The sequence below is a fragment of the Pseudomonas sp. N040 genome, assembly GCF_015637705.1.
Classification (GTDB): Bacteria; Pseudomonadota; Gammaproteobacteria; order Pseudomonadales; family Pseudomonadaceae; genus Aquipseudomonas.
In genome coordinates this window covers 1-54,399 of the sequence record NZ_JADOBE010000013.1, presented here as the reverse complement: position 1 = coordinate 54,399, position 54,399 = coordinate 1, and the positions used below count along the sequence as shown (strand labels likewise).

Annotated in this window: 56 protein-coding genes and 1 pseudogene (1 of these 57 only partly in view); 33 read left to right on the top strand and 24 right to left on the bottom strand. The window is 62.3% G+C overall.

Annotation, left to right across the window (positions count from 1 at the left end; genetic code table 11):
- The 5 genes from mmsB to ISX93_RS16415 form a co-directional block, all read right to left on the bottom strand.
- On the bottom strand, positions 1-168 hold the start of the coding sequence (gene mmsB, locus ISX93_RS16435) for a 3-hydroxyisobutyrate dehydrogenase (RefSeq protein WP_195779845.1). The gene continues 723 nt to the left of window position 1, outside the view; the window shows 168 of its 891 coding nt (coding positions 1-168); it begins with the start codon at positions 166-168; the stop codon falls past the left edge of the window.
- Positions 169-219: 51 nt separating this feature from the next.
- Positions 220-1,323, bottom strand: coding sequence for an enoyl-CoA hydratase/isomerase family protein (locus ISX93_RS16430; protein ID WP_195779844.1), 1,104 nt, complete (start codon positions 1,321-1,323; stop codon positions 220-222).
- A 181-nt stretch (positions 1,324-1,504) separates the two neighbouring features.
- Positions 1,505-2,323 (bottom strand): enoyl-CoA hydratase, encoded by an 819-nt coding sequence (locus ISX93_RS16425; protein ID WP_195779843.1) that lies wholly within the window; start codon positions 2,321-2,323, stop codon positions 1,505-1,507.
- A gap of 99 nt (positions 2,324-2,422) precedes the next feature.
- Positions 2,423-3,586: an acyl-CoA dehydrogenase family protein gene (locus ISX93_RS16420; RefSeq protein ID WP_195779842.1), complete on the bottom strand. Its 1,164-nt coding sequence runs from the start codon at positions 3,584-3,586 to the stop codon at positions 2,423-2,425.
- Positions 3,587-3,708: 122 nt separating this feature from the next.
- The gene (locus tag ISX93_RS16415; RefSeq protein WP_195779841.1) at positions 3,709-5,229 is read right to left on the bottom strand and encodes a CoA-acylating methylmalonate-semialdehyde dehydrogenase; all 1,521 of its coding nucleotides are present in this window, start codon (positions 5,227-5,229) and stop codon (positions 3,709-3,711) included.
- 152 nt (positions 5,230-5,381) lie between these two features.
- Here ISX93_RS16415 and ISX93_RS16410 point away from each other — a divergent pair, with 152 nt between their 5' ends.
- Positions 5,382-6,272, top strand: a complete 891-nt coding sequence (locus tag ISX93_RS16410) for a LysR family transcriptional regulator (RefSeq protein ID WP_195779840.1) — start codon at positions 5,382-5,384, stop codon at positions 6,270-6,272.
- Between the two features lie 708 nt (positions 6,273-6,980).
- Positions 6,981-8,264 carry a hypothetical protein gene (locus ISX93_RS16405; protein WP_195779839.1) on the top strand — a complete coding sequence of 428 codons (1,284 nt, stop codon included), beginning with the start codon at positions 6,981-6,983 and terminating at the stop codon, positions 8,262-8,264.
- A gap of 319 nt (positions 8,265-8,583) precedes the next feature.
- On the opposite strand, the gene ISX93_RS16400 is transcribed toward ISX93_RS16405, so the two are convergent.
- Positions 8,584-9,057, bottom strand: coding sequence for a ribbon-helix-helix protein, CopG family (locus ISX93_RS16400; RefSeq protein WP_195779838.1), 474 nt, complete (start codon positions 9,055-9,057; stop codon positions 8,584-8,586).
- 241 nt (positions 9,058-9,298) lie between these two features.
- On the opposite strand from ISX93_RS16400, the gene ung reads away from it, so the two are divergent.
- On the top strand, positions 9,299-9,991 hold the full coding sequence (gene ung, locus ISX93_RS16395) for a uracil-DNA glycosylase (RefSeq protein WP_195779837.1): 693 nt from the start codon (positions 9,299-9,301) through the stop codon (positions 9,989-9,991).
- 78 nt (positions 9,992-10,069) lie between these two features.
- Here ung and ygfZ read toward each other — a convergent pair whose 3' ends face one another.
- The gene (ygfZ, locus tag ISX93_RS16390; protein WP_195779836.1) at positions 10,070-11,011 is read right to left on the bottom strand and encodes a CAF17-like 4Fe-4S cluster assembly/insertion protein YgfZ; all 942 of its coding nucleotides are present in this window, start codon (positions 11,009-11,011) and stop codon (positions 10,070-10,072) included.
- A gap of 124 nt (positions 11,012-11,135) precedes the next feature.
- Here ygfZ and ISX93_RS16385 point away from each other — a divergent pair, with 124 nt between their 5' ends.
- The gene (locus ISX93_RS16385) at positions 11,136-11,390 is read left to right on the top strand and encodes an FAD assembly factor SdhE (protein WP_195779835.1); all 255 of its coding nucleotides are present in this window, start codon (positions 11,136-11,138) and stop codon (positions 11,388-11,390) included.
- Complete coding sequence (locus ISX93_RS16380) at positions 11,374-11,826, top strand: protein YgfX (protein WP_195779834.1); 453 nt, start codon at positions 11,374-11,376, stop codon at positions 11,824-11,826. The genes ISX93_RS16385 and ISX93_RS16380 overlap by 17 nt, the downstream gene beginning before the upstream one ends.
- Here ISX93_RS16380 and nadB read toward each other — a convergent pair.
- Positions 11,795-13,408 carry an L-aspartate oxidase gene (gene nadB, locus ISX93_RS16375; protein WP_195779833.1) on the bottom strand — a complete coding sequence of 538 codons (1,614 nt, stop codon included), beginning with the start codon at positions 13,406-13,408 and terminating at the stop codon, positions 11,795-11,797. The genes ISX93_RS16380 and nadB overlap by 32 nt on opposite strands.
- Positions 13,409-13,791: 383 nt before the next feature.
- Here nadB and rpoE point away from each other — a divergent pair, with 383 nt between their 5' ends.
- From rpoE to pdxJ, 12 genes are all read left to right on the top strand, one after another.
- Positions 13,792-14,367, top strand: coding sequence for an RNA polymerase sigma factor RpoE (gene rpoE, locus ISX93_RS16370; protein ID WP_195779832.1), 576 nt, complete (start codon positions 13,792-13,794; stop codon positions 14,365-14,367).
- A gap of 30 nt (positions 14,368-14,397) precedes the next feature.
- Complete coding sequence (locus ISX93_RS16365) at positions 14,398-14,985, top strand: sigma-E factor negative regulatory protein (protein WP_195779831.1); 588 nt, start codon at positions 14,398-14,400, stop codon at positions 14,983-14,985.
- 15 nt (positions 14,986-15,000) lie between these two features.
- Positions 15,001-15,951 (top strand): MucB/RseB C-terminal domain-containing protein, encoded by a 951-nt coding sequence (locus tag ISX93_RS16360; protein WP_195779830.1) that lies wholly within the window; start codon positions 15,001-15,003, stop codon positions 15,949-15,951.
- Positions 15,948-16,403 (top strand): SoxR reducing system RseC family protein, encoded by a 456-nt coding sequence (locus tag ISX93_RS16355; RefSeq protein ID WP_195779829.1) that lies wholly within the window; start codon positions 15,948-15,950, stop codon positions 16,401-16,403. Before ISX93_RS16360 ends, ISX93_RS16355 begins: the two co-directional genes overlap by 4 nt.
- A gap of 41 nt (positions 16,404-16,444) precedes the next feature.
- Positions 16,445-17,866, top strand: coding sequence for a DegQ family serine endoprotease (locus tag ISX93_RS16350; RefSeq protein WP_195779828.1), 1,422 nt, complete (start codon positions 16,445-16,447; stop codon positions 17,864-17,866).
- A 580-nt stretch (positions 17,867-18,446) separates the two neighbouring features.
- Positions 18,447-20,246 carry a translation elongation factor 4 gene (gene lepA / locus ISX93_RS16345; RefSeq protein ID WP_195779827.1) on the top strand — a complete coding sequence of 600 codons (1,800 nt, stop codon included), beginning with the start codon at positions 18,447-18,449 and terminating at the stop codon, positions 20,244-20,246.
- A gap of 5 nt (positions 20,247-20,251) precedes the next feature.
- Positions 20,252-21,106, top strand: coding sequence for a signal peptidase I (gene lepB, locus ISX93_RS16340; protein WP_195779826.1), 855 nt, complete (start codon positions 20,252-20,254; stop codon positions 21,104-21,106).
- 89 nt (positions 21,107-21,195) lie between these two features.
- Entirely contained in the window at positions 21,196-21,573 is a 378-nt protein-coding gene (locus ISX93_RS16335) for a DUF4845 domain-containing protein (RefSeq protein WP_195779825.1), read from the top strand.
- On the top strand, positions 21,570-22,274 hold the full coding sequence (gene rnc, locus ISX93_RS16330; RefSeq protein ID WP_195779824.1) for a ribonuclease III: 705 nt from the start codon (positions 21,570-21,572) through the stop codon (positions 22,272-22,274). Before ISX93_RS16335 ends, rnc begins: the two co-directional genes overlap by 4 nt.
- Entirely contained in the window at positions 22,267-23,169 is a 903-nt protein-coding gene (era, locus tag ISX93_RS16325; RefSeq protein ID WP_195779823.1) for a GTPase Era, read from the top strand. Before rnc ends, era begins: the two co-directional genes overlap by 8 nt.
- Before the next feature lie 128 nt (positions 23,170-23,297).
- Complete coding sequence (gene recO, locus ISX93_RS16320; protein ID WP_195779822.1) at positions 23,298-23,978, top strand: DNA repair protein RecO; 681 nt, start codon at positions 23,298-23,300, stop codon at positions 23,976-23,978.
- Positions 23,979-24,029: 51 nt separating this feature from the next.
- A complete protein-coding gene (pdxJ, locus tag ISX93_RS16315; RefSeq protein ID WP_195779821.1) occupies positions 24,030-24,776 on the top strand; it encodes a pyridoxine 5'-phosphate synthase in 747 nt (248 codons plus the stop codon).
- Between the two features lie 124 nt (positions 24,777-24,900).
- Here pdxJ and cmoB read toward each other — a convergent pair whose 3' ends face one another.
- Complete coding sequence (cmoB, locus tag ISX93_RS16310) at positions 24,901-25,869, bottom strand: tRNA 5-methoxyuridine(34)/uridine 5-oxyacetic acid(34) synthase CmoB (protein ID WP_195779820.1); 969 nt, start codon at positions 25,867-25,869, stop codon at positions 24,901-24,903.
- A gap of 24 nt (positions 25,870-25,893) precedes the next feature.
- Entirely contained in the window at positions 25,894-26,634 is a 741-nt protein-coding gene (cmoA, locus tag ISX93_RS16305) for a carboxy-S-adenosyl-L-methionine synthase CmoA (protein WP_195779819.1), read from the bottom strand.
- A 153-nt stretch (positions 26,635-26,787) separates the two neighbouring features.
- On the opposite strand from cmoA, the gene ISX93_RS16300 reads away from it, so the two are divergent.
- The gene (locus ISX93_RS16300) at positions 26,788-27,444 is read left to right on the top strand and encodes a MarC family protein (protein ID WP_195779818.1); all 657 of its coding nucleotides are present in this window, start codon (positions 26,788-26,790) and stop codon (positions 27,442-27,444) included.
- Between the two features lie 44 nt (positions 27,445-27,488).
- Here the strand turns inward: ISX93_RS16300 and ISX93_RS16295 are convergent, their stop codons facing one another.
- The 4 genes and pseudogenes from ISX93_RS16295 to ISX93_RS16285 form a co-directional block, all read right to left on the bottom strand.
- Positions 27,489-28,142, bottom strand: a complete 654-nt coding sequence (locus tag ISX93_RS16295; protein ID WP_195779817.1) for a lysoplasmalogenase — start codon at positions 28,140-28,142, stop codon at positions 27,489-27,491.
- A 69-nt stretch (positions 28,143-28,211) separates the two neighbouring features.
- On the bottom strand, positions 28,212-28,616 hold the full coding sequence (locus ISX93_RS16290; RefSeq protein ID WP_195779816.1) for a protease inhibitor I42 family protein: 405 nt from the start codon (positions 28,614-28,616) through the stop codon (positions 28,212-28,214).
- A 254-nt stretch (positions 28,617-28,870) separates the two neighbouring features.
- A pseudogene (locus tag ISX93_RS17345) lies at positions 28,871-29,131 on the bottom strand (IS30 family transposase); the annotation flags it as partial.
- 343 nt (positions 29,132-29,474) lie between these two features.
- Complete coding sequence (locus ISX93_RS16285; RefSeq protein WP_195779815.1) at positions 29,475-31,139, bottom strand: electron transfer flavoprotein-ubiquinone oxidoreductase; 1,665 nt, start codon at positions 31,137-31,139, stop codon at positions 29,475-29,477.
- 326 nt (positions 31,140-31,465) lie between these two features.
- Between ISX93_RS16285 and ISX93_RS16280 the strand changes: the two genes are divergently transcribed.
- The 6 genes from ISX93_RS16280 to ISX93_RS16255 all read left to right on the top strand — a co-directional run bounded on the left by ISX93_RS16280 (position 31,466) and on the right by ISX93_RS16255 (position 35,749).
- Complete coding sequence (locus ISX93_RS16280) at positions 31,466-32,215, top strand: electron transfer flavoprotein subunit beta/FixA family protein (protein WP_195779814.1); 750 nt, start codon at positions 31,466-31,468, stop codon at positions 32,213-32,215.
- Complete coding sequence (locus ISX93_RS16275) at positions 32,216-33,145, top strand: electron transfer flavoprotein subunit alpha/FixB family protein (protein ID WP_195779813.1); 930 nt, start codon at positions 32,216-32,218, stop codon at positions 33,143-33,145.
- A gap of 113 nt (positions 33,146-33,258) precedes the next feature.
- Positions 33,259-34,059 carry a substrate-binding periplasmic protein gene (locus tag ISX93_RS16270; RefSeq protein WP_374987704.1) on the top strand — a complete coding sequence of 267 codons (801 nt, stop codon included), beginning with the start codon at positions 33,259-33,261 and terminating at the stop codon, positions 34,057-34,059.
- On the top strand, positions 34,056-34,409 hold the full coding sequence (locus tag ISX93_RS16265; RefSeq protein ID WP_195779811.1) for a DUF4398 domain-containing protein: 354 nt from the start codon (positions 34,056-34,058) through the stop codon (positions 34,407-34,409). The genes ISX93_RS16270 and ISX93_RS16265 overlap by 4 nt, the downstream gene beginning before the upstream one ends.
- Positions 34,406-35,212 carry an OmpA family protein gene (locus ISX93_RS16260; RefSeq protein ID WP_229732252.1) on the top strand — a complete coding sequence of 269 codons (807 nt, stop codon included), beginning with the start codon at positions 34,406-34,408 and terminating at the stop codon, positions 35,210-35,212. Before ISX93_RS16265 ends, ISX93_RS16260 begins: the two co-directional genes overlap by 4 nt.
- A gap of 18 nt (positions 35,213-35,230) precedes the next feature.
- Positions 35,231-35,749, top strand: a complete 519-nt coding sequence (locus ISX93_RS16255) for a hypothetical protein (protein ID WP_195779810.1) — start codon at positions 35,231-35,233, stop codon at positions 35,747-35,749.
- A 157-nt stretch (positions 35,750-35,906) separates the two neighbouring features.
- Here ISX93_RS16255 and ISX93_RS16250 read toward each other — a convergent pair whose 3' ends face one another.
- From ISX93_RS16250 to ISX93_RS16220, 7 genes are all read right to left on the bottom strand, one after another.
- Positions 35,907-36,728 carry an SDR family oxidoreductase gene (locus ISX93_RS16250; RefSeq protein WP_195779809.1) on the bottom strand — a complete coding sequence of 274 codons (822 nt, stop codon included), beginning with the start codon at positions 36,726-36,728 and terminating at the stop codon, positions 35,907-35,909.
- Between the two features lie 67 nt (positions 36,729-36,795).
- Positions 36,796-38,784, bottom strand: a complete 1,989-nt coding sequence (locus tag ISX93_RS16245; RefSeq protein ID WP_195779808.1) for an acetyl/propionyl/methylcrotonyl-CoA carboxylase subunit alpha — start codon at positions 38,782-38,784, stop codon at positions 36,796-36,798.
- Positions 38,785-38,897: 113 nt separating this feature from the next.
- Positions 38,898-39,695: an enoyl-CoA hydratase/isomerase family protein gene (locus ISX93_RS16240; RefSeq protein WP_195779807.1), complete on the bottom strand. Its 798-nt coding sequence runs from the start codon at positions 39,693-39,695 to the stop codon at positions 38,898-38,900.
- Between the two features lie 108 nt (positions 39,696-39,803).
- Positions 39,804-40,964 carry a citronellyl-CoA dehydrogenase gene (gene atuD / locus ISX93_RS16235; RefSeq protein ID WP_195779806.1) on the bottom strand — a complete coding sequence of 387 codons (1,161 nt, stop codon included), beginning with the start codon at positions 40,962-40,964 and terminating at the stop codon, positions 39,804-39,806.
- 116 nt (positions 40,965-41,080) lie between these two features.
- A complete protein-coding gene (gene atuC / locus ISX93_RS16230) occupies positions 41,081-42,697 on the bottom strand; it encodes a geranyl-CoA carboxylase subunit beta (RefSeq protein ID WP_195779805.1) in 1,617 nt (538 codons plus the stop codon).
- A gap of 11 nt (positions 42,698-42,708) precedes the next feature.
- Positions 42,709-43,575 carry an SDR family oxidoreductase gene (locus tag ISX93_RS16225; RefSeq protein WP_195779804.1) on the bottom strand — a complete coding sequence of 289 codons (867 nt, stop codon included), beginning with the start codon at positions 43,573-43,575 and terminating at the stop codon, positions 42,709-42,711.
- A gap of 154 nt (positions 43,576-43,729) precedes the next feature.
- Positions 43,730-45,517, bottom strand: coding sequence for an acyclic terpene utilization AtuA family protein (locus ISX93_RS16220; RefSeq protein ID WP_195779803.1), 1,788 nt, complete (start codon positions 45,515-45,517; stop codon positions 43,730-43,732).
- A 180-nt stretch (positions 45,518-45,697) separates the two neighbouring features.
- Here ISX93_RS16220 and ISX93_RS16215 point away from each other — a divergent pair, with 180 nt between their 5' ends.
- Positions 45,698-46,321: a TetR/AcrR family transcriptional regulator gene (locus tag ISX93_RS16215; protein ID WP_195779859.1), complete on the top strand. Its 624-nt coding sequence runs from the start codon at positions 45,698-45,700 to the stop codon at positions 46,319-46,321.
- Positions 46,322-46,489: 168 nt separating this feature from the next.
- Positions 46,490-47,185: a substrate-binding periplasmic protein gene (locus ISX93_RS16210; protein WP_308705348.1), complete on the top strand. Its 696-nt coding sequence runs from the start codon at positions 46,490-46,492 to the stop codon at positions 47,183-47,185.
- 11 nt (positions 47,186-47,196) lie between these two features.
- On the opposite strand, the gene ISX93_RS16205 is transcribed toward ISX93_RS16210, so the two are convergent.
- The gene (locus ISX93_RS16205; RefSeq protein WP_195779802.1) at positions 47,197-47,364 is read right to left on the bottom strand and encodes a DUF2897 family protein; all 168 of its coding nucleotides are present in this window, start codon (positions 47,362-47,364) and stop codon (positions 47,197-47,199) included.
- A 114-nt stretch (positions 47,365-47,478) separates the two neighbouring features.
- Between ISX93_RS16205 and ISX93_RS16200 the strand changes: the two genes are divergently transcribed.
- Complete coding sequence (locus ISX93_RS16200; protein WP_195779801.1) at positions 47,479-48,213, top strand: ZIP family metal transporter; 735 nt, start codon at positions 47,479-47,481, stop codon at positions 48,211-48,213.
- A gap of 67 nt (positions 48,214-48,280) precedes the next feature.
- Positions 48,281-48,982, top strand: a complete 702-nt coding sequence (gene pyrF / locus ISX93_RS16195; protein WP_195779800.1) for an orotidine-5'-phosphate decarboxylase — start codon at positions 48,281-48,283, stop codon at positions 48,980-48,982.
- A 22-nt stretch (positions 48,983-49,004) separates the two neighbouring features.
- Here pyrF and ISX93_RS16190 read toward each other — a convergent pair whose 3' ends face one another.
- Complete coding sequence (locus ISX93_RS16190; RefSeq protein ID WP_195779799.1) at positions 49,005-49,442, bottom strand: GNAT family N-acetyltransferase; 438 nt, start codon at positions 49,440-49,442, stop codon at positions 49,005-49,007.
- 176 nt (positions 49,443-49,618) lie between these two features.
- On the opposite strand from ISX93_RS16190, the gene ISX93_RS16185 reads away from it, so the two are divergent.
- Together ISX93_RS16185 and ISX93_RS16180 are read left to right on the top strand one after the other, a co-directional pair.
- Entirely contained in the window at positions 49,619-50,377 is a 759-nt protein-coding gene (locus tag ISX93_RS16185; RefSeq protein WP_195779798.1) for an SDR family oxidoreductase, read from the top strand.
- A gap of 66 nt (positions 50,378-50,443) precedes the next feature.
- Positions 50,444-51,328 (top strand): bile acid:sodium symporter family protein, encoded by an 885-nt coding sequence (locus tag ISX93_RS16180; RefSeq protein WP_195779797.1) that lies wholly within the window; start codon positions 50,444-50,446, stop codon positions 51,326-51,328.
- 51 nt (positions 51,329-51,379) lie between these two features.
- Here ISX93_RS16180 and ISX93_RS16175 read toward each other — a convergent pair whose 3' ends face one another.
- A complete protein-coding gene (locus ISX93_RS16175) occupies positions 51,380-51,820 on the bottom strand; it encodes a MarR family winged helix-turn-helix transcriptional regulator (protein WP_195779796.1) in 441 nt (146 codons plus the stop codon).
- Between the two features lie 82 nt (positions 51,821-51,902).
- Here ISX93_RS16175 and ISX93_RS16170 point away from each other — a divergent pair, with 82 nt between their 5' ends.
- The 3 genes from ISX93_RS16170 to ISX93_RS16160 are packed head-to-tail and all read left to right on the top strand — an operon-like array spanning position 51,903 to position 54,191.
- Complete coding sequence (locus ISX93_RS16170; protein WP_195779795.1) at positions 51,903-53,093, top strand: aminotransferase-like domain-containing protein; 1,191 nt, start codon at positions 51,903-51,905, stop codon at positions 53,091-53,093.
- An 18-nt stretch (positions 53,094-53,111) separates the two neighbouring features.
- Positions 53,112-53,714 carry a glutathione S-transferase family protein gene (locus tag ISX93_RS16165; RefSeq protein ID WP_195779794.1) on the top strand — a complete coding sequence of 201 codons (603 nt, stop codon included), beginning with the start codon at positions 53,112-53,114 and terminating at the stop codon, positions 53,712-53,714.
- Between the two features lie 48 nt (positions 53,715-53,762).
- Positions 53,763-54,191 carry a hypothetical protein gene (locus ISX93_RS16160; protein ID WP_195779793.1) on the top strand — a complete coding sequence of 143 codons (429 nt, stop codon included), beginning with the start codon at positions 53,763-53,765 and terminating at the stop codon, positions 54,189-54,191.
- Positions 54,192-54,399 lie beyond the last annotated feature (208 nt).

Here is a 54,399-nt window from a genome sequence, read left to right as displayed (position 1 = left end):
CTCGATCGCCGCACGGGCACTGACGGCCGACTTGCCGCCGGCAGCCACCAGTTGCTCCAGGGCGCTGGGTACCAGGTCGAAGCCGAGCACGTCATGCCCGGCCTTGACCAGGTTGCAGGCCATGGGCAGGCCCATGTGGCCGAGGCCGATAAATGCGATCTTGCTCATTGTTGTTCTCCTTGGTGTTGCGGGGATCTCGGGTGGACGTATGGTGGCGGTTTACAAATCGGCCAGCGGATGCGCGCCGTCCCAGCTCGGGCTGAAGTGTGCATCGATCACCGCCGGGGCAATCTCGGCCACCGTCGGCCAGTGCCAGTGCGGGCTGTTGTCCTTGTCGATCAGCAGGGCGCGCACGCCTTCGGGAAACTCCGGATGGCGGCAGCAGTTCAGGCTCATCGCGTATTCCATGCGGAACACCTCGGCCAGCGACAGGTGGCGGGCGCGGGCGATCTGCTGCCAGACCAGATGCGCGGTCATCGGGCAGCCCCGGGCCAGGGTCTTGGCGGCGCGGGCGAGCAGGGCGTCACTGTCGTCGTGCAGGCCGGCCAGCGCGTGCCAGGCGGCCGCGGCATCGGCCACGTCGAACAGTTCGTCGATGCGCGCGCGGCGCGGCAGCCACTGGGCTGCCGGCAGCTGCTCGCGGGCCTGCTGTTCGAGGGCGCGCAGCAGGCTGTTGAGCTGGGCAGCGGAGTGTTCCTGCCAGTTCAGCTGCAGCAGGCCGTCGAGCAATTGCGCCTGCTGGTCATCGCCCAGGCAGCGGTCGGCCAGGCCCAGGTCGAGGGCATCGCGGGCGTTGACCTGGGCTGCGCTGAGGCCGAGGAACAGGCCGAGCTTGCCCGGCAGGCGCGAGAGGAACCAGCTGCCGCCGACATCCGGAAACAGGCCGATGCTGATTTCCGGCATCGACAGGCGGCTTGAAGGCGTGACGATGCGCACGCTGGCGCCCTGCATCAGCCCCATGCCGCCGCCCATCACATAGCCATGACCCCAGCACAGCAGCGGCTTGGGGTAGCTGTGGATGCGGTGGTCGAGGCGGTATTCGTCGGCGAAGAAGCGCGCCGCCAGCGGCGGCACTTCGCCGGGATGGGCGCGGCAGGCCTGCACCAGCTGGATCACGTCGCCGCCGGCGCAGAAGGCCTTGGGGCCGTTGCCACGCAGCAGCACACAGACGATCTGCGGGTCTGCCGCCCAGGCCTTGAGCCTGGCGTCGAGCGCCTCGATCATCGGCAGGGTCAGGGCATTCAGGCTCTTTTCGGCGTCCAGGGTGGCCACGCCGATGCGTGCGCCCTGCTGGCCATGCAGTTCTTCGAAAATCACGTTCATCCAGAGTATCCATCGTAGGGTGGTCAACGCCGAAGGCTTGGCCACCACAGGGGTGTGTCCGGTGGTCAATCGCTGCGCGAGTTGACCACCTTACGGTTTACTGGTTCGGGTAGTGCGGCTGCAACCCATGGCTCTTGCTGTGTGCCCAGCGCGGGTTGCACCCGCCCTACACGGTTACGGTTTACTTGTTATGCCACTGCGGCTCGCGCTTCTCGAGGAAGGCGTTGACGCCCTCGCGGGTGTCCTGGGCATCGAACAGGTCGACGAAGCGCTCGCGCTCCTCCGGCAGCCAGCCGTTCGGCCCGCGCTCGCGGGCGCCCTGGATCAATGGCTTGATGGTGCGCACCGACACCGGGCTCTGCCGGGCGACCTTGGCCGCCAGCATCAGGGCGGTGCCGCGGGCTTCGCCGGTGTCGACGATCTGCTCGATCAGGCCGATGCGCAGCGCGGTTTCGCTGTCGACCCGGTCGCCGCAGAGGATCATGCGCTTGGCCCAGCCTTCGCCGACCAGCCAGGCCAGGTTCTGCGTGCCGCCGGCACAGGGCAGCAGGCCGACGGCGGCTTCGGGCAGGGCCATCTGCGCCTGGCGCTCGGCGATGCGGATGTCGCAGGCCAATGCACATTCCAGCCCACCACCCATGGCGTAGCCGTTGATGGCCGCGATCGAGACACCACGGAAATCACGCAGCGCCTCGAAAGCTTCGCCAAAGCGCCGTGCCATCTCGCGGGCGCGGGCCTTGTCGCCATCGGCGAACAGGTTCAAGTCGGCGCCGGCACTGAAGAACTTCTGGCCCTGGCCGGTGATCACCAGCGCATAGATGTCATCGTCGCGGTTGAGGTGCTCGACCAGTTGCTTGAGGCCGATCAGCGATTCACGGTCCCAAGTGTTGGCTGGCGGATTATTGATGGTGACCAGCGCGGTATGGCCGTGCTTTTCCACGGTCAGTTTGTGCGTCAGGTCAAAGCTGCCGGGCTTGTAGATTTCGATGGCGGTGCTCATGGGAATCCTCATGTTTGCTTGTGTAGGAGCCAGCTTGCTGGCGATGCTGGTGCAATTGATCGCCAGCAAGCTGGCTCCTGCAGGTTCAATGAAGCCGGGTCAAAGCAGGTTATCCAGCATGCCGCCCTGTTCGAGCAGGCGGCGCGCGGTGATCACCCGCATGATCTCGTTGGTGCCTTCGAGTATCTGGTGCACCCGACTGTCGCGCACCCAGCGTTCCAGCGGGTAGTCGTTCAGGTAACCGTAGCCGCCGTGCAGCTGCAGCGCCTGGTTGCACAGGTCGAAGCAGTGGTCGGTGGCGAAACGCTTGGCCATTGCACAGTACAGCGTCGCTTCGGCGTGTTGCTGGTCGAGTTTGGAGGCGGCCAGACGGACCATCTGCCGGCTGGCGGTGAGGTCGGTGAACATGTCGGCCAGCTTGAACTGCAGGGCCTGGAATTCGGCCAGGGCCTTGCCGAACTGCTTGCGTTCCTCGACGTAGCGCAGGCTCTGCTCCAGCGCGGCCTGGGCGGCACCCAGCGAACAACTGGCGATGTTCAGGCGGCCACCGTCGAGGCCCTTCATGGCGTAGACGAAGCCCTGACCTTCCGGGCCGATGCGGTTGCCGGCCGGAATGCGCGCGCCCTCAAAGGTGATGGTGCGGGTGGGCTGGGCGCACCAGCCCATCTTCAGTTCGTTGCGGCCGTACTTCACCCCCCGGGTATCGCCCGGCACCAGAAAGCAGGAAATGCCCTTGGCGCCGTCTTCGCCGGTACGTGCCATGACGATCAGCACCTCGGTGCTGCCGGCGCCGGAGATAAAGCACTTGCTGCCATCCAGCACGTAGTCGTCACCGTCGCGGCGGGCGCGGGTGCGCAGGCGCGCGGCATCGGAGCCGGCGTCCGGTTCGGTCAGGCAGTAGGAGGCCAGCAGTTCGCCGCCGATCAGGCCGGGCAACCACTGGTCCTTGAGCGCCTGGTCGCCGAACGAGGCGAGCATCCAGCTGGCCATGTTGTGGATGGTGATGAACGCGGTGGTGGCCACGCAGCCGGCCGCCAGCTGCTCGAAGATCAGCGACGACGACAGGCGCGACAAACCCAGGCCGCCGTCTTCCTCGCCGATGTACAGGCCGAGGAAGCCCTGCTCGGCAGCGCGCTTGATGACGTCGACCGGAAAGTGGTGGTCGCGGTCCCAGTCGGCCGCATGCGGCGCCAGTTCGGCCGCAGCAAAGGCGCGGGCACTGTCGACCAGCAGGCGTTGTTCTTCGCTCAGTTCGAAATCCATGGGCTTCCTTGTTGGCTACGTAGGGTGGGCTTCAGCCCGTAGGATGGGTGGAGCGTAGCGATACCCATCACAGGTTCCGCGATGGGTATCGACGCAAGCGCCTCCACCCATCCTACGGTCGCTTACTTGAGGGTGATGGTGGTGTTGACGTGGCCCACTTCATCCTCGTCCAGCCAGCGCTGGGTGACGGTCTTGGTCTGGGTGTAGAACAGTACCACCTGCTTGCCGTAGGGGCCGAGGTCGCCCAGCTTGGAACCGCGCGAGCCGGTGAAGGAGAACAGCGGCACCGGTACCGGGATCGGTACGTTGATGCCGACCTGGCCGACGTCGATCTCTTCCTGGAAGTGCCGGGCGGCGGCGCCGGAGCGGGTGAAGATGGCGGTGCCGTTGCCGTTCGGGTTGGCGTTGACCAACTCGATGGCCTCGTCCAGGGTGGCGGCGTGCATCACGCACAGCGCCGGGCCGAAGATTTCTTCCTGGTACACGCGCATCGCCGCGGTCACCCCGGAGAAGATGGTCGGGCCGACGAAGTTGCCGCTCTCGTAGCCCGGGACCTGCGGGTTGCGCCCGTCCAGTTCGAGCGTGGCGCCTTCGGCCACGCCGCTGGCGATCAGCCCGCCGATGCGCTCGAGGGCCGCGGGGGACACCACCGGGCCGACATCGGTGCCCGGCTCGATGCCGGCGCCGATCTTCAGGGTCTTGGCCTTTGCCACCAGTTCGGGCAGCCAGGACTGCGCCTCACCGACCAAAATCACCACCGGCAACGCCATGCAGCGCTGGCCAGCGGCGCCGAAGGAGGCACCGACCAGGTTGTTCAGGGTCTGCTGCCTGGGCGCGTCGGGCATCACGATGGCGTGGTTCTTCGCACCCATCATGCACTGCGCGCGCTTGCCGTTCTGGGTGGCGCGGTTGTAGACGTGGGTGCCGACCTTGGTCGAGCCGACAAAGGACACCGCCTTGATGTCCGGGTGATCGCAGAGCAGGTTGACCGCGTCGACGCCGCCGTGGATCACGTTCAGTACGCCGGCCGGAATCCCGGCTTCCAGCGCCAGTTCGACCAGGCGCATGGTGACCATCGGGTCCTGCTCGGACGGCTTGAGGACGAAGGTGTTGCCGCAGGCGATGGCCATCGGGAACATCCACAGCGGGATCATCGCCGGGAAGTTGAACGGGGTGATGCCGGCGCACACGCCCAGCGGCTGCTGCAGGGTGTAGGTGTCCACCCCGGCGGCGACGTTGTTGGCCAGCTCGCCCATCTGCAGGCTGCCGATGTTGGCGGCGTGCTCGACCACTTCCAGGCCGCGGAAGATGTCGCCCTCGGCATCGGCCAGGGTCTTGCCCTGCTCGGCGGTGAGGATCGCCGCCAATTCCTTGATGTTCTCGCGGATCAGTTGCTGGTACTTGAGGAAGATCCGCGCGCGGGCGCCGATCGGCGTGCGCTTCCAGCTCTTGAAGGCGTCCTTCGCCGCGGCCACCGCGGCGCTCATTTCTTCGGCCGTGGCGAAGGGCACGCGGGCCAGCACCTGCTGGGTCGCCGGGTTGACGATGTCGCGCCACTGGCTGGTCTTGGACTCGACGAATTCGCCGCCGATCAGCAGCTTTACCGTGGGCACGGCAACTTGAGTGTTTGCTTGGGAAGTCATTATGCGCACCAGCCTTGGGAACGGAGGGGGAAGGGAATGCAGAGCCAGGCTCAGCGAGCCCAATGGGGTTGATCCTAACAGTGCGTTTTTGCATATGGCAATGCGAGTATTTGCAAGGTTATTCTGCGTTTTTGCACAGTGAGGCAGCGCCGATGGAATGGGACAACCTGCGTTACTTTCTCGAGCTGTCGCGCGCCGGCAAACTCACCGTTGCGGCCCGCCGCCTGGGGGTGGATCACACCACGGTGTCGCGGCGGGTGCAGGCGCTGGAGAAAAGCCTGGATACCCAGCTGTTCATGCGCGCGGCGGCCGGATTCAGCCTGACCGAGGCCGGGCGCAACCTGTTGCCGCAGGCCGAAGCCATGGAGAGCGCCTTTTCCGCCATCGAGCGGACGCGCCAGGGGCAGAAGGACAGCCTCTCCGGCCAGGTGCGGATCGGCGTCACCGAGGGTTACGGCACGGTGATGCTGGCGCCGCAGCTGGCCGAGTTCACCCGGCGCTATCCCAACCTCGGCATCGACCTGCTGGCGGCGCCGCGGATGGTGCAGCTGTCGCGCCGCGAGGCGGACATCGTGATTACCCTCGAGCGCCCCGAGCGCGGCCCGTTCATCATCACCAAGCTCACCGACTATGTGCTGCGGTTGTATGCCGCAGCCGACTACCTGCAGCAGCACGCGCCGATCCGCAGCCGCGAGGACCTGCGCGCGCACGGTTTCGTCAGCTACATCGATGACCTGCTGTACAGCAAGGAGCTGCTGTTCCTGGACGAGATCGGCAAGCCCGGGCATGTGCCGCTGCGCAGCACCAGCATCCTCGCCCAGCAGCAGGCCACCGCCGCCGGAGCCGGGATCGCCATGCTGCCGTCGTTTTCCGCCGACGCCGATCCGCGCCTGCAGCGGGTGCTGGGCGAGGAGGTGAAGTTCACCCGCACCTTCTGGATGCTGATGCCGATTGAACTCAAGGACATTGCGCGGATGCAGACCACCTGGAATTTCCTCCGCGAAATGGCCCAGGCCAGTCAGGCGGTGCTGATGGGGGTGTAGCGCGGGGGAGTGCTGGCTATTTGCGGCTGCGTCGCAGGGGGCAACGCCCGTCATTACCGGTCGATGCCTCTGGGGTGAGGGGCTGGAAGCGGCCGATTCTGTTGAAAAAGTCGGCTTCATTTTTCACGCAAGTAAAGTACGCGTCGGAGATTGAAGTCTATGCTCTTCGCAGAAGGTTCAGGGCTCAGATTTGACGTAGCAGCGAGCAAAATGGCGCTTTTACAGCCCAAGACATGGGGCGCCAGGCCGCGTCGACTGTTTTCAACAGAGTCGGCCAGAAGCGGTCCCTCGCAATGGACTTACTCAGCACGAATCGAGTAGTGTTTGAGAAGCATCTGCTCGGCATTTACACAAGCAGCCTTGGCTTTCCATCCATTGTTCATAACGCCCCAATTCAGTCATCCGGCCGCTGCATCGCCTAGACAGGGATAGCGAGAAAAGGAATGTTATCCGCCAACCCCGTGAAAGCGTTATTACCCCCTATGGGATCTATTTGTAGTTATGAAACTGGTTGTATTTATGTCCGAAAATCCAGCTACGATGCGCTATTCAACAAGCTATGCAGGTGAGCGCATTGATAGCCTCGGCAATATATCGTTTGCGCTACTGCGAAAAAGTGCACGCCATAACTAGTAGTTCAAGACCGCTCGCTTCGCTCACTCGGGACCGGCTAAAGCCGGCCCCTTAACCAAACGTTAGGGGCAAGCAATGGAAGTTCTTCTTATCGCCTGCATGCATGGCGCCGTTACGTACTTCTACGCAATCACGCACGACGACGATCGGAAAATCATGATCTTCACATGGATCAATGTCGTAGTTGCCTGCTTTCTGGGCAACCCGATCTATTCAGGCATCGACATTGTCGCTGTCTTTGCAGGCTCAACTTTTGGCGCCACTCACAGAGAATCCTTTGCTGGTCTGCGTCGCAACAGGACACGCACTAAAAAAGCAGACTCAGACGATATTTCTGATTTGGGTTGGGCTGTTTTAGTTAATTTTGATAATGCCAAGCAAAGAGAATATATCACCAATAAAATACGTGAATTACGGTTACCTTTTTTTCCGGTAATTGAAGAGTTAGTAAAAATCGGCCCATACTCAAGCATTGATGAGGCGTCAGATATTTGCCGGAACTTGTTTGTAGAAAACAAAATTATCGGCTACGTGATTAGGCTTGGCGCGTCAGAATGTTTGGAGGATAAGAAAGAGGAACCTTCTGCTCCTAGAAAGTTACAAGAGGCCACTAAAAAAATTTCTCATTGGATAGATTATTATTTCTTAGCTATCCGTGTTGTCCTCTTTGCTGTTCTAATAACATGTTTTGTTTTTAAATACAGCTTGGATACTGCTGGTCTCAATATAAATCCGTTAATATACATTTTTAATAATATACTTGGTGGTAAGTTTTGGGGGGAGTATATTTTTAATTTATTCATTGTCTTTTCAATTGGGGCCGTGCTCGCCTTGTTATTTTGTATGGTAGTTGACCTCCGGAAAACACCAATATTAATATTCATTATAGCCGTCTCGCTTTCTTCTCTGTGGTACTTCAATACTTATAAGAAAGTTCTATTAATATCGGTGGGGCAAAAAAAATATGATGGCAACGTGAAATATTATTCGGATACAGAAAATTATTACAAATTGCTATCTTATTATACAATTAAGCATCCTGAGTTTAACCAGGCATCACCGAATTACAGTTTTTCTCTTGTCTATAAGGTGGCGTCAAAAGCAAATGAATTCAAATCAAAAGGGGATACGCCTGAAATAGCTCTTTCGCGTGCAATTGATTATATTTTTGGTGCTCCTTTGTCACTGCCCTTACAACTAAAAATGCAATCAAAAGCATCTATACCTGTTGTTAACTCCACTGCTGCGCCACCGAAGCCCGCTCCGTCAATGCATTCAGAAAAACCTTTGTGCGAATTTAAGTCTGTCATGAGTAACGAAGACTACAGAGCTTGCGGTTTGAGTCCACCAATTCGTTAGGTTTTTTATAAGTGACGGTTACGACCCAGATGCCCGGTTGCATGAACTGAGCCGAGGGATAATCGTGGTCGAAGAATGGCAGTAGATCCTCATCGGCTCCATTTTGGCGACGCTTTCTACCCGATTTAAAGGGCAGCTATCGAAATTCAGACCTCTGTCTGCTCGGCCAATTCCTAGGCGTCATCGACCTCAATTCCAAGGTGTCTGATGGGGCTTTCAAGTTTCGTATGGCCGAGTAGAAGCTGGATTGCCCCCGGGTTCTTGGTTCTGCCGACTCCAAATTAACGCAGGGAACACTTGGGGTGACTTGCTAGATACGTTATTTATATGCTTCCTCGATAATAAGCTCTAATAATTTACTCATTGACTGCTCTGCGACCTTTGAATCTAAATCTATTTTTTCATAAAGCTCTCTAGGAAGTGAAATTGTAATTTTTTTGTTTTCGCTGAATATTTTTAATGAGTCAATTTTTGTCCCTGACAAGAAGCCGCCTAAACCTAGAATCAGCGCCAGCGGAACACCAATTGCTGAACCCATTGTCGCAATACCAACACTGCCCAAAGCACTACCAATTATAATTCCAATTGTTGTTAGGCTTAATTTTCCACCTTCTTCGGCACTGACTTCAACCCATATCCTCTTCCACTCATTCTTAAATTTCGAATTATTTTTATATATTTTTATGAGTGATGAGGTGCTGCTTATATTGTATTGCTTAAATAGCTTTATTATTAAGTCTCGATATTTCCTGTACTTTTCTGGTAGTTCCTTTATTTCGCTATATGTACTCATGCACACATCTCCGTTAGGGGTAGAATTTAGCGTTTAGTTAAGGATTTAGCGTAGTCAGTTCCAGTGAGCGAAGCAATCCAAGTCTTGAAGTTCGGCGCGAAGTGCAGGGGGACGTCGGCGCCTTTTTTTAGTCGTTTGCGAATGAAGGCTTCTGGTCGACTCCAGCCCCTACCCGCATCAGCCTTGACTTGCCCTGTCGCCTTCCTTAGCGTGCCGCTTCGTTCTGGCGAGTGGATTGAGCATGCACACCGATGACCGCATCAGGCTGGAAGCCGGCTGGAAAGCGGCGCTGCGCGAAGAGTTCGCGCAGCCCTACATGCGCGAGCTGGGGGCGTTCCTGCGCAGCGAGAAGGCGGCCGGCAAGGTCATCTATCCCCCCGGGCCGCTGATCTTCAATGCGCTCAACTCGACTCCGCTGGAGCGGGTGAAAGTGGTGATCATCGGCCAGGATCCGTACCACGGCCCCGGGCAGGCCCACGGCCTGTGCTTCTCGGTGCAGCCGGGGGTGCCGGCGCCGCCGTCGCTGCAGAACATCTTCAAGGAACTCAAGCGCGACCTGAATATCGAGATCCCCAGCCATGGCTGCCTGCAGTCCTGGGCCGAGCAGGGTGTGCTGCTGCTGAATACCTCACTGACGGTCGAGCAGGCCAATGCCGGCTCCCACGCCAAGGCCGGCTGGCAGCACTTTACCGACCAGGTGATCGAGCAGGTCAGCCGGCGCCGCGAACACCTGGTGTTCATGCTCTGGGGCGCACATGCCCAGAGCAAGGAGCGGCTGATCGATGCCAGCAAGCACCTGATCCTCAAGTCGGTGCATCCGTCGCCGCTGTCCGCCTACCGCGGCTTCATCGGCAACGGCCACTTCAGCCGGGCCAACAAGTTCCTCCAGCAGCACCAGCTGACGCCGATCGACTGGCGCTTGCCGGAGCCGTGACGCCCGTCATGCAAGGGGCCGGCAGTCCGGCAACGGCGTAAGCCGACAAGGGGTCCGGCAGGCGCTGCCAGGGCGCGCTCAGCGAAGGATTTCGCGGTCCGGATCCAGGCTGTAGGGCAGCTCGAGCAGGCTCAAGTGCGGGCCTTCTGCGCTGTGCAGGTGCAGCCGGTCGTCGCTGACGGCATCCTGCTGGAGCACCGCAAGCAACTCCACTCCGCCTTTGGCCTGGGCGGCCAGCACCACTTCACCCACCGCCGAGGTGTGTACTGGCGAGAATATCCCGCTGGCGATGGCCGGCAACTGCTCGCCGGGCAGGCTCAGGTGGTACAGCCGGCGCTTGAGTTTGCCCAGGTACTGCATGCGCGCGACGATTTCCTGGCCGGTGTAGCAGCCCTTCTTGAAGCTGACGCCGTCCAGCGCCTGCAGGTTGATCATTTGCGGGATGAACAGTTCGCGGCTGGCACCGAACACCTGGCCAATGCCGGCGCGGACCTGCGCCAGCAGCCAGTCATTCAGCGGCGCTTCGCGCAGCCGGGCGGCCAGCCGTGCGCGGATTCCCTCGGCCTGGGCGGCGGGCGTCCACAGCTCGGCGCGCCCATCGGGCAGGCGCAGCGCCAGGTTGCCGGCATGCTGCACCGTGCGGTTGGTTTCGGCGGGCAGATTGAGACCCAGCTCCTGCAGCAGGTCATCAGCCTGGCTCAGGCCGAAGCGCACCCAGCCGGCACTTTCGTCGCCGAGCTTGACCTTGGAGAACACGGCAAACTTCTGCAGCTCGGCCAGTTGCGGCGCCAGCAGCTCGGCCGCCATGGCCAGCAGGTAGCCATCGCCCTCGCGGACAATGCGGAAGCTCGACAGCATGCGGCCCTTGGCGGTACAGCGGGCACCGAGGCTGCTGTGCTGTTCGTCCACGTAGTTGAGGTTGCAGGTCAGCTGACCCTGGAGGAATTTGCTGGCATCCGGCCCGCGCACGGCGAGCAGGCCTTCATGGAACAGCGGGCAGAAAAAAGGGGAACTGGTCATGGTTGGCGGTCTGTTGCTGCGGGAAATCCGGTGGCCATCATAGGCGGCGGCCACCGGCTTGTCAGCGGGTGCGGTGCGCCGGCGCGCAGGGCTATAATGCGCGCCGAGCCTGTGGAGCATGACAATGACCGATGCAACTGAACTCAACCGCCTGTTCTGGCACAGCCGGCGCGGCATGCTGGAGCTGGATGTGCTGCTGGTGCCCTTCGTGCGCGAGGCATTTTCCGGCCTCGATGCTGAAGATCAGCAGCGCTATCGCAAGCTGCTGGAGTGCGAGGACCAGGACATGTTTGGCTGGTTCATGCAGCGCGGCGAGCCGGAAGACCCGGATTTGCAGCGGATCGTGCGGATGATCCTGGACCGTGTCCAGCCCAAGTGACTGCTTCGAATGCCAGTGGCGGCCGTCGCGGCGCCTGCTGGCATTCTATCTGCTGGTATTCGCGGCGGCGCTGGGCGCGCTGTGGCTGGCGGCGCTTCCGCGGTGGGCCGCGCTGAGCGGCACGCTGCTGTGCCTGGCGCATGCAGCCTGGGTGTTGCCGCGCCAGGTATTGCTCAGCCACGACTCGGCCTTTGTCGGCCTGCGCCACGATGCTGGCGGCTGGCAGTTGCGTTCGCGTGCCGGTGACTGGCAGCCGGTGCAGTTGCAGCGCGACAGCCTGGCCTTGCCGCTGGCGGTGGTGCTGCGCTTTCGTCTGCCCGGCGAGCGGCGGGTGCGCGGCTTGTGCATCCTGCCCGATGCGCTGGACGCATCAGTCCACCGGCGCTTGCGCGTGCGCTTGAAATTCAGCCGGCATAGGTGGGCGGCTGCAGGATAGTGTCGCGGGCTTCGGCGAGCTGATCGGGATAATCGAGGGTGTAGTGCAGGCCGCGGCTTTCCCGGCGCTGCATGGCCGAATTGATCATCAGTTCGGCGACCTGGGCCAGGTTGCGCAGTTCGATCAGGTCACGGCTGACCCGGTAGTTGCTGTAGAACTCGTCGATCTCGCCGAGCAGCAGCAGGACGCGGTGCTGGGCGCGCTGCAGGCGCTTGGTGGTGCGCACGATGCCCACGTAGTCCCACATGAAGCGCCGCAATTCATCCCAGTTGTGCGCGATGATCACGTCCTCGTCGGAGTCGGTGACCTGGCTGGCATCCCAGCTCGGCAGGTCGCTCGGCATGCTCACGTGTTCTAGTCGGCCAAGGATGTCCTCGGCGGCGGCGCGGGCAAACACGAAGCACTCCAGCAGCGAGTTGCTGGCCATGCGGTTGGCCCCATGCAGGCCGGTGAAACTGGTTTCGCCGATCGCGTAGAGCCCCGGCAGGTCGGTATGCCCGGCCAGGTCGACGAGTACGCCACCGCAGGTGTAGTGGGCGGCGGGCACCACCGGGATCGGTTCGCGGGTGATGTCGATGCCGAAGTCCAGGCAGCGCTCGTAGACGGTGGGGAAGTGCGCCTTGATGAACTCGGCCGGCTTGTGGCTGATGTCCAGGTACACGCAGTCGATGCCCAGGCGCTTCATTTCATGGTCGATGGCGCGGGCGACAATGTCGCGCGGGGCCAGTTCGGCGCGCGCATCGAAGCGCGGCATGAAGCGCTCGCCATTCGGTAGCTTGAGCAGTCCGCCCTCGCCACGCAGGGCCTCGGTGATCAGGAAGCTCTTGGCTTTCGGATGGTACAGGCAGGTCGGGTGGAACTGGTTGAACTCCAGGTTGCCGACCCTGCAGCCGGCGCGCCAGGCCATGGCGATGCCGTCGCCGCAGGCGCCGTCGGGGTTGCTGGTGTACAGGTAGACCTTGGCTGCGCCACCGGTGGCCAGCACCACGAAGCGTGCGCTGCAGGTGTCCACTTCGCCGGTGTTGCGGTTCAGCACGTAGGCGCCCAGGCAGCGGTTGCCGGGCAGGCCGAGCTTGCGTTCGCTGATCAGGTCGACCGCCACCCGCTGTTCCAGCAGTTCGATGTTCGGCCGCTGGCGGGCCTTGCCCAGCAGGGTGTTGAAGATGGCGGCACCGGTTGCATCGGCGGCGTGGATGATCCGCCGGTGACTGTGCCCGCCCTCGCGGGTGAGGTGGAATTCGCAACTGGTCTCGCGCGCATCGGGGTCTTCACGGGTAAAGGGCACGCCTTGTTCGATCAGCCATTCGATGGCTTCCCGGCTGTGTTCGACGGTGTAGCGCACCACCTCTGGATGACAGAGTCCGCCGCCGGCATTCAGGGTGTCATCCACATGCAGGTCGATGGTGTCGTCTTCGTCGAGTACTGCGGCGACGCCACCCTGCGCCCAGTAGGTCGAGCCATTCGCCAGGTCGCCTTTGCTGAGCACGGCAATCCGCAGGTTGGCGGGAAGGTTCAGGGCAAGTGTCAGGCCGGCGGCGCCGCTGCCGATGACCAGAACATCATGCTGCAAGTGTTGGCTCATGTGCGGGTTCCGCGGAGAAGGCGGCCTAGTATAAGAGGGGAGTGCTCGGCACAATAACGGTTCACAGGCGCCGAGTGAAGGTTTCGATAGCCCGGCAAGCCTGTTCGGGTGCATTGATCGGTGCCTGGCCGGGAACTTTTTCCCCGGCCCGGGTTCCACTACGAGGTAGATATGCAAGTTGCATTGGTGCAGTTACTGCGATCACCGTTTGCTATCGGCTTACCGTCCCTGCAGCGCGTGGGCCGGACTGGGGTGCCGGGCAAGCTGAAATGGATTTGCCGCTTGGGTGTTGGAAGGGGAGAACTTTTGCGCAGTAACCGGGTCTGTCAATTCAGGTGCGTTGTGTGGACTCTGCCGTTTTTGCCTCTTTGCGGAGGCGTGGCATGAGCCTCGAAGAAGATCAGCAACTGGTGGAGCGGGTGCAGCGCGGCGACAAGCGCGCCTTCGACCTGCTGGTGCTGAAGTATCAGCACAAGATTTTGTCGCTGGTCATGCGCTTTGTGCGTGACACCCATGAGGCCCAGGATGTCGCCCAGGAGGCGTTTATCAAGGCTTACCGGGCGTTGCCGAACTTCAGGGGAGAAAGTGCCTTTTATACCTGGCTGTACCGGATTGCGATCAATACGGCCAAGAACCAGCTGGCAGCGCGTGGCAGAAAACCGCGCGAGGTGGATGCAAGTGTCGAGGATGCGGAATATTACGAAGGCGAGCATGCGCTGAAGGATATCGACTCTCCGGAACGACTCCTGTTGCGTGACGAAATCGAGTCGACGGTGAACCGCAGCATCCAGCAGCTACCCGAAGATCTGCGCATGGCCCTGACCCTGCGCGAGTTCGACGGTTTGAGTTACGAGGACATTGCGGCGGTCATGCAGTGTCCGGTCGGGACGGTAAGGTCACGCATTTTCCGGGCCCGCGAGGCCGTAGACAAAGCCCTGCAGCCGCTGCTGCAGGAATGATAGCCAGGCGCAAGCCGAGAGAGGAATTTCATGAGTCGAGAAGCCCTGCACGAGTCGCTTTCCGCGCTGCTGGATGACGAGACCACCGAACTTGAACTGCAGCGCATTCTGGCGGACCGGGATGGGGGGTTGCGTTCGACCTGGTCGCGGTACCAGGTCGCTCGCGCCGCGATGCATCAGGAACTGGTCGAGCCGCGGCTGGATCTGGCGGCGTCGATCAGCGCGGCGCTGGCCGGCGAGCCGGCGCTGGCGGCAAAGACAGCGCGTCCGGCCTGGCGTGGCGTGGGCCGCTTCGCGGTGGCCGCCTCGGTGACCCTGGCGGTACTGGCCGGGGTGCGCCTGTACAACCAGGACCAGATTACCGGTGTGCAGCTGGCGCAGCAGGACAGCCAGTCGCTGCCGGGCAGTCCGGCGCCGCTGGCGCCGGTGGTGCTGGCCAGCTACAACTCGAGCGCCGCCGCGCAGACGGCGGGCGCCAAGCCGGAACAGCTGATGGGTGGGCAGTGGTATGAGCAACAGGTGCCCGGCTATCTGCGCCAGCATGCCCAACAGGCGTCGTTCGCCGCGCCGGATGCGGCGCTGCCGTTTGCCCGCTCCGCCAGCCTGGAAGGTCGTTAGGGCCTAAGGAATTCCATGCGCCGCTCATCCTCATTGATTTTGCTGGCGAGCCTGCTGAGCACGCCGCTGTATGCTGCCGATGCCCGTGAATGGTTGGCGCGGATGGTCGACTCGACGGACCGGCAGAATTTTCGCGGAACCTTCATCTACGAGCGCAGTGGCAACTTCTCCACCCATCGCATCTGGCATCTGGCCCAGGGGGCGGCACCGCGCGAGCGCCTGTTGCAGCTGGATGGCCTGGAGCAGGAAGTTGTTCTGGCCGATGGCCGGGTGCTGTGCGCCAGCGGTTCGCTGCTGGAACAGCAGGCCGGCGCCCAGCAATGGGCTGGACGCAAGCTGGATGTGGCCAGGCTGGAAGACGTCTACGAATTGAAAGCCATGGGCGATTCCCGCGTGGCCGGCCGCCCGGCGGTGGTGCTGCTGTTGCTGCCGCGCGATGCCAATCGTTATGCCCGTGAGCTGCAGCTGGACAGCGCGACGGGCTTGCCGCTGAAGTCGCTGCTGCTCAACGGGCAGGGCCAGTTGCTCGAGCGGTTGCAGTTCACCAGCCTTGAACCGGATGCCAGCCTCGACAGCCAGGAGTTGCAGCCGGTTACCGATTGCCGGGCATTGGCGAAAGCGGCCACGACCCAGGCGGTGGCCAGCGACTGGGCGATTGGCTGGATGCCCGCAGGTTTCATGCAGGTCGGCATTCTGCAAGAGCGCAGTGCTACCTCCGGCCAGCCGGTGCAGACGCTGATGTTCGACGACGGCCTGGCGCGATTCTCGATTTTCATCGAGGCGCTGGGCGATGCCCGGGTCAGCAGTGCGCACCTGCAGGTCGGCCCGACGGTGGTGGTGTCGCGGCCGATCAGTACGGCGAACGGGCAGTTCATGGCGACGGTGGTCGGAGAAGTGCCTTTGCCGACGGCCGAACGGATTGCCTTGTCGGTTGGCCCCAGGACCGCCGGGGAGCAACAGCCGTGATCGAGGAAACCGGGCGGGTGGTGGCGCTGGAGGAGGGGGCGGTCTGGGTGGAAACCCTGCGCAAGTCCACCTGTTCGAGTTGCTCGGCGAATGCCGGTTGCGGGCAGGGGTTGCTGGACAAGCTCGGCGTGGGTCGGCAGCGCGGTTTTGTGCGGGTGTTGTCGGACCTGCAACTGGCGCTGGATGACGTGGTGGTAATCGGTATCCGTGAAGACCTGCTGCTGCGTGCGGCGCTGCTGGTCTATCTGCTGCCAATACTCGGCCTGCTCGCGGCTGCGCTGCTGGCCAGCAGTCTGGGGTTGGCCGAAGGCTGGGTCATCCTGAGTGGAATGGCCGGCTTGCTCGGTGCCTGGCTGGTGGTGCGCTGGCGCTGCCGGCACAGCGAGGACGACCCGGCGCGGCAGCCGGTGGTGCTGCGCGCCATGCTGGCCGGGGCCACCGGCAATACCTGAATCCTGTTCAGTTCAACAACGTTCAAAGGAGTCGTAATTCGATGCTCAGGTTGAAATCTGCACTGTCGCTGCTGGCCATGCTGACGCTGCTCGGGCAGGCGCTGCCGGCCAGCGCGCAATTGCCGGAATTTACCACGCTGGTCGAGCAGGCCTCGCCGGCGGTGGTCAACATCAGTACCACGCAGAAGATACCCGCGCGCCATGCCGGTGCCGGCGCACCGCAGATGCCCGACCTGGAAGGCCTGCCGCCGATGTTCCGCGAGTTCTTCGAGCGCATGCCGCAGATGCAGCCGCCCGCGGAGGGGCGCCAGCGTGAAGCGCAATCGCTGGGGTCGGGCTTCATCATCTCCGCCGATGGCTACGTGCTGACCAACAATCATGTGGTGGCCGATGCCGATGAAATCATCGTGCGCCTGTCTGACCGCAGCGAACTGGTGGCCAAGCTGATTGGCGCCGACCCGCGCACCGATGTGGCGCTGCTCAAGGTCGAGGGCAAGAACCTGCCCACGGTCAAGTTGGGCAACTCCGAGAACATCAAGGTTGGCGAATGGGTGCTGGCGATTGGTTCGCCGTTCGGCTTCGATCATTCGGCGACCTCGGGCATCATCAGTGCCAAGGGCCGCAGCCTGCCCAACGAGAACTATGTGCCGTTCATCCAGACCGACGTGGCGATCAATCCGGGCAACTCGGGCGGGCCGCTGTTCAACCTGGACGGCGAGGTGATCGGCATCAATTCGCAGATTTTCACCCGCTCGGGCGGCTTCATGGGCCTGTCCTTTGCCATTCCGATCAACGTGGCGATGGGGGTGGCGGATCAACTGAAGACCGACGGCAAGGTCAGTCGCGGCTGGCTGGGGGTGGTGATCCAGGAAATCAACAAGGGCCTGGCCGAGTCCTTCGGCCTGGACAAGCCGGCAGGCGCGCTGATCGCCCAGGTGCAGGAAGATGGTCCGGCGGCCAGGGGCGGCGTACGGGTCGGCGATGTGATTCTGCAGGTCAACGGCCAACCGGTCGACCTGGCCTCCGATCTGCCGCACCTGGTCGGGGTGCTCAAGCCGGGCGATACGGCGAATTTGCGGATCTTGCGTGAGGGCAAGCGGCAGACGCTCGCGCTGAAGGTTGGCAGCATGCCGGCAGATGGCGAGGAGCCACTAGCGGCGGCGACCCCGGAGGTCGATCAGGACATCAACCGGCTCGGCGTAGCCGTGGTGGAGCTCAGCGCGGAGCAGAAGAAGGCGCTGGATATTCAGGCCGGGGTCATGGTCAGGGCAGTTGTCGAAGGGCCGGCCGCGATGATCGGTTTGCGTCCCGGGGACGTGATCACCCATCTGAACAATCAGCCGATCAGTTCGGCCGAGCAGTTCAAGGAAGTCGTCAGGCAATTGCCGGACAATCGCTCGGTGTCGATGCGCGTGCTGCGTCAGGGCCGGGCCAGCTTCATTACCTTCAAGCTGGCGGATTGAGCAGGCGGCTGGATGGTTGGCGGGTTGGCAAGCCGTGATGGTGTCAGGTTCTTTGCCGGGCTGATTATTGAGGTTGAGGGATCGTTTTGGGTGCGTCCGCCGGATGCACCGCTTGTGGCGGGTTGCACCCGCTCTACCAAATCGAGCAACAAACTTCACAGCTTGCACGGACTGACAGTCCCGTCAGGGGGGTGAGCGGAATCGGTGTGGAAGGGGTTGAGTCGCATGGATGCGACGAAAGCTGCGCTGGGCCATGGATGGCCCATCGCAGCGGGCCCCTGGAGCGCCGATGGAGCGAAACGTAGCGAAGCGGAGTAACAGCCGCAGGCTGGCCCGCAGGGCGAGCGCAGCGAGTCAAGAGAAAGTAACTCGCCATCAAGGCGAAAAGCGGTGTTCAGGGCCAGGAAAGGCGCTGCGATGCAACTAGCAACCCCACAGCCAGATAAAAACACAGTACCGGATGGCCAATCCCCTGGAGTTTCCCCGGGGCAGCCGAGGTGACGCTCGGGGCGGTATTCAGGTAGACTCGCCGGCTATTTGCGTTGGGCAGCCTGCCCGTGGCTTTTTCGAGTGCTGATCCGTGAGTGACCTGAGTCATATCCGTAACTTTTCCATCATCGCCCACATCGATCACGGCAAATCGACCCTTGCCGACCGCTTTATCCAGATGTGCGGCGGACTCGCCGAGCGTGAAATGGAGGCACAGGTCCTCGATTCGATGGATCTCGAGCGCGAGCGCGGCATCACCATCAAGGCCCATAGCGTCACCCTGTATTACAAGGCCAGAGACGGCAAGACCTACCAGCTGAACTTCATCGACACCCCCGGCCACGTCGACTTCACCTATGAAGTCAGCCGTTCGCTGGCGGCCTGCGAGGGTGCCCTGCTGGTGGTGGATGCCGGCCAGGGCGTCGAAGCGCAGTCGGTAGCCAACTGCTACACCGCCATCGAGCAGGGCCTGGAAGTGATGCCGGTGCTGAACAAGATGGACCTGCCGCAGGCCGACCCGGACAAGGTCAAGGACGAGATCGAGCACATCATCGGCATCGATGCCACCGATGCGGTGGGTTGCAGTGCCAAGAGCGGCATGGGCGTGGACGAGGTGTTGGAGCGCCTGGTACAGGTCATTCCGCCGCCGACCGGCGAGATCGACGCGCCGCTGCAGGCGCTGATCATCGACTCCTGGTTCGACAACTACCTGGGCGTGGTGTCGCTGGTGCGGGTGCGCCAGGGCCGGGTGAAGAAGGGCGACAAGATCCTGGTCAAGTCGACCGGCAAGATTCACCTGGTTGACAGTGTCGGCGTGTTTACCCCCAAGCACACCGAAACGGCCGACCTGAAGGCCGGCGAAGTGGGCTTCATCATCGGCAGCATCAAGGACATCCACGGTGCACCGGTGGGCGATACCCTGACCCTCAGCAGCACCCCCGATGTCGATGTGCTGCCTGGCTTCAAGCGCATCCAGCCGCAGGTGTATGCCGGCCTGTTCCCGGTCAGTTCCGAGGATTTCGAGGACTTCCGCGAGGCCCTGCAGAAGCTCACGCTGAATGACTCCTCCCTGCAGTACCAGCCGGAGAGCTCGGATGCGCTGGGCTTCGGCTTCCGCTGCGGCTTCCTCGGCATGCTGCACATGGAAATCATCCAGGAACGCCTGGAGCGCGAATACAACCTGGACCTGATCACCACGGCGCCGACGGTAATCTTCGAGGTGCTGCTGAAGAACGGCGAGACGATCTATGTCGACAACCCGTCGAAGCTGCCCGACCTGTCGTCGATCGAGGACATGCGCGAACCCATAGTGCGCGCCAATATCCTGGTGCCGCAGGAGCATCTGGGCAATGTCATCACCCTGTGCATCGAAAAGCGCGGCGTGCAGCGCGACATGCAGTTCCTCGGTTCGCAGGTGCAGATCAACTACGACCTGCCGATGAATGAAGTGGTGCTGGATTTCTTCGATCGCCTGAAGTCGGTCAGTCGCGGCTATGCCTCGCTGGACTATCATTTCGACCGTTACCAGTCGGCCAACCTGGTCAAGCTGGATGTGCTGATCAACGGCGACAAGGTCGATGCGCTGGCGCTGATCGTGCACCGCGACACCGCCCACTACAAAGGCCGCGCACTGACCGAGAAGATGAAGGAACTGATCCCGCGGCAGATGTTCGATGTGGCGATCCAGGCCGCCATCGGCGGGCAGATCATCGCGCGCACCACGGTCAAGGCCCTGCGCAAGAACGTCCTGGCCAAGTGCTATGGTGGCGATGTCAGCCGCAAGCGCAAGCTGCTGGAAAAGCAGAAGGCCGGCAAGAAGCGCATGAAGCAGGTCGGTAATGTGGAAATTCCACAGGAAGCATTTCTGGCTGTTCTCAGGTTGGAAGGTTGAACTCCATGTCACTGAATTTTCCGTTGCTGCTGGTCATCGCCGTGGCTGTAAGCGGTTTGCTGGCGCTGATCGACCTGTTGTTCTTCGCCTCCCGGCGGCGCGCCGCGGTCGCTGCCTACAGTAGCCAGGTGGCCGTGCCCGATCCGGGCGTGCTCGAGCAACTGAACAGGGAACCGGTGCTCATCGAGTACGGCAAGTCGTTCTTCCCGGTACTGGCCATCGTGCTGGTGCTGCGCTCCTTCCTGGTCGAGCCGTTCCAGATTCCCTCGGGTTCGATGAAGCCGACCCTCGAGGTCGGCGACTTCATCCTGGTCAACAAGTTTGCCTACGGCATTCGCTTGCCGGTGCTGGACAGCAAGATCATCGACGTCGGCGACCCGCAGCGCGGCGACGTCATGGTGTTTCGCTACCCCAGCGACCCCAACGTCAACTACATCAAGCGCGTGGTGGGCCTGCCGGGTGACCGCATTCGCTACAGCAGCAGCAAGAAGCTCTATATCAATGGCCGGCTGGTGGCCGAGACCCTGCTCGGGCGGGAACCCGGCAGCCTGGGCAGTGTCGAGTTGTACAGGGAAAAGCTCGGCCAGGTCGAGCACATGATTCGCAAGGAAGTCGGGCGTTACCGCATGGAGCCGGGCCGCGAGTGGCTGGTGCCGGCCGGGCACTATTTCATGATGGGCGACAATCGCGACAACTCCAATGACAGCCGTTACTGGAATGATCCGGCCATTCCCCGCAGCTTGCTGGGCATGGTTCCCGACCAGAACATCGTCGGCAAGGCGTTTGCCATCTGGATGACCTGGCCGGATCCGAAACTGAAGAACCTGCCAAGCTTTTCCCGGAACCGGGTGATTCACTGAGCTGCCGGCCGCAGGCGGCCGCTGTTCAGGCTATAAATGAAGCTGGCGCTTGTCCAACAACTCCAATAATCAGCAGATCGAGGTCGTCTATGAGTTTTCCCAAGTCACAGAAAGGCATGTCCGCTCTGGGTGTGATGGTTGCACTGGCGTTTGTGGCCTTTTTCCTGAGTGCCGGCCTGAAGATGCTGCCGCACTACATGGATAACCGCTCGCTGGCGGGCATCATCGAGAAGGTTCAGGAGAGCGGTGCCGGCGAGGTTAATTCGATCGCAAAATTCTACGAGCAGGTCAGAAAAGGCATGACGATCAATGCCATTCGCGATATTGATCTGGAAAAAGTGCTCGAGCTGAAGATCGAAAACAACGAATTCCGGGCTCACCTGAAGTATGAAAAACGTGAAGTGCTGATCGGCAATCTGGATCTCATCGCTCGCTTCGACAAAGAATTCCGCGTACGCATGCCGTGAGTTCGGCCCTGAATCGCCTGCAGGGCAAGCTCGGCTACAGCTTCCGTGACCCGGAGTTGCTGCTGCTAGCGCTGACCCATCGCAGCTTCGCCGGGCGCAACAACGAGCGGCTGGAATTTCTCGGCGATGCCATCCTCAATTTCATTGCCGGCGAAGCGCTGTTCCAGCGCTTTCCGCAGGCCCGTGAAGGCCAGTTGTCGCGTCTGCGCGCGCGCCTGGTCAAGGGCGAAACCCTGGCCATTCTGGCGCGCGGCTTCGAGCTGGGCGAATACCTGCGGCTGGGCTCCGGCGAACTGAAAAGCGGCGGTTTTCGCCGTGAGTCGATCCTCGCCGATGCCCTCGAGGCGCTGATCGGCGCCATTTACCTGGATGCCGGCATGCAGGCCGCGCGCGAGCGCGTGCTCGCCTGGCTGAACAGTGAAATCAATGACCTGACCCTGGTCGATACCAACAAGGATCCAAAGACCCGCCTGCAGGAATTTCTGCAGTCGCGTGGTGGCGAGCTGCCACACTACGACGTGGTGGATATCCAGGGTGAACCGCACTGCCGGACGTTTTTCGTCCAGTGTTCGATTGCCCTGCTCAATGAGAAGACCAATGGCCAGGGCGCCAGCCGGCGCATTGCCGAGCAGGTGGCCGCGGCCGCCGCCCTGACCGCGCTGGGGCTTGAAAACGAGCGCGTGGAGAATGGACATGACTGATACACCGGTAAGCCGCTGTGGCTACGTGGCCATCGTCGGCCGGCCCAATGTGGGCAAGTCCACGCTGCTCAACCATATCCTCGGGCAGAAGCTGGCGATCACCTCGCGCAAGCCGCAGACCACCCGGCACAACATGCTCGGGATCAAGACCGAGGGCGCGGTGCAGGCCATCTATGTCGATACTCCCGGCCTGCACAAGAATAACGAGAAAGCCCTCAACCGCTTCATGAACAAGACCGCCAGCAGCGCATTGAAGGATGTCGATGTGGTGATCTTCGTGGTCGATCGCACCCGCTGGACCGATGAGGACCAGCTGGTGCTCGAGCGCGTGCAGTACGTCCAGGGTCCGGTGCTGCTGGCGGTGAACAAGGCCGACCGCATCGAGGACAAGAGTGACCTGCTGCCGCACCTGGAGTGGCTCGCCAGCCAGCTGCCGAATGCCCAGGTGGTGCCGGTTTCCGCCCTGCACGGGCATAACCTCGACACCCTCGAGCGCCTGGTTGCCGAGAACCTGCCCGAGAGCGAGCATTTCTTCCCGGAAGACCAGATCACCGACCGCTCCAGCCGCTTCCTCGCGGCCGAGCTGGTGCGCGAGAAGATCATGCGCCAGCTGGGTGCCGAGCTGCCGTACCAGATCGCCGTGGAGATCGAGGAATTCAAGCTGGAAGGACGCATCCTGCACATCCATGCGCTGATCCTGGTCGAGCGTGAAGGGCAGAAGAAAATCATCATTGGTGACAAGGGCGAGCGCATCAAGCGCATCGGCCAGGAAGCGCGCAAGGACATGGAAGCGCTGTTCGATACCAAGGTCATGCTCAACCTGTGGGTCAAGGTCAAGGGTGGCTGGTCCGACGACGAGCGTGCGCTGCGCTCCCTGGGCTACTCCGACCTCTGACCGCGGCTTGCCGCAGGATGGTTTGCGGCGCTTGCGCCGATACCCATCGCCGGGAAGGGGGTGCTGGGTATCGCTGCACTCGATCCATCCCACGCTCAGCGGGCGAGACCCCCAACAGGTTCTGCAACATGTCATTCGGTGCGCAACAAGCCTTCGTGCTGCACAGTCGCTCCTACAAGGAGAGCAGTTCGCTGGTCGATCTGCTGACCCCGCAGGGCCGTCTGCGGGCGGTATTGCGCGGCGCGCGGGGCAAGGCCGGCAGCCTGGTGCGGCCGTTCATTCCGCTGGAGCTGGAGTTGCGCGGGCGTGGCGAGCTGAAGACGGTCGCGCGCCTGGAAGCCGCCGGCATCCCCAACCTGCTGTCCGGCGATGCGCTGTTCAGCGGCCTTTACCTGAATGAGCTGCTGATCCGCCTGCTGCCCGGCGAGGATGCGCACCCGGCGCTGTTCCAGCACTATGCCGCTACCTTGCCGCTGCTGGCTGCCGGGCAGCCGCTGGAACCGCTGCTGCGCGCGTTCGAGTGGCGTTTGCTGGAAGAGCTGGGTTATGGCTTTTCCCTGGCGCTGGATGTGGCGGGTACGCCGATCGAGGCTGAGCGGCTTTACCGGCTGGTGCCGGATGCCGGTATGGAGGTTGTCAGCCAGTTGCAGCCGGGGGTATTCCACGGTGGCGACCTGCTGGCCATGGCCGATACCCAGTGGAGCACGCCGGGCGTGCTGGCCGCGGCCAAGCGCCTGATGCGCCAGGCGCTGGCGCCGCACCTGGGCGGGCGGCCGCTGGTCAGTCGCGAGCTGTTTCGCAAGTTCTGAGGCAGCAGCAGTTGCTCAGGTAAAGTGAGCGCATAGAGAAGGAGATTATTCGTGACAGACGCCAACCGTATTCTGCTCGGGGTGAACATCGACCACGTGGCCACCCTGCGCCAGGCTCGCGGCACCCGCTATCCGGACCCGGTGAAGGCCGCACTGGATGCCGAGGAGGCCGGTGCCGATGGCATCACCGTGCACCTGCGCGAGGATCGCCGGCATATCCAGGACCGCGACGTGCGGCTACTCCGCGAAGTGCTGCAGACGCGGATGAACTTCGAGATGGGCGTGACCGAGGAAATGCTGGCGTTTGCCGAGCAGATTCGTCCGGCGCATGCCTGCCTGGTGCCGGAAACCCGCCAGGAGCTGACCACCGAAGGTGGCCTGGATGTCGCCGGCCAGGAGGCGCGCATCCGTGCCGCGGTGGAGCGCCTGAGCCGTATCGGCTGCGAAGTGTCCCTGTTCATCGATGCCGATGAGCGGCAGATCGAGGCGGCGCGACGCATCGGTGCCCCGGCCATCGAGCTGCACACCGGCCGCTACGCCGATGCCCACAGCCCGGCCGAGGTGGCCCGCGAGCTGGCGCGCATCCGCGACGGCGTAGCCTGCGGGCTGGCCCACGGGCTGATCGTGAATGCCGGGCATGGCCTGCACTACCACAATGTCGAGGCGGTGGCGGCAATAGCCGGGATCAACGAGCTGAACATCGGCCATGCGCTGGTGGCACATGCCTTGTTCGTCGGTTTCAAGTCGGCGGTGGCGGAGATGAAGGCACTGATCGTGGCGGCGGCCAGTCACGGCTGAATCCATGCTGGGTAGCGCTGCGCTCCATCCGTCCCGGGGTGTGCCGGAGTCGCAGGATGGGTTGAACCGCGCTGCGGTGATACCCATCAAGGCTGGCGATGGGTATCGCTGTGCTCAACCCATCCTACGGCTTGCGTGCAATCAGCACGGCGCGGGTCGGTGCCGGCAGGCCCTCGCAGGTCAGGGTGTGATCGGCCGGGTCGAGGAAGTCGGGCAGTGACTGGAATTTCATCCACTCGGTCGCGCGCTGTTCCTCGACACTGGTGCGGCTGACGTCGACGCAGCGCACATCGACAAACCCGGCGCGGCGCAGCCACAGTTCCAGCGCCGGGACCGACGGCAGGAACCAGACATTGCGCATCATCGCGTAGCGGTCTTCGGGCACCAGCGCCTGCTGGGCATCGCCTTCGACCACCAGGGTTTCCAGCACCAGTTCGCCGCCCCTGAGCAGGCAGTCCTTGAGTTCCAGCAGGTGGTCAATCGGCGAGCGGCGATGGTAGAGCACGCCCATGGAAAACACCGTATCGAAGCCTTCCAGCTTGCCCGGCAGCTCTTCCAGCGCCAGCGGCAGATGCCAGGCCGGCAGTTCCGGCAAGTAGTATTTGCAGGCGAGGAACTGGCAGAAGAACAGCCAGTTCGGGTCGATGCCCACCGCGCTGCTGGCACCGGCGCCGAGCATGCGCCACAGGTAGTAGCCATTGCCGCAGCCGACATCGAGGATGCGCTTGCCGCGCAGGTCGAGGTGCGGCGCCACCCGTGACCATTTCCAGTCTGAGCGCCACTCGCTATCGACATGCACGCCAAACAGATCGAACGGGCCTTTGCGCCAGGGAATCAGTCCCTTGAGTGCAGCACGGAGGGTTTCCTGCTGCGCCTGGCTGCAATTGCCGCCAAGGGTGAAGGTGTCCGTCAGTTCGATGCGCTCGGCTGACAGCGCTGGCAGCGCCTCGACAGCGGCCATCCAGCGTTGCAGGTCGCCGTGCCCCAATGCCAGCTTCTGGTCGATCTGCCCCGGCAGATCGCTGGCCCAGTCCAGTAACGGGGTGCCGGCCAGTTGTTGTTGCAGGGCGTCGAGGTCAAGGCGATGGATCATGGTCTGGCTCACAAGGCAGGGCAGTCAGGGCAGGGCAATCAGCGAGGCAAAGTTCAGGCACTGGAACCAGGGAATGACCTTGCTGAATCCCGCTTGCAGCAGGCGTTCGCGGTGTTGATCAAGGCTGTCCGGCTTCATCACGTTGTCCAGCGCGGTGCGCTTCTGCGCGATTTCCAGCTCGCTGTAGCCATTGGCGCGCTTGAAGGCGATATGCAGCTCGCCGAGCAGTTGCTGTTCGGTTTCGTCTTCGAAGCGCAGCTTTTCCGAGAGGATCAAGGCGCCGCCCGGCAGCAGGCTCTGGCGAATGCGGCTGAGCAATGTCAGGCGCTGCTCGGGGGCGATGAACTGCAGGGTGAAATTCAATGCCACCACCGAGCAGGGCGCAAATGCCAGCGCGAGGATGTCGCCTTCCTGCACCTCGACCGGCAGCAGCTCCTGGAACATCGAGTCCTGCGCATGCAGGTACTCGCGGCAGCGTTCGACCATGGCCGGTGAGTTGTCCACCGCGATCACCCGGCAACCTTCGGCCTTGACGTGCCGGCGCAGGGCCTGGGTGACGGCACCGAGCGAACTGCCGAGGTCATAGAGCACGGAATCCGGCTGGGCGAACTGCGCGGCCAGCACACCGATATTCTCGACAATCGTCGGGTAGCCCGGCACCGAGCGCTTGATCATGTCCGGAAATACCCGCACCACGGCTTCATTGAAGGTGAAGTCGCTGATCTGCGGTTGTGGCGTGGCGTAAATGCGGTCGTTGTCGCTCACGGGCGATTACCCTCGATGGCCAGGGCCGGTATTCTAGCGAAGTGCCGGCGCCGGCCCCAACCCTCAATCACTTGCCGCTGGGAAAATTGCTCTCAGGGAGTCTGCTAGGATGCGGCGCAGCTGGACATTAATTGCTTTTTTGACGGAGTACCTATGGATCCCTATGTTTCCCTGTTTGTCGGCATGTTTACCACCTTGCTGGCGATCATCAATCCGCTCGAGGCAATCCCGGTGTTTCTGGGGCTGATGCAGGGGAAGACCGCCGACGAACAGCGGCGGGTGGCGATCCGCGCGTGTTTCTATGCGGTGCTGCTGATGTTCTTCTTCCTGATCTTCGGCAACCTGCTGCTGCGCCTGTTCGAGGTGCCGATGAGCATGATCCGCGTGGTCGGCGGGGTGATCCTGATGCGCATCGGTTTCGAACTGTTTGCCCCGTCGCCCGGCGGCGGCATGATCCCGCAAGGCAACCAGCAGGGGCAGGATGTTGCCTTTATCCCGATGGCGATGCCGATCATGTTCGGCCCGGGTGCGATCGCCACGGTGATGGGACTGACTTCCACCATCAAGGAATCCGAGCACGTGCTGTTGTCCTTCCTGGTGGTGGCCCTGGCGATCGTGGCAACCATGACGGTGACGTGCCTGTCGCTGATCTATTCCAAAGCCATCATGCACAAGGTCGGGCCGCAGGGCATTGACGCCGCGACGCGGATTGTCGGCTTCTTTGTCGCGGCGATGGGTGTGGGCCTGATCTTCCACGGCATCGTCGAGTTCCTGCAGTCCTACGGCGTGCTGGTCGGCCATCCGGCCTAGCAGCAAAGGGTGCGCGGCGAACCCGGGGTTGCCGCGCGCCGATGTCAGGCGTTGCGGCGCATGGCCGACGCGGCAATGCCGAACTGGCCCAGCCAGTAGGTGATGATGATCGCGTACTTGGCTTCTTCGAACGGCTGCACGAAGCGGTTGATGCCGATCATGGCATCCGAGATCACGAACAGCAGGGCGCCGCCCGCCGCGAGCCAGGCAGCGTCGCGCGGGATGCCGTCCACGCCCAGGCGGGCAATGGCACGCCAGAGCATGCAGCTGATGACCAGCGCGTAGACGGCCACCGGCAGGAAAAACGCCCCGAGTCCATCCGGTGAACTGTTGAGCATGCTCAGCATGCTGCCACCGCAGGCCAGTGCGAACAGCAGGCCCACGGGCGCCAGGCGCCGGCTGTCACTGGTATACGCGCGGATATAGGCCAGGTGACCGATCAGGAACGAGCCCAGGCCGAAGACGAACTGATTGGCCAGGTGTTCCTCCGGTATGTCCAGCAGGATATCGCCGCCCAGGCCGAACAGCAGCCCGAGGCTGATCCAGCGCCGATAGGTGCCGGCCGGTGCCGCGCCCAGCCAGAAGATCAGTGCGATGACCGGCAGGCCTTTGGTTATCAGGCGCAATTCCGTCGAGTCGACATAAAGACCGTAGATGAATACGAGTCCGCTGATCAGGGCTAGCAGTAGCCAGCGCATAGGCATTTCTCCACAAGGGCAGGTTGGGGGTAAGTTATCCGCTGGAATTCGGGCTTGTCCGGAGTGGGCTCAGTCCACGCTGATCTCGCAGGCAAAGGTTTTCGCCGGTGCCACAGCCTGCTCCCAGGGCCGCTGGTATTGCATCAGCAGGGCATCCTGGCCGGCCTGATAGGCGCGAAAGCGCCAGGTGGATCTACCGGCGCCGCCAACCATGCCGGCATCTTCCGGGGTGGTATAGACCTCGGGGCCCAGGGACGTCAGTACGCCTGGCGCAGCCTTGACCAGCACCCAGCGAAAGCCGGTGGTCGGGTTGCTCGGCAGGTTGATTGTCAGTGTCTGCCCGCGATAAAGCTCCAGCGGGCACTCGGGTTGCTGGTCTTCCTGGATTTCCACACTGGCGGGTTGCGAGGTGCAGGCGCCCAGCAGGGCCAGGCAAACCGGCAGTGCCAGACGGATGGGCTGGATAATCTTCATCGGATGCTCCTGGCAGTCTCAAGCCGCTCAAGCATAGCGGCAAGCGTCATGGATGTGGGCGGTCCTGGGGATTTTTATTGAGCAGTATCCGTTGCCGGCTGGCTACGCGCGCAGAGCCTGAAAATGCTTGTTCAGGTTCGCGTGGGGAAGTCTTGTTTATGGCGAGTTGGTAATCCGGAGCAGGTTTATTGGCTGCGTCAGGCTGATTATTGCAGTTGATTGATGGTTTTTGTTTCGCCCTGCCGGGCGACCTGCTTGCTGAACTCGTCGGCCTTGGGGAAATACTGCCGGAGCAGGTCGTTGGTATTGTCATTGGTGTCGCGCTGCCAGGATGACTATGGAGCGGCACAATGGACCTGGCACTGGCTTCGATGGGCACTGCGCTCATGCCCGGCAAATTCCTTTGCGTGGTCACCGGCGTGCCCCTGGAGTAACAAATTGATCGCGCGGGCTACCTGTCGGCTTGGCCTGCGCTTGAACGGATGGGCTTGCTGGCAACCGTTTTTGCGATCTACCGGCGCGAGTGATGCTTATGAAGTCTGGCGCCAGACGCCCTAACAGCCACATCGCTGCAACATTGCCCGGGCGCCCGGTCTTTTGCGGCGGAGCCTTGCGGAACCCCGGCAGTGCCAGATCCAGGCGCGCGACCTAAGCCGCCATCACCCGCACCAGATGCTCGTCTGGAATCCATTCATTCAATGACAACGGAGACACGCTGTCCTGGTTGCGTGCTTCGCCTTGGATGTAGCCCATAAACAAAAATGCCCACATCTCTCGATATGGGCATTTGCTACATCTGCTGGCCTGAGGGCCAGGTTTTCACAGGGTCTGCCAGGCAGCCTTTTGCATGCTGCAGGATTACATGTTCGGGTAGTTGGGGCCGCCGGTGCCCTCGGGTGCCACCCAGGTGATGTTCTGCGATGGATCCTTGATGTCGCAGGTCTTGCAGTGCACGCAGTTCTGCGCGTTGATCTGGAACTTCTTCTCGCCATCTTCCTGAGTGACGATTTCGTAGACGCCAGCCGGGCAGTAGCGCTGAGCCGGCTCGTCGTACAGTGGCAGGTTGCGGCTGAGCGGTATGCTCGGATCGGTCAGGCGCAGGTGACAGGGTTGCTCTTCTTCATGGTTGGTGTTGGACAGGAACACCGAGGACAGCTTGTCAAAGCTCAGCTTGCCATCCGGCTTCGGATACTCGATGCGCGTGCATTCGGCAGCCGGTTTCAGGTGGGCATAGTCAGGTGTCAGGTCATGCAGGGTAAGTGGCAGCTTGCCGCCAAAAATGTTCTGGTCGACAAAGTTGAACGCGCCACCGAAGAACACGCCGAGCTTGTGAATGGCCGGGCCGAAATTGCGGCTGCGGAACAGTTCGTCGTACAGCCAGCTGGACTTGAAGGTATCCACGTAACCCGTCAACTGGTCGCCGCCTTCCTTGCCTGCCAGCAGGGCTTCTGCTGCGGCGTCGGCTGCGAGCATGCCGGACTTCATGGCGGTGTGGCTGCCCTTGATCTTGGCGAAGTTCAGGGTACCGAGATCACAGCCAATAAGTGCGCCGCCCGGGAAGACCATCTTCGGCAGCGAATTCAGGCCGCCCTTGCAGATGGCACGAGCACCGTAAGCCACACGCTTGCCGCCTTCCAGGTACTGGGCAACTACCGGGTGATGCTTGTAGCGCTGGAACTCGTCGAATGGCGAGAGGAAGGCATTGCTGTAGGACAGGTCGACGATCAGGCCGATTACCACCTGATTGTTTTCCAGGTGATAGAGGAACGAGCCGCCGGTGTTTTCGCTGTCGATCAAGGACAATGGCCAGCCTGCCGTGTGAATTACCAGGCCTTCCTCATGCTTGGCGGGGTCGATGTCCCAGATTTCCTTGATGCCAATGCCGTAGTGCTGAGCGTCGGCATCGGAATCCAGGTTGTATTTGCTGATCAGTTGCTTGCCAATATGGCCGCGGCAGCCTTCGGCGAACAGGGTGTACTTGGCGCGAAGTTCCATGCCGGGGGTGTAGTAACCCTCTTTCGGATGGCCTTCACGGTCTACCCCGAGGTCGCCGGTGATGATGCCACGGACGACACCGTTCTCGTCGATCAGCGCTTCCTGGGCGGCGAAGCCCGGGTAGATCTCGACGCCCAGGCCTTCCGCCTGCTGGGCCAGCCAGCGGCACAGGTTACCCAGGGATATGATGTAATTGCCTTCGTTGTGCATGGTTTTTGGCACAACGAAGTTCGGCAGCTTGGAGGCCTTTTCTGCATTTTTCAGCAGGTAGATGTCATCGCGCTTGACCGGAGTGTTCAACGGCGCGCCGAGTTCCTTCCAGTTCGGGAACAGCTCGTTCAGGGCGCGAGGTTCGAAGACGGCGCCGGAGAGGATGTGGGCGCCGACTTCGGAACCCTTCTCGACCACGCAAACGCTGATTTCTTTACCCGCTTCGGCGGCCTTCTGCTTCAGTCGGCAAGCGGCGGACAGGCCAGCGGGGCCGGCGCCGACGATGACGACGTCGAATTCCATGTATTCGCGTTCCACAGACTATCTCCTGCTCAAGACTTTTACTTTGTCACTATTGGGAAGTGGGCCTGTCTAATGCAGGTTGGACAGATTCTAGTGTGCATGGTTAGTCAGTACAATCCAAACGTTCGTTTGAATTCTTTCCAGCCCTGACAGGGCAAGGCTGGTAGAAGCTTTGTAGCCGGGTTGGATTCACGTATTGACCCTGTAAAAGGTTGCAGTCAAGATAAGCGCCCCCGTTCCACCTGAGCCGGCCCTGCCTGGCAAACTGGTACTGCGGATCAGCCGAGCGGCCAAGCCAGGCTTGGCGACATCTTTATTCACCGGAGAGTACCGAGGAATTCATGAAGGTTCTTGTAGCTGTCAAACGAGTTGTTGACTACAACGTCAAGGTTCGCGTCAAGGCGGATAACTCTGGCGTTGATCTCGCCAACGTCAAGATGTCGATGAACCCCTTTTGCGAAATCGCAGTGGAAGAAGCTGTTCGCCTGAAGGAAAAGGGTGTTGCGACGGAAATCGTCGTGGTCACCATCGGCCCTGGCACCGCTCAGGAGCAATTGCGTACCGCATTGGCCCTGGGGGCGGATCGCGCCATTCTGGTCGAGTGCGCCGATGAGCTGAACTCGCTGGCAGTCGCCAAGCTGCTCAAGGCGGTAGTCGACAAGGAACAGCCCCAGTTGGTGATCCTCGGCAAGCAGTCGATCGACAGCGACAACAACCAGACCGGTCAGATGCTGGCGGCCCTCAGCGGTTTTGCGCAGGGAACCTTCGCTTCCAAGGTGGAAGTGGCTGGCGACAAGGTCAACGTGACCCGTGAAGTCGACGGTGGCCTGCAGACGGTTGCCTTGAGCCTACCGGCAATCGTGACTACCGACTTGCGCCTGAATGAGCCGCGTTATGCATCGCTGCCCAATATCATGAAAGCCAAGAAGAAGCCGCTGGATGTCGTGACTCCCGATGCACTGGGCGTTGCTACCAGCTCGAGCGTCAAGACCCTGAAAGTGGAAGCGCCGGCTGCACGCAGCGCCGGTATCAAGGTCAAGTCCGTGGCTGAACTGGTCGAGAAACTGAAGAACGAGGCGAAGGTAATCTAAATGGCTATCTTGGTTATTGCTGAACACACTAACGCCGCTCTGGCTCCTGCCACCCTGAATACTGTTGCTGCGGCACTGAAGATGGGCGGTGACGTCCATCTGCTGGTTGCCGGTGCAGGCTGTGGTGCTGCTGCCGAAGCCGCCGCCAAAGTAGCCGGCGTCAGCAAGGTTCTGCTGGCTGACAACGCAGCCTATGCCAATCAGCTGCCGGAGAATGTTGCTCCGCTGGTGGCCGACCTGGGCAAGAACTACAGCCACGTGCTGGCTGCAGCGACCGCCAATGGCAAAAACATCCTGCCGCGCGTTGCCGCCCTGCTGGATGTAGACCAGATCTCCGAGATCATTGCCGTAGAAAGTGCCGACACCTTCAAGCGTCCGATCTATGCCGGTAATGCGATTGCTACCGTGCAGTCGTCGGCGGCCGTGAAGGTAATCACCGTGCGTGCTACCGGGTTTGATGCCGTGGCAGCCGAAGGCGGTTCCGCCGCGATCGAAGCAGTCAGTGGCGCTGGCGATGCCGGCAAGTCGTCCTTTGTCGGCGAAGAGCTGGCCAAGTCCGACCGTCCGGAACTGACGGCCGCCAAGATCGTTATTTCCGGCGGTCGTGGCATGCAGAATGGCGACAACTTCAAGCACCTGTATTCGCTCGCCGACAAGCTTGGCGCTGCAGTGGGTGCTTCGCGTGCGGCGGTCGATGCCGGCTTTGTGCCGAACGACATGCAGGTTGGTCAGACCGGCAAGATCGTTGCGCCTCAGCTGTACATCGCCGTTGGTATCTCTGGCGCGATCCAGCACCTGGCCGGGATGAAGGACTCGAAAGTCATTGTTGCGATCAACAAGGACGAAGAGGCCCCGATCTTCCAGGTGGCAGATTACGGTCTGGTGGCGGATCTGTTCGAAGCTATACCGGAGCTGGAAAAGCTGGTTTAACCGGCACCGCTTCAGCAAAAAGCCCGCGAATCGCGGGCTTTTTGCTGTTATGCGCGGGGCGTTTTACGCGTAGGCTTTCACACGTGGCATTGCAGTCGGGAAGGGTTATGGTCATGCGTTTGCTGGGTCTGATAGTGCTGGCAGGTCTGCTGGCAATTGATGCAAATGCCGCGGAGAGCTGCAAAAAGCTGGTTGCTACCGGCAGTCCGGACTATGCGCCCTACCTGTGGCGAGATCCGCAAAGTCCCCGACACTTGATAGGTGCCGATGCGGATTTGCTCAAGCAGATAGGTCAGCAGCTGGGCATCAGGATCGAGTTGCTGTACGCCGGCACGCGCGCCGAGGCCGAGGAGGATGTGCGCAGCGGACGTGCCGACCTGCTGCTGGCAAGCCGCTTGAGCCTTGAGCAACTGGAACAGATGGACTATGTCCATCCGGCCATGCAGCGGACGCTTGCGCAGGTCTGGATGCGGCAGGACAGGCAGTTTCCCTACGCTGGCTGGGACGATCTGCTCGGCCGTTCCGGAATGGCGACTACCAGTATTGCGCTGGGTTCGGAGTTTGACAGCTTCGCCCGTGAAAGCCTGACGCTGCAGCGCGCGCCTGAACTGGCGCCAGCCTTTGCGCGACTGGTGGCTGGCGAGATCGATTACGTTCTGGCCGAGCGCTACCCGGCGCAGGCGCTGGTGGCGCAGCTCGGTATCAGCGGGCAGGTCGAGGCTAGCGGTCCGCCGGTTTCCAGTGTCGGCCTGTATCTGGCGCTGTCGCATAACTCGGCGTGCAACGATGCCGAGCTGCGCGGACAACTGGCCAGAAAAATGACAGAATTGGTTGGTGCCGGCGTGCCGGAAACCCTGTTGCAACAGAATTTACAGCTTTGGCAGGCCCAGCAGCCGCCCAGGATTCGCCCTTGAAAAACCATTGCTTGCTCGCGGCCCTGGCCGCTGTCGCCCTGGTCGGATGTGCCAACGATCCGGCGCCCAATGCGCAATTGCTGCTTACCCGGCAGGTGGTCGACCAGGCCGCCTCGGTGGGTGCCGACAGCCAGGTGGCAGAGATGAAGCTGGCCCAGGACAAACTGGCGCTGGCCGAGAAGAACATGGGTGAGCATGACTACAAGCGGGCGCGCATCCTGGCCGAGCAGGCCGAGCTGGATGCCCGGCTGGCCGAAGTGAAAGTGCTGGTGGCCAAGAGCGAGGCTCAACTGGCGGATCTGCAATCGAAAATTGCCAGATTGCGCAAGCAGTTGGGAGCGCAGCCATGAAACGTCAACCGATGATCCTTGGCAGTTTCGTCCTGCTCCTGCTGGCCGGTTGCAGTACTCAACAGGCGACCGAGCAGGCGCTTGAAAGCGCCCGCGCCAGTTTTGAGCAGATCAAGGACGACCCGGAAGCCTTGCGCAGTGCACCCAAGGATGTGGTTCGTGCCGGCGAATCGCTGGCCCGTGCCGAGCAACTGGCGACCTACTGGGGCAGCTCCAGGGATGTCGCACACTATGCCTACCTGAGCCAGCGCTACAGCGAGATCGCCGTGCAGCAGAGTCGTCTGGCGCAAAACCAGCTGCAGGAAGAAAAGCTCGGCCTGCAGTTGCAGAGCCTGCAGTTGACCCTGCGCGAAGCCAAGCTGCTGACCATGCAGCAGCGCAAGGAGTGGGCCGAGGAGCAGCTGGTCAGCCTCGACAGCAGCGAAACCGAGCGCGGCCTGGTGATGACCCTCGGCGATGTGCTGTTTGCCGGTGGCAGTGCCAACCTGACGCCTGCGGCCAATCGCACCGTACTCAAGCTGGTGCAGTTTCTTCAGTTGAATCCGCGTCGGGTGATTCGCGTCGAGGGTTACAGCGACAGCAACGGCGAGGAAGCGGATAACCTCCAGCTGTCCCGCGAGCGGGCACAGTCGATTGCCGATGTGCTGGTTGACCTGGGCGTCGATGCCAAGCGCATTTCCGTTGCCGGCTATGGCGAGGCCTATCCGGTTGCCGACAATGCCTCCACGCGCGGCCGGGCACAGAACCGTCGGGTGGAAATTGTCTTTTCCGATCAGAACGGGCAGATGGGCCCGGCGCGCTGATGACGGGGTTCAGCGCAAATGCCTGGCCTGGCGCTGCCGGGCGCTTCCGACCGCGCCAGTCAGCAGCGCCAGTCCGCTGCTGAAATGAACAGGCGTTGCTGGCTGGTGGCGCTGAGCCTGTTGCTTGCGGCCTGCGGTGATGAACAATCCCCGGAGCCCGTGCCCGTGCCCGTGCCCAAGTCAGCGCCGACCGCCGTTCCGGTTGTTCCGCAGGTGCCGCCGGTAACCGTCGCGCAGCCTGCGGCGGTCACTCCGGCCACCGTCAGCCGCGAGATCAAGGTGGAGCCTCTACCGAGGCTGCCGCCTGCTCCTGTGGATCTCAGCCTGCCACCGCAGTTGATTGACGAGCTGACCGCCGGCGACAGCCCGGCGTCCGTTCCGCAAGCCGAATCCCTGTTGCCACCGCTGTTCGTTGAAAAGCCCAAGCCGGAGAGCAGTTTTCAGCTCAATGGGCGTCTGCTCACCAACGACCAGTTGAGTGAGGACTACCTCGAGTCCGTGGAAGGGGCCGAGATACGGTTGCAGTACAAGCACTGACAGGTCTGCCGCTGCTGCGCATTCACGGCTGCCGCCAAGGAGCAGCTGTGCACGGTCTGCTTGGTTGCCTGTTGGCACAGAGGCTGCTGCGTTCGCTTGAAGCAGGTCCCGGCCGACCGGCCAGGACTTTCCTGGTGCTTGAGCCGTGCGCCTTGGCTTACTCGACGAACAGGTCGGTTTCCAGGCGAGCGTCGCTTTTTTCGTAGCGGTATTGCTCGAACTCGGTTTGCCCCAGCTCACGGAGAAAGTCTTCATCGATCAGCAGCCGTCCGCTGATGCTGCGTTCACTGCTGTCGAGGATCGCACAGGCCGCGTCGGCCATGATGGCCGGGGTGCGGGCGTGCTGGAAGACCTGCTTGCCACCCATTTGCACCTCGATCGCAGCGGTAGCGATCAGCGTGCGTGGCCACAGGCTGTTGACGCTGATGCCGAAGCGCTTGAATTCCTGATCCATGCCCAGGGTGAGCATGCTCATGCCGTACTTGGTCGTGGTGTAGGGGCCGTACTGGGCGAACCATTTCGGGTCCAGGTTCAGCGGTGGTGACAGGCTGAGAATATGGCCCTTGCTTTCCTTCAGGTACGGCAGCGCTGCCTGGCTGCAAACCAGCACCGCCCGGGTGTTGATCTGGAACATCAGGTCGAAGCGCTTGGGTTCGAGCTGGGCGACACCGGTCAGGTTGATCGCGCCCGCGTTGTTGACCACCGCATCGATACCACCGAAGTGCGCAGCCGCCTTGGCCATCGCTTCCTTTACGGCGTTCTCGTCGCGTACGTCCAGTTGCAGAGCCAGCGCTTTGCCGCCGGCGGCTTCGACTTCGGCGGCTACCGAGTGGATGGTGCCCGGCAGCTTGGCATGGGCTTCAGCGCTCTTGGCGCCGATAACAATATGGGCGCCGTCTTTGGCGGCACGCAGGGCAATTTCGCGGCCGATGCCGCGGCTGGCGCCGGTAATGAAGATGGTTTTGCCTTGCAGTGACATGGTCGAATTCCTTGCACATGGAGGGTGGATAACCCGCGTAGCGGTTATCCACCTGTGATTGGTTGAGTCAGGCCTCGGTGGCCTCGATTTCCACCAGCACCTGACGATTCTTCACCTGATCCCCCTTGCTCGCCTGCACGCGGCGGACGATGCCATCCACGCCGGCCTTGAGCGGGTGTTCCATCTTCATGGCTTCGAGCACCACCAGCAGCTGGCCCTTGGTGACCGGAGTGCCTTCGCTGACCAGTACATCGACGATGGCGCCATCCATCGGTGCTTTCACCGTGCCCGAGCTGGCGGCGTTCTGGCCGCCGGCCGGTTCGTGGGTCACGTCGGTCAGTTCCAGATTGCCGAACGGGCCGTACAGCCAGAGTTTTTCACCGTCATGCTGGTACGCCACACGGCGGCGGATGCCATCGAGTTGCAGGGTTAGCCAGCGACCGTCACTGGCCAGCAATTGCAGATCGATTTTGCTCTCGCCGACGCACGCCTGCAGCTTGGGCTGACTGCCGGCGGCTACTACGTCCAGTTCAACGGTGAACTTCTGCTCGCCCTGCTTGAGGGTGAAGCTCCAGGGAGCGCTGCCTGCGCTGCGCCAGCCGGCCAGTTCGCGCTGATGGGCGCGGGAGTTGGCGGATTCCTGATAGAGCAGGGCGGCGGCCACGGCCAGTTCACTGGCGCCGGGCAGTTGCGGAGTCAGGCTCGGGTCGTCGTTGAAGTGCTCGCCGATGAAGGCGGTGGTGGCGTTGCCTGCAGCGAATTCCGGATGCTTGAGCAGATTGGCGAGGAAGCGCTGGTTGCCGTTCACGCCCAGCAGCACGCATTCTTCGACTGCACGCACCAGCTTGCGCCGGGCTTCGTCGCGGGTGGCGCCATAGGCGATGACCTTGGCCAGCATCGGGTCGTAGAACGGGGTGACTTCCTGTCCTTCGACCAAACCGTGATCAATGCGCACGCCGTCCAGCAGCTCAGGCTCCCAGCGCAGCACTTGGCCGGTTTGTGGCAGGAAGTTCTTCGCTGAATCCTCGGCGTACAGACGCACTTCCATGGCATGCCCGCACAGCTGGATCTCATCCTGCTTGAGCGGCAGCGGTTTACCCTCGGCAGCGCGGATCTGCCAGGCCACCAGATCTTGTCCGGTGATCAGTTCGGTAACCGGGTGTTCCACCTGCAGGCGCGTGTTCATTTCGAGGAAGAAGAATTCACCGCTCTGGTCGAGCAGGAATTCCACGGTGCCGGCACCGACATAATTCACCGAGGCGGCGGCTTTGACAGCGGCCTCACCCATGGCCTTGCGCAGTTCGGGCGTCATCACCGGGCAGGGCGCTTCTTCGACAACTTTCTGATGGCGGCGCTGCACCGAGCAATCGCGCTCGCCCAGATAGACGATGTTGCCATGCTGGTCGCCGAACACCTGAATTTCCACGTGGCGTGGCTTGATCACCGCGCGTTCAAGGATCAGCTCGCCGGAGCCAAAAGCATTCTGCGCTTCGGAGCGCGCAGTGCGGATTTGCGTAGTCAGTTCACTGGCTTCATGCACCAGGCGCATGCCGCGGCCACCACCACCGGCGCTGGCCTTGATCATCAGCGGGTAGCCGATGCGTGCTGCTTCGCGGATCAGCGTTTCATCGTCCTGCTCGGCGCCTTCATAGCCGGGAATGCACGGCACTTTCGCAGCGAGCATGGCGATTTTCGACAGGCGCTTGCTGCCCATCAGGTGGATAGCTTCCACGGTCGGGCCGATAAACACGATGCCGGCCGCTTCGCAGGCACGGGCAAAGTCGGCGTTTTCCGAGAGGAAACCGTAACCGGGGTGTACTGCATCGGCGCCGGTCTTTTGTGCGGCAGCGATGATGTTGTCGATCACCAGGTAGGACTGATTGACCTGTGCCGGGCCGATGCACACGGCTTCATCGGCCAGTTGCACATGGCGGGCGCCGGCATCGGCTTCGGAATATACCGCTACCGTGCGGTAGCCCAGTTCCTTGGCGGTACGCATCACCCGGCAGGCAATCTCGCCACGGTTGGCAATCAGAATCTTGTTGAAGGCGGGCATTGGTTGCTCCTGCGATTCGTAGCCCGGATGCAATCCGGGGTTGTCGGTTCCCGGATTGCATCCGGGCTACGGTTCGATCAATTTCCTCTCCCCACAGCAGGAGAGGTAGGTGTTCATTGTGTCCAGCTGGCCGGGCGTTTCTGCACAAAGGCCATGGTGCCCTCGGTACCTTCTGCACCTGTCACGGCATTGGCAAACTGTTCTGCCGCACGATCCAGCAGACCGCTCAATGGTTCCGTTTCGGTGGCCAGCAAGAGTGCCTTGGTTCGTGCATTGGCTTGCGGAGCACATTGGCGGATCTGGCTGAGCACCTGCTGCAGGCGTGACTCGACAGCCCCTACATCCGCTTCGCTGTAATGCACCAGCCCAAGGCGTTCAGCTTCAGCACCGTTGAACCGAGCTGCAGTCAGCGCCAGACGCCGGGCCTGGGTCAGGCCGATGCGCTTGACCACAAAGGGGGCGATCTGCGCGGGCAGGATACCCAGCGTGGTCTCCGGCAGGCCAAACCTGGCCTCGGCGTTGGCAATGGCGATGTCGGAGATACAGGCCAGACCGAAGCCGCCGCCGAGCACCGCGCCTTCCAGTACGGCTACCAGCACCTGCGGTATCTGTTGTGCCTCTTCGAGCATGCTGCCGAAGGCACGGTTCAGATCACGGTAAGCCTCTACGCCTTTGCTGCGTGCGCCAGCCATGTCCTTGATATCGCCACCGGCACAGAAATGCCCGCCGGCGCCGCGCAGGACCAGCGCACGTATCTGCGGTTGTGTGTGCAGGTGGGCAAACACCGCGCGCAGCTCATGCACCATTTTCAGGCTCATGGCGTTGCGGCTGTCCGGACGGTTGAGGGTGACGTAGAGCACGCCACTTTCCAGATTCAGCAGCAGGTCTTCGCAGTTGGGTAGATCGCTCATCGGTTACTCCTGATGCCTGGGATGGGTTGAGTCGTAGGGTGCATCGCGCCTTATCGATCCACCGAAGTGCCGGTGGATAAGCCGCAAGCGGCGTTATCCACCCTACGGTCAGCCCTTCTTTTTGCCGGGCAGGGTGCCCATCAGCTTGGCGATGATGCCGAGCATGATTTCGTCGGCACCACCGCCGATGGACACCAGGCGTACGTCGCGGAAGGAGCGCGATACCGGGTTGTCCCACATGAAGCCCATGCCTCCCCAGTACTGCAGGCAGGCATCGGATACCTCACGGCCGAGACGGCCGGCCTTGAGCTTGGCCATCGAGGCCAGCTTGGTCACGTCGCGGCCCTTCACATACATTTCGGTGGCCTGATAGACCAGTGCGCGCAGGGCCTCGATTTCGGTCTGCAGTTCGGCCAGACGGAAGTGGATCACCTGGTTGTCGATCAGCGGCTGACCGAAGGTTTTGCGCTCCTTGCAGTACTCGATGGTGCTGTCGACGCAGTATTCCAGACCCTTGATGATGTTGGCCGCGCCGAACAAACGCTCTTCCTGGAACTGGAGCATCTGCATCATGAAGCCGGCGCCTTCGTGGCCGATGCGGTTGCGCTGCGGCACACGCACGTTGTCGAGGAATACCTGGGCGGTTTCCGAACTGCGCATGCCGAGCTTGTCCAGATGCGGGCTGACACTGATGCCTGGGCTGTTCATGGGAATGACGATCAGTGACTTGTTGACGTGCGGCTTGTCATCGCTGGTGTTGGCCAGACAGCACATGAAGTCAGCAGAGGGCGAGTTGGTGATCCACATCTTGCTGCCACTGATGACATAGTCATCGCCGTCTTTCCTGGCGGTGGTTTTCAGGCCTGCCACGTCCGAGCCGGCGCCGACTTCAGACACGCCGATGCAGCCAACCATGTCGCCGGCAATCGCCGGGGCAAGGAACTCTTCGCGCAGCTCATCCGAGCCGAAGCGGGCGAGGGCGGGGGTGCACATGTCGGTCTGTACGCCGATCGACATCGGGATGCCGCCGCAGCGGATGGTGCCGAACTCCTCGGCGGCAACGATCGAGTAGCTGTAGTCCAGGCCCATGCCACCGAATTTCTCGGGTTTTGAGATGCCGAGCAGGCCGAGATCACCGGCCTTCTTGAACACTTCGTGGATGGGAAATTTGCCGGCCTTTTCCCACTCGTCGACATGCGGGTTGATTTCCTTGTCGACAAAATTGCGCACGGTACGGCGTAGTTCTTCGTGTTCCTGGGTAAAGATCATTTGCATTCTCCTCGGTAAGTCTTTGGCGTAGGTTGGGTTGAGCCTGCGAAGCCCAACATTTGCGGTATCTCGTTGGGCTTCGTCGCAAGCGACTCAACCCAACCTACGGTCTCTGGTTACAGGCGGGCTACGCCGAAGCTGTTGGGTTTGAGTGGGCGGACGCTGGCTTCCGCGCAGATGTCGAGCAGGAAGCCGAGCAGTTTGCGGGTGTCTCGCGGGTCGATCAGGCCGTCGTCCCACAGGCTGGCGGTGCCGTACAGTGCGGTCGACTGGCTGTCGAGTTTCTGCGCAGTGACCATTTCCAGCATGTCGAGCATTTTCGGGTCGGCTTCCTTGCCTTCCTTGAGGTGTTTTTCTTCAGTGACGATGCGCAGCACCTTGCCAGCCTGGGCACCACCCATGACGGCGGTCTTGCTGTTGGGCCAGGCAAAGATGAAACGCGGGTCAAGGCCGCGGCCGCACATGGCGTAGTTGCCGGCGCCGTAGGAGCCGCCGACAACGATGGTCAGCTTCGGTACGCGGGCATTGGCCACCGCCTGAATCAGCTTGGAGCCGTGCTTGATCACACCGTTCTGTTCCGACTCGGTACCGACCATGAAACCAGTGGTGTTGTGGAAAAACAGGATCGGCGTGTTGCTCTGGTCACACAGCTGGATGAACTGCGCTGCCTTGGCCGCGCCGCGTGGGGTGATCGGGCCATTGTTACCGATGAAGCCGCAGGGCTGGCCTTCGATGCTCAGGTGACCGCAGACGGTCTGGCTGTCGAACTCGTTCTTGAAATCGAGAAACACCGAGCCGTCGGCGATACGGGCAATGATTTCGCGCACGTCATAGGGCTTCTTGGCATCGGCCGGAACGATCCCGAGCAGCTCTTCTGCCGGATACAAAGGTTCCTTGTAAGCGGCTTTCACCGGCGCCGGCAGCTGGGCGTTCCACGGCAGCATGCCGACAATCTCGCGGGCGATGCGTACGCCGTCGGCATCGTTTTCGGCCAGGTATTCGGCGGTGCCGGCAATCTGGGCATGCATTTCGGCACCGCCGAGTTCTTCATCCGTGGCGATCTCGCCGGTTGCCGCTTTCAGCAGCGGTGGGCCGGCGAGGAACATCTTGGCTTTGCCACGCACCACCACCACATAGTCGGACAGCCCCGGCTGATAAGCCCCGCCTGCGGTTGAAGAGCCATGCACCACGGTGATCTGCGGCAGCCCCATGGCCGACATGCGCGCCTGATTGGCAAAGCCGCGCGCGCCTTCGACAAAGATCTCGGCGGCATAGTTGAGGTTGGCGCCACCGCTTTCGGCCAGGGTGACGATTGGCAGTTTGTTCTCGAAGGCAATCTGCTGCAGGCGCAGGGATTTTTTCAGCCCGGCCGGGGAGATGGTGCCGCCCTTGATCGCGCTGTTGTTGGCGATAACCAGACAACGCACGCCCTCGATGTAGCCGATGCCGGCGATGATGCCGCCGCCGGCCATGCTGCCATCCTTGTCGTCGTGCAGCTTGTAGCCGGCCAGTGACGACAGTTCAAGGAACGGCGCGCCGGAATCCAGCAGCAGGTTGATGCGTTCGCGTGGCAGCAACTGGCCGCGCTTGACGAACTTGGCTTTGGCTTCATTGGCCTTGTCCAACACCTTCTGCTCGACTTCGCGGAAACTGGCAATGGCGGCCAGCATGGCAGCGCGGTTCTGCGCATAGCCGTCACTGTGGGCATCGATTTCAGACTGAATTACCGGCATTGCGTTGCTCCTTAACCTTTCAACACTTCGGGCAGATAAGCGCGGTGGAAACCGTTGTAGGACTCCGGTTCGATGCTCGCCTTGCCCAGCGTCCAGGCCCGTGAGCCCTGACTGGCGGCGCCGTCGATACGTACGGTATTGCCGCTGATGAAGTTGGCCCCGGGGCTGAGCAAAAACACGATGACCGCGGCGACTTCCGACTCGGTACCAATGCGTTGCAGCGGCACATGATTCTTCAGGTTGCGGATCATGGTTTTCATCGATTCGGGATAAGTATCCATGCCGCTGGAGGCGATCCAGCCCGGTGCCACGGCATTCACCCGCACACCGGCATGGCCCCATTCGTAAGCAGCGGTCTTGGTGAAGTTGTCCATGCCGGCGCGCGCGGCTCCCGAGTGGCCCATGCCGGGCATGCCGCCCCACATGTCGGCGAGCATGTTGACGATCGAGCCGCCGTGCTTGCTCATGCACTGGTTGAACACCTCGCGGGCAATCAGGAAACCGCCGACCAGGTTGTTGCGCACCACGGCTTCGAAGCCTTTCTGGTTGATCATCGACAGGGGTGCCGGGTACTGGCCGCCGGCGTTATTGACCAGGTGATGAATGCGTCCGCGTTCGGCAAGCACGGCGCTGATCATCGCCTTGACCGCTTCTTCATCGCGGATGTCGCAGGAGTGATAGCTGGCCGATCCGCCGTCGCCGATGATCTCGGCCTGAGTGGCCTGCAGCTTGTCGACGCTGCGCCCGACCAGCACCACATGGGCGCCCAGATGCGCCAGTTCATGGGCTGTGCAACGGCCGATACCGCTGCCGCCGCCGGTGACCAGGATGGTCTGGCCGCTGAACAGGCCGGGTTTGTAGATGGAGTTGTAACTCATGCTGCTGTGTCCTTCTCGTTGCCCTTCGTAGGGTGGGTTAGGCCAGAGGCCGTAACCCACCAAGCGGCCCACCGGGTCGCCGTGTTGGAGGTGCCTGCGGCACCTGTGGCGGGTTACGCCTGCGGCTAACCCACCCTACGGTTTTGCGTAAGCGTTAAAGTTTCTCGGCCAATGCCTTGGGCACCGGCACCGGAAACTCCAGCAGCTGCTGGGCAAACGCCTTGCCTTGCGGGTCGATGCGCAGGCTGGCCACGCCACCGCCGCCGAGGGCGTTTTCCAGCAGGAAATTCAAACTGTGACTGCCCGGCAGGTACCAGCGGCTGACCCTGCCGGTCTGCGGGTCCAGTATGTGCTGCAGCCATTCGGCCACAGCTGCCGGCGTCAAGGCAGCCGCGATCCATGCCAGATACGCGGGCTTTCTGGCCATCACGCCGATATTGCTGTGATTGCCCTTGTCACCGGAACGGGCCACGGCCAGCCTGACCAGCGGTACGCTGGTGTCGGCCTGGCCGTGCGGCGCTTCTGGCTGAAGATCCGGGGCGATGCCGGCCGCGTCGAAGTGCTCGAGGTGCGGCAGGCTGACTGGAATCCGCTGCGCATCCAGCGCCACTTCCAGGCTGCAGGCGGACTTGTCGGCCAGAAATGAAAACAGCCGAATGATCGGCATGACTTTCGGCCGCCCGCCGACCATCCCCGACATGCCGGGGGCCATGCCGGTGCTGGCCTGGGCGATTTCGCGGGAGAACAGTGCCAGTGCGTCTTTGCGCTTGTGCGCTACGGCCAGCTTGACGACCACTTCGCGGTTGTCGCGCTGCCGGCCATGGGCGCCGTAGGTGGTTTCGCTACCCAGCAGTTCGGTATTGACCTCGCGAAAGGGTTCCCAGCCCCGCGCGGCAAACAGCTCCTCGGCGCGGCGGATGATCGCCTGGCTGACGCGCTCGGCCTTCTGCACAGCATCGATGCCGGCCAGTAGGAAGCTGGCGGTGCAGCGGAACCCGTCCAGGTAGGTGGCGCTGACCTTGTAGCTGGCGCTGGGTGGCAGGCCTCTGGCGCCCCTTACCAGCACGCGGTTGTCGCCGACCTGGCTCAGTTCGACCCGGGTGAAGTCGCAGACCACGTCGGGCAGGAAGTAGGCACGCGGATCGCCGATCTCGTAGAGCATCTGCTCGCCAACCGTGAAGGGCGTGACCAGGCCGCCGCTGCCTGGTGGCTTGCAGGTGACGAAGCTGCCGTCAATGGCCACTTCCACCAGCGGGAAGCCGATGTGCTCGTAGTCCGGCACGCTTTCCCAGTCGGTGAAGTTGCCGCCGGTGCACTGCGCGCCGCATTCGATGATGTGCCCGGCCAGCGCGGCCTGGGCCAGCTTGTCATAGTCGTTCCAGCTCCAGCCGAACTCATGCACCAGTGCGGCACTGACCACCGCACTGTCGACCACCCGCCCGGTGATGACGATGTCGGCGCCGGCATCCAGGGCGGCGACGATGCCCGGCGCGCCCAGATAGGCGTTTACCGAGACGCAGGCGGCGGGCAGGGCCGAACCATTGAACATTTCGCGGGTGCCGGCCTGGACCAGTTCGCCGAGTTTTGACTGCAGGTTGTCGCCCTGCAGCACGGCGATCTTCAGCCGCACCCCGGCTTTCTCGCAGGCCGCCGCCAGCGCCCTGGCACAGGCGTCCGGGTTGACGCCGCCGGCGTTGCTGATGACGCGGATTTTTTTTGCGGCGATTTCACCCAGCAGCGGTGTCAGTACTTCTACAAAATCGCTGGCATAGCCGGCATCGGCGTGTTTCAGGCGCGCGCCGGCCATGATCGACATGGTCACTTCGGCCAGGTAGTCGAACACCAGGTAATCCAGCTCGGTACCGCGAACCAGCTGGGCAGCTGCGGTGGAAGTGTCGCCCCAGAAGGCAGAGGCGCAGCCGATGCGCAGGGTATTGCTCATGGAGATCGCTCGTGAGTGCCGTTGTATGGGTAAAACCATACCAAGCAAGCGCTTGGTTGACAATGGTGTGAATAAAGATTTTTTACCAAGCGCTTGCTTGGTATGCTGGGCGACACTACTTTTATAAGATCGGCGCATCAGTGCGTGACGGGCACAATTACGGGATCAGGGAAAATGAGTCTGGATGAGCGCAAGGCGCTGCAAGTCATGCATGAGCTGGTCAGTCAGGGGCTGCTGACCGATCCGGAAAGTGCGCGCGGCAAGCTGCAGCAGACGGCGGCGCACCTGTTTCGCAGCAAGGGTTTCGAGCGCACCACGGTGCGCGATCTGGCCAGTGCCGTAGGGATTCAGTCAGGCAGTATTTTTCATCACTTCAAGAGCAAGGACGAGATCCTGCGCTCGGTGATGGAAGAAACGGTGGTGTTCAATACCGCGTTGATGCGGGCGGCGCTGGCCGAGGCGAGCAACCTGCGCGAGCGCGTACTGGCGCTGATCCGCTGCGAACTGCAGTCGATCATGGGGGGCACCGGTGAGGCCATGGGAATCCTGGTCTACGAATGGCGCTCACTGTCCGACGAGGGTCGGGCCTATATCCTCAGCCTGCGCGAGACCTATGAGCAATTGTGGCTGGAGGTGCTCGGCGAGGCGCATGCAGCGGGCTTTTTCAAGGCGGACCCGTTCATCATGCGGCGTTTCCTGACCGGTGCGCTGAGCTGGACCGAGACCTGGTTCCGCGCCGACGGCCCGATGACGCTGGACCAGTTGGCCGAACAGGCACTGACCCTAGTGATCAAGGAAAGTTGAGAAAAGCCCGGAGAGTGCCTGCTTTTATCAGGTGCCTTCGCTGGATTACCCGTACAATCACAACGGTGATGTTGCGAGGTACCGGGTTTGCCCGTCTGCGCGAGAAATTGCCTGCTGCTTGTTCTGCTGCTGTTTGCCCGGCAGGCACTGGCGTACCCGGTCGTTAACGTGGGTGCCTACAATTTTCCGCCCTATATCGAAAAAGCCGAAAGCGCGCATCCCGATGGCCTGCTGGTTGATCTGCTGGCGCTACTGAATACGCAGCAGAAGGAGTTCAACTTCGTCCTGGTGCCCACCTCGGTGACCCGCCGCTATCAGGACCTGGCCTCCGGCCGCTTTGACCTGATCTTCTTCGAATCCCCCCAGTGGGGCTGGCAAGGCATGGCCCCCGAACACCTGGACCTGCAGGTGGAAGATGCGGAGGTCTACGTGGCCAAGGTGCTACCCGGGCGAGACCAGCATTATTTCGACTCCCTCACCGGCAAGCGCCTGGCCCTGTACACTGGCTATCACTACGGGTTTGCCGGCTTCAATGCCGACCGGGATTTCCTGCGCCAGCATTATCAGGCCGAGTTTTCCTACTCACATGACAGCAATCTGCTGAAAGTGCTGCACCAGCGCGCCGACCTGACGGTGATCATGAAGTCGTACCTGCAGCGGTTCATGCAGCAGAATCCGGGTTCGGCCGAGCAGTTGCTGGTGTCGGTCAAAACCGATCAGGTCTACCAACACCAGGTCCTGCTGCGCCCTGGCAGCCCGATCAGCGCAGAGCGCTTGGGTCAGTTGCTGCAGCAATTGCGTGACAGCGGCCAGTTGCAGGTCCTGCTGCAGCGCTACAAGCTCAGTGGCACGCAGGGCCACTGACAGCCCGCGATTCAGCGCTCGCGCGCGTCGCGGGCATCCTGCTCGGCATTGCGCGCCTTGATGCGCTTGAGCTGTTCGGCGTCCAGCGGCAGTTTCCTTGCGCTGTCACGCAGCAGCAGCAGGCTGCCGATGATCGAGCCGAGCGCGGCAATCATGATCAACCACGCGTACCAGGGCATAAGGGGTTACTCCAAACAGACGTATGGTTTCAACCATACGCGCGCTGGGCGCCATTGTCAGGCGCCCGTCATCCGGCGTGCCGGTTCTGCTGTGGGTTCGGGAGTCTTGGGGCTATGGCGTTATTGACGCAGGCCGGCTTGTGGGGCTGGCTGGCGGCCAGCAGCCTGTTGCTGGGCGCGCTCATCGGTTACTGGGCCCGCCTGCCGGGCAAGGTGCTGGCCTCGGTGATGGCCTATGGCAGCGGGGTGTTGATCGCTGCCCTGTGCGTCGAACAGATTCCGCTGGCGCAGGGGCTGGCCGGGCTGTGGCCGACCCTCGGCGGACTGCTGGCCGGGGGGGTGGTGTTTACCCTGGCCAGCGAAGGGCTGGATTATCTGGAACTCAAGCACCGCGCTCTGGGGGCCGCCAAGTCCGGAGTGGTCGGCCTGCTGATCGCGGCCGGGGCCTTTCTCGATGGTATTCCCGAGTCGCTGGGCCTGGGGCTGAGCCTGCTGGATGGTGGGCAGGTCAGCGTGGTCATGCTGGTCGCGATCTTCCTCTCCAACCTGCCCGAGGGCCTGGCCAGTGCGGCCGGCCTGCGCAGCGAAGGGCATGGCGCGCTGTATGTGTTCGGGGTCTGGGGCGGCATCGTGCTGCTGTCCGGCCTGGCGGCGATGGCCGGGGTCGGGCTGATGGAGAATGTGGCGCCGTTCTGGCTGGCCTTCGCCTTGGGTTTTTCCGCCGGGGCGGTGCTCTGCATGCTGGTGGACACGCTGATTCCGCAGGCCTTTGAGCGTACCCACGCGCTGACCGGGCTGATTACCCTGGCCGGGTTCATGACCGCCTTTGCCCTCAACCACCTGCTCTGAACGGCATGCCTGCGGCGCCGGCTTCCGCTACAATGCGCGCGATTTCCAAGTTGCCCGAGAACCCGCCATGGCCAGTCAGACCCCGATCATCGTTGCCCTCGATTACCCCTCCCGCGAAGCTGCCCTGGCGCTGGCGCAGCAACTCGACCCGGCGCAGTGCCGGGTCAAGGTTGGCAAGGAGCTGTTCACCCGCAGTGGTCCGGCGGTGGTCGAGGATCTGCAGCGGCTGGGGTTCGAGGTGTTTCTCGACCTGAAATTCCATGACATTCCGCACACCACGGCGATGGCGGTCAGGGCGGCTGCCGAGCTGGGCGTGTGGATGGTCAATGTGCATTGCTCGGGTGGCTTGCGCATGCTGGCAGCCTGTCGCGAGGAACTGCACAAGCGCGCCGGCAGCCAGCCGCTGCTGATCGGTGTCACCGTGCTGACCAGCATGGAGCAGGCCGACCTGGCCGGCATCGGCCTGGACATCCCGCCGCAGCAGCAGGTCCTGCGCCTGGCCGCGCTGGCCGCAGCGGCCGGGCTGGACGGGCTGGTCTGCTCGGCGCAGGAAGCCGGCGCGCTGAAAGCCGCGCATCCCCGGCTGCAGCTGGTGACGCCCGGGATCCGCCCGGCGGGCAGCGCCGCCGATGACCAGAAGCGCATCCTCACGCCGCGCCAGGCCCTGGCCGCCGGTTCGGATTACCTGGTGATCGGCCGGCCGATCAGCCAGGCCGACCATCCCGCCATGGCCCTGCAGGCGATCGCCGCCGAACTGGCCGGCGCCTGAGGCGGAGGGTTGTCGCGGCCGTTCAGCCGGCCGCGACCTCCAGCGGCTTCTTCAGGTACAGGCGCTGGTGGCCGGGCGGGCAGTCCTCGAGCACGCCCATCAGCTGGTAGCCCTGTTTCTGGTAGAACTCCGGCGCCTGGAAGCTGTAGGTGTAGAGAAACACCCCGCTGCAGCCACGCCGCCGCGCTTCGTCCTCGGCCCTGGCCAGCAGCTCGCCGCCCAAGCCTGCACCGCGCTGGCTGTGCTGCAGCCACAGGTAGTCGATATACAGCCAGCCCATGCCGGAGTGGCCGAACATGCCGCCGACCACCTGCTCCTGCGCGTCGCGCGCATACAGCTCGAAGTCCTGGTAGCCGTAGCTGCCGATCTGCGCCACGTTGAAGGCTTCCAGGCCCTGGCGGACCACCTCCATGGCCTGCGGGTCGCTGGTCAGGGTGAAACGGTAAGTGCTGGGTGCCATGCGGCCTCCTGTCTGATCGGTGCCACAGTCTAGCGATCTGCGCGGCACTCGGGCAGCCCAGGTGCGGAGCGCGCCCCATCACCTGCCTGCATGACCCGCCCTACAGCCTTCTGATAGTGCTACCCGCGGCCCGGCAGGGCTGGCTAGAGTGCCGCCACCCAACAGGAGTAACGCACATGAGCACTACGCATTCCGGGCAGGTTGCCCTCGTCACCGGCGGCGCCGCCGGCATCGGCCGGACTACCGCGGTACAGTTCGCCGCCAGGGGCATCAAGGTGGTGGTCTCGGATGTCGACGCCGAGGGTGGCGAAGCCACGGCGGCGCTGATTCGCGGGGCTGGCGGCGAAGCCTGTTTCGTGCGCTGCGATGTCACCCGCGAGAGCGAGGTTGCCGCGCTGATGGCGGCCGTGCTCGCCCGTTATGGGCGCCTGGATTACGCGTTCAACAATGCCGGTATCGAAATCGAGCAAGGCCGCCTGGCCGAAGGCAGCGAAAGCGAGTTCGATGCCATCATCGGGGTCAACGTCAAGGGCGTCTGGCTGTGCATGAAACACCAGTTGCCGGTCATGCTGGCCCAGGGCGGCGGGGCGATCGTCAACACGGCGTCGGTGGCCGGCCTGATGGCTGCGCCGAAGATGAGCATCTACTGCGCCTCCAAGCATGCGGTGCTCGGCCTGACCAAGTCGGCGGCCATCGAGTACGCGAAGAAGAAAATCCGCATCAATGCGATTTGTCCGGGCGTCATCGATACCGACATGTTTCGCCGGGCCCATGAGGCGGACCCGAAAAAAGGCGAGTTTGCCGCGGCGATGCATCCGCTGGGTCGCATTGGCAAGGCGGAAGAGGTAGCCTCCGCTGTGCTCTACCTGTGCAGTGATGCGGCGGCATTCATCACCGGGGTGGCGCTGCCGGTGGATGGTGGTGCCACGGCCTGAGCAATGCACAGGGATTCTCATCGGGCCGCTGCGGCCTTTCCAGCTGTCCTGCATGGCGAGGCCTGAATGACCAATGATCCGCTGCTGACCATCTTCCTGCCGGGCGCGCTGGGCGTGATCATGCTCGGGCTGGGCCTGTCGCTCACCCTGGCTGATTTCGTGCGGATCGCCCGGTTCCCCCGGCCGGTGCTGATCGGCCTGTTCTGCCAGGTGCTGATCCTGCCGCTGGTATGCTTCGCGCTGGTCAGCGCGGCTGGCCTGGAGCCTGCGCTGGCGGTCGGCTTCATGCTGCTGGCGGCCTCGCCGGGCGGCACCAGCGCCAACCTGTTCAGCCACCTGGCGCATGGCGATGTGGCGCTGAACATCAGCCTGACGGCAGTCAGTTCGGTGGTGGCGGTGCTGAGCATGCCGCTGATCGTCAATCTCGCCCTGGCGCACTTCATGGAAGCCGACCAGGCGATTCCGCTGCAGTTCGCCAAGGTGCTGCAGGTGTTCGTCATCGTCCTCGGCCCGGTGGCCATCGGCATGCTGATCCGCCGCTTCAAGCCCGGGTTTGCCGCCAGCATGGACAAGCCGGTGCGCTTTCTCTCCGGCCTGTTCCTGGCGCTGATCATCGTGCTGGCCTTCATCAATGACAGCCTGTCGGCGCGCGAGCATTTCGTCGAGATCGGCTTCCTGGCGCTGCTGTTCAACCTGGCCAGCATGGCGGTCGGCTACTGGGTGCCGCGCCTGCTGCGGCTGAACCTGCGCCAGTCGATTGCCATCGGCATGGAGATCGGCATCCACAACGGCACCCTGGCGATTGCCCTGGCACTCAGCCCGCTGCTGCTGAACAACCCGAGCATGGCGATCCCGGCGGCGATCTACGGCATCCTGGCGTTTTTCACCGCCGCCCTGTTCGGCTGGATGATCAATCGCCTGCATGGCCGCGAGTTGGCGGTCGGCGCCTGAGTCAGCGGCCGCACCCCGGTTGCGGCAATGCCGGGTACAGCGACAGCGTCTTCAGTGTTCGAGGCTCTGCCCGAGCGCCTGGTTGAAGGCCAGCCAGCCACGCATGGCCTCGCCGCCGGCACTGTCCAGCGCCCGTTGCAGCAGCCGCACCTGTTCCCGGCGCAAGGCCTGTTCGAGCTTTGCCCCTTCCGCGCTGAGCCCCACCTGCCGCTTGCGTTTGTCGGTGGCGGCTACGCTGCTGTGCACCAGCTGCATTTCCAGCAACTGGCGCAGCGGGATGTTGAGCGCCTGCTTGCTCACCCCGAGATAGCCGAGCAGTTCGCTGATGCCCAGTCCCGGATACTGCGCGATGAAGAACAGGATGCGGTGATGCACGCGGGACAGCCCGCGCCGCGCGAGGATTTCATCGGGCTTGGCGGTGAACGCCTGATAGGCAAAGAAGAAGTCAGCCATGGCGGCCTGCTGAACGGTTGGCGTTTTCAGGTCAATCATATTGACGTATCCATGGGGATCGGCGTAATTTCAGTCAATAAGTTTGACTCAAATTCATTGCTTCTGCATCCGGTGATACAGCATGGCCTTCTCTGAACGCGTTACCCGCCTGAAAAGCTCCCTGATCCGTGAAATCCTCGCGGCCGCGCAACGCCCGGAAGTGATGTCGTTTGCCGGCGGCCTGCCGGCGGAAGCCATGCTGCCGCAGGTCGAGTGGCAGGGCATGCCGAAAAGCATGGGCCAGTACGGCATGAGCGAGGGCGAGCCGGAACTGCGCGAGGCGATCGCCCGCGAGGCCCGGCAGCTGGGCGTGCCCTGCGATGCCAGTCAGGTGCTGATTGTGTCGGGTTCGCAGCAGACGCTGGATCTGGCGGCCAAGCTGTTTATCGATCCGGGTACCAAGGTACTGCTCGAGGCGCCGACCTACCTGGCGGCGCTGCAACCGTTCCAGCTGTTTGGCGCCGACTGCATCGCCGTGCCGCAGGAGGCCGACGGTCCGCAGCTGGAGGCGCTGCGTGCCCAGCTGGCGCGCAAGCCGGCCTTCGGTTACCTGATTCCGACCTTCCAGAATCCCTCGGCGGTGCGTTACAGCGAAGCCAAGCGCGATGCGGTGGCGGCGCTGTTCGACGAGTACGGCGTCACCCTGATCGAAGATGAGCCGTACCGCGAGCTGGTATTCGACGGCGGCAGCGCCACGCCGATTGTCAGCCGCTTGCGCACGGCCAGCTGGATCTACACCGGCACGGTGTCCAAGACCCTGCTGCCGGGCTTGCGCGTAGGCTTCCTGATCGCCACGCCGGACCTGTATCCGCTGCTGCTGCGCCTGAAGCAGGCGGCCGACCTGCACACCAACCGCGTCGGCCAGTGGCAGGCGCTGCAATGGCTGGGCAGCGAGCAATACCGCACGCACCTGGCCGAGCTGCGCGATTTCTACCGCCTGCGCCGGGATGCCATGCAACTGGCCCTGCTCGAGCATTTCGGCGAGCTGGCCGACTGGCAGGTGCCGCAGGGCGGGCTGTTCTTCTGGCTCAAGCTGAAACAGCCGCTGGATACGCGCACGCTGCTCAAGCCGGCGCTGGCGCAAGACGTCGCCTTCATGCCCGGCGAGCCGTTTTTCGTCGACCCGGACCAGCATCACGGTTATCTTCGGCTGAACTTCAGCCATGTCGCCCCCGCGCGCCTGGGTGAAGGCCTGCAGCGGCTGGCCCGGGTTATCCGCACGGCGCAGCAGGCGCAGGGGTCCACGCAGTCAGAGCCTGCCATCGCGGGCTAACAGGGAGGAGTCAGCAGCATGTACAAGGTGTATGGCGATTACCGTTCCGGCAACTGTTACAAGGTCAAGCTGCTGCTCAACCTGCTTGGCCTGCCGTACCAGTGGATAGCCGTGGATGTGCTCAAGGGCGAGACCCAGACCGCGGAATTCCTGGCGAAGAATCCGAATGGCAAGATTCCGGTCCTCGAACTGGAAGACGGCACCTGCCTGTGGGAGTCCAACGCGATCCTGAATTTTCTCGCCCAGGGCAGCGAGTTCCTCTGCAGCGAGCCGCGCCTGAGTACCCAGGTGCTGCAATGGCAGTTCTTCGAGCAGTACAGCCATGAGCCGTACATCGCCGTGGCGCGCTTTATCCAGCTGTACCAGGGCCTGCCGGAGGAGCGCCGGGCGGAATATGAAAACTGCCAGCGTGGCGGCTACAAGGCGCTGGAGGTGATGGAACAGCAGCTGCAGCGCACGCCCTATCTGGTCGGTGAGCAGTACACGATTGCCGACATCACCCTGTACGCCTACACCCATGTGGCGGCCGAAGGCGGCTTCGACCTGTCCGGTTTCCCGGCGATCAATGCCTGGCTGGCGCGGGTGGCCAGCCATCCGCGGCATGTCGGGATGTTCGACTAGAGGGGTTGCCTGTGTTAGAAGGCCAGCTGAATAACTGGAGTGCCGTTGTTGGAGATAGAGTCCATCGTCTACGGGTTTATCCGCGACTGGCCGGCAGACAATCCTGAGTCTTGCCGCCGCCGGCGCGAAACCAATCGCAGCGTTCTGCAGAGCCTGCCGGCGGGGGATGACTGGCCCTTTCTCGGGCGCGACATGTTTGCCTGCTGCGCGCAACCGGGCCCGGGCCTGTACCAGACCCAGGTGATCCATTTCGGCGCCAGCTACCAGGCCATCGAATACGAATGGAAACTCTGGGTGCAGGAGTTCGAAGCCTTGCTCGGGCGCCTGTACTGGGGCAGTGCGGTGGTGCACCTGGAAACCGAACTCAAGGGCGTGCACACCTTCCGCTGGGAGTCGGAAAACGGCTTTCACAGCCCCAATGAAGGCGAATTGCTGCTGCGCTGCAGCTGGGCCCACGAAGGCAGCCTGGGCGGCTGAGCGAATCCCTTGGTTTTATGGAAGCGTTTGGTTGTCTGTCAGGTGTTGGAAGCAGCTAATTGTTGCGACAGCAATCGGCCGATTCTGTTGAAAAAGTCGGTTTTCCCAAACGACCCATATCGTGATCTGTGAAAATGCTTTATTTGCACGTTGCTACGTGAAATCGGAGTCCAGAAGCCTCTGCCGGAAGTAAGGATTTCAATCTCAA

What these genes read in the sequence shown, in the direction of transcription:
- ISX93_RS16430 (WP_195779844.1), bottom strand. Translation starts at nt 1,323, where the DNA reads ATGAACGTGATTTTCGAAGAACTGCATGGCCAGCAGGGCGCACGCATC.
- ISX93_RS16425 (WP_195779843.1), bottom strand. Translation starts at nt 2,323, where the DNA reads ATGAGCACCGCCATCGAAATCTACAAGCCCGGCAGCTTTGACCTGACG.
- ISX93_RS16420 (WP_195779842.1), bottom strand. Translation starts at nt 3,586, where the DNA reads ATGGATTTCGAACTGAGCGAAGAACAACGCCTGCTGGTCGACAGTGCC.
- ISX93_RS16415 (WP_195779841.1), bottom strand. Translation starts at nt 5,229, where the DNA reads ATGACTTCCCAAGCAAACACTCAAGTTGCCGTGCCCACGGTAAAGCTG.
- ISX93_RS16410 (WP_195779840.1), top strand. Translation starts at nt 5,382, where the DNA reads ATGGAATGGGACAACCTGCGTTACTTTCTCGAGCTGTCGCGCGCCGGC.
- ISX93_RS16405 (WP_195779839.1), top strand. Translation starts at nt 6,981, where the DNA reads ATGGAAGTTCTTCTTATCGCCTGCATGCATGGCGCCGTTACGTACTTC.
- ISX93_RS16400 (WP_195779838.1), bottom strand. Translation starts at nt 9,057, where the DNA reads ATGAGTACATATAGCGAAATAAAGGAACTACCAGAAAAGTACAGGAAA.
- ung (WP_195779837.1), top strand. Translation starts at nt 9,299, where the DNA reads ATGCACACCGATGACCGCATCAGGCTGGAAGCCGGCTGGAAAGCGGCG.
- ygfZ (WP_195779836.1), bottom strand. Translation starts at nt 11,011, where the DNA reads ATGACCAGTTCCCCTTTTTTCTGCCCGCTGTTCCATGAAGGCCTGCTC.
- ISX93_RS16385 (WP_195779835.1), top strand. Translation starts at nt 11,136, where the DNA reads ATGACCGATGCAACTGAACTCAACCGCCTGTTCTGGCACAGCCGGCGC.
- nadB (WP_195779833.1), bottom strand. Translation starts at nt 13,408, where the DNA reads ATGAGCCAACACTTGCAGCATGATGTTCTGGTCATCGGCAGCGGCGCC.
- rpoE (WP_195779832.1), top strand. Translation starts at nt 13,792, where the DNA reads ATGAGCCTCGAAGAAGATCAGCAACTGGTGGAGCGGGTGCAGCGCGGC.
- ISX93_RS16365 (WP_195779831.1), top strand. Translation starts at nt 14,398, where the DNA reads ATGAGTCGAGAAGCCCTGCACGAGTCGCTTTCCGCGCTGCTGGATGAC.
- ISX93_RS16360 (WP_195779830.1), top strand. Translation starts at nt 15,001, where the DNA reads ATGCGCCGCTCATCCTCATTGATTTTGCTGGCGAGCCTGCTGAGCACG.
- ISX93_RS16350 (WP_195779828.1), top strand. Translation starts at nt 16,445, where the DNA reads ATGCTCAGGTTGAAATCTGCACTGTCGCTGCTGGCCATGCTGACGCTG.
- lepB (WP_195779826.1), top strand. Translation starts at nt 20,252, where the DNA reads ATGTCACTGAATTTTCCGTTGCTGCTGGTCATCGCCGTGGCTGTAAGC.
- ISX93_RS16335 (WP_195779825.1), top strand. Translation starts at nt 21,196, where the DNA reads ATGAGTTTTCCCAAGTCACAGAAAGGCATGTCCGCTCTGGGTGTGATG.
- era (WP_195779823.1), top strand. Translation starts at nt 22,267, where the DNA reads ATGACTGATACACCGGTAAGCCGCTGTGGCTACGTGGCCATCGTCGGC.
- recO (WP_195779822.1), top strand. Translation starts at nt 23,298, where the DNA reads ATGTCATTCGGTGCGCAACAAGCCTTCGTGCTGCACAGTCGCTCCTAC.
- cmoB (WP_195779820.1), bottom strand. Translation starts at nt 25,869, where the DNA reads ATGATCCATCGCCTTGACCTCGACGCCCTGCAACAACAACTGGCCGGC.
- ISX93_RS16300 (WP_195779818.1), top strand. Translation starts at nt 26,788, where the DNA reads ATGGATCCCTATGTTTCCCTGTTTGTCGGCATGTTTACCACCTTGCTG.
- ISX93_RS16295 (WP_195779817.1), bottom strand. Translation starts at nt 28,142, where the DNA reads ATGCGCTGGCTACTGCTAGCCCTGATCAGCGGACTCGTATTCATCTAC.
- ISX93_RS16290 (WP_195779816.1), bottom strand. Translation starts at nt 28,616, where the DNA reads ATGAAGATTATCCAGCCCATCCGTCTGGCACTGCCGGTTTGCCTGGCC.
- ISX93_RS16280 (WP_195779814.1), top strand. Translation starts at nt 31,466, where the DNA reads ATGAAGGTTCTTGTAGCTGTCAAACGAGTTGTTGACTACAACGTCAAG.
- ISX93_RS16275 (WP_195779813.1), top strand. Translation starts at nt 32,216, where the DNA reads ATGGCTATCTTGGTTATTGCTGAACACACTAACGCCGCTCTGGCTCCT.
- ISX93_RS16270 (WP_374987704.1), top strand. Translation starts at nt 33,259, where the DNA reads ATGCGTTTGCTGGGTCTGATAGTGCTGGCAGGTCTGCTGGCAATTGAT.
- ISX93_RS16260 (WP_229732252.1), top strand. Translation starts at nt 34,406, where the DNA reads ATGAAACGTCAACCGATGATCCTTGGCAGTTTCGTCCTGCTCCTGCTG.
- ISX93_RS16255 (WP_195779810.1), top strand. Translation starts at nt 35,231, where the DNA reads ATGCCTGGCCTGGCGCTGCCGGGCGCTTCCGACCGCGCCAGTCAGCAG.
- ISX93_RS16250 (WP_195779809.1), bottom strand. Translation starts at nt 36,728, where the DNA reads ATGTCACTGCAAGGCAAAACCATCTTCATTACCGGCGCCAGCCGCGGC.
- ISX93_RS16245 (WP_195779808.1), bottom strand. Translation starts at nt 38,784, where the DNA reads ATGCCCGCCTTCAACAAGATTCTGATTGCCAACCGTGGCGAGATTGCC.
- ISX93_RS16240 (WP_195779807.1), bottom strand. Translation starts at nt 39,695, where the DNA reads ATGAGCGATCTACCCAACTGCGAAGACCTGCTGCTGAATCTGGAAAGT.
- atuD (WP_195779806.1), bottom strand. Translation starts at nt 40,964, where the DNA reads ATGATCTTTACCCAGGAACACGAAGAACTACGCCGTACCGTGCGCAAT.
- atuC (WP_195779805.1), bottom strand. Translation starts at nt 42,697, where the DNA reads ATGCCGGTAATTCAGTCTGAAATCGATGCCCACAGTGACGGCTATGCG.
- ISX93_RS16225 (WP_195779804.1), bottom strand. Translation starts at nt 43,575, where the DNA reads ATGAGTTACAACTCCATCTACAAACCCGGCCTGTTCAGCGGCCAGACC.
- ISX93_RS16220 (WP_195779803.1), bottom strand. Translation starts at nt 45,517, where the DNA reads ATGAGCAATACCCTGCGCATCGGCTGCGCCTCTGCCTTCTGGGGCGAC.
- ISX93_RS16205 (WP_195779802.1), bottom strand. Translation starts at nt 47,364, where the DNA reads ATGCCCTGGTACGCGTGGTTGATCATGATTGCCGCGCTCGGCTCGATC.
- ISX93_RS16200 (WP_195779801.1), top strand. Translation starts at nt 47,479, where the DNA reads ATGGCGTTATTGACGCAGGCCGGCTTGTGGGGCTGGCTGGCGGCCAGC.
- pyrF (WP_195779800.1), top strand. Translation starts at nt 48,281, where the DNA reads ATGGCCAGTCAGACCCCGATCATCGTTGCCCTCGATTACCCCTCCCGC.
- ISX93_RS16190 (WP_195779799.1), bottom strand. Translation starts at nt 49,442, where the DNA reads ATGGCACCCAGCACTTACCGTTTCACCCTGACCAGCGACCCGCAGGCC.
- ISX93_RS16185 (WP_195779798.1), top strand. Translation starts at nt 49,619, where the DNA reads ATGAGCACTACGCATTCCGGGCAGGTTGCCCTCGTCACCGGCGGCGCC.
- ISX93_RS16180 (WP_195779797.1), top strand. Translation starts at nt 50,444, where the DNA reads ATGACCAATGATCCGCTGCTGACCATCTTCCTGCCGGGCGCGCTGGGC.
- ISX93_RS16175 (WP_195779796.1), bottom strand. Translation starts at nt 51,820, where the DNA reads ATGATTGACCTGAAAACGCCAACCGTTCAGCAGGCCGCCATGGCTGAC.
- ISX93_RS16170 (WP_195779795.1), top strand. Translation starts at nt 51,903, where the DNA reads ATGGCCTTCTCTGAACGCGTTACCCGCCTGAAAAGCTCCCTGATCCGT.
- ISX93_RS16165 (WP_195779794.1), top strand. Translation starts at nt 53,112, where the DNA reads ATGTACAAGGTGTATGGCGATTACCGTTCCGGCAACTGTTACAAGGTC.